Origin of the sequence: Actinokineospora baliensis (assembly GCF_016907695.1) — a bacterium.
GTDB lineage: Bacteria > Actinomycetota > Actinomycetes > Mycobacteriales > Pseudonocardiaceae > Actinokineospora > Actinokineospora baliensis.
Genome location: NZ_JAFBCK010000001.1, coordinates 1,427,704 through 1,483,926 on the forward strand (window position 1 = coordinate 1,427,704; position 56,223 = coordinate 1,483,926).

A 56,223-nucleotide genomic window follows, 5' to 3' on the forward strand; every position below is an offset into this window, starting at 1 on the left:
CGCCTCGACCAGCGGGATATTGGGGTTGACCAGCAGTTCCACCGCGCCGTTGAACAGGCCGGTCGCGGTCACGACGACCAGGCAGACGGTGGCCAGCTTGGAGAACCGCGGCAGGGCCTGCGCCAGGAGGGTCCGGTTGGCGGCCAGGAGGACGACGAGCGCGCCGAGGCCACCCGTCCACGCCGCCGCCGACATGACGTGCAGCTCCATGGAGATCATCGTGAAGTCGTGCCAGCGCCAGTTGGTGGCGTGCCCGGTGACCGGTAGCGGCAGCAGGGCGAACAACGCGACCGCGGCCCGCAGTTCGGCGGGCACCGATTCCCCCACGCGCACCGACCACAGCGACAGGCCGAAGCTGATCAGTGCGAACGCGGCGACGAACACCAGCGCCTTGCCAGCGCCGACCGTCCCGATGTAGTCGACGACCGACGCGGCCGACACGTTCGCGCCCGGCCGCAGCTCCGCGGTCTGCAGCACGAGGGCCACCAGCGCGGTCACGACCCACACCAGGGCGCTGAGCATCGCGACCCGCCGCGCGCCCGCCAGGACCGGTTCGGCGAGCTTGGGCCGGTCGAACCCGATGAGCAGCGGCAGCAGGCTCAGCCCGACGGTCACCACCGCGGCCATGTCCAGCAGCACCCGCACGACCGGGAGACCGACCCGGACCACCACCGCCGGTTCCGGCAACCCCGGGACCGGTGCCGCCGCGGTGACCACGAGGCCGACGAGGACGCCGACGATCGAGGACACCACGAGGACGGCCGCGAGCCCCGGGTAGGTGGTGGTCCGGGTGTTGGTCACTTCTCGGTGCCCCCGACCCGCAGCGCCAGGAACACACCCGCGCCGAGCAGCACGGCCGCGCCCGCGATCCAGACCCACACGGGGACACCGCCGTCGTCTTCGGCCGCGGCCTGGCCGGTGGTGGGGGCGACTTCCTCGGCGGGTGCCGGGGTGCCGGTCCCCGCCGAGGTCAGGGTGAACTTGATCTCGCCGGACACCGGGTGGCCGTCCGCGGACAGGATCCGGTAGCCGACCCGGTAGTCACCGGCCGGGCCCAGCGGGCGCAGCGGCGCGGTGACGACGTTGCCGCGCACCGCCGCTTTGCCGCCCTGCCACTGGCCGGTGCCGTCCGGCCCGACCACGACGATCGAGTTGAGGTTCTCCCCGGCCTGCACCGGCTGGTCGAAGGTCAGCTCGATCGTGCTCGGACCCGAGTCGACCGACGCCTTGTCGGCCGGGCTGCTCGACACCAGTTGGTTGTGCGCCAACGCCGGGCCCGCGAGCCCGACCGTGGCGAACAACGCGACCGCGAGCGCCGCGAGGCCACGCCCCACCGCGCGCATCGGTCAGCTCCCCGCCTTCGCGGCGGCGATCGCCTTGCGCGCGCGCAGGGTCGCGCCCGCGCCGAGGCCGAGGCCGAGCGCGCCGACGACCAGGCCCGCACCGCCGAGCCAGCGGGCGGTGTTGTCGGCGCCCTTCGCCTCGGCGGCCTTGTCGGAGTGGGTGTCGGTGCTGGCCGCGGCGGGTGCGGCGGCCGCGTGGTCGCCGCCGCCCTCGGTGGCCTTGGTCAGCTTGATGACCGGCGCGGGGTGCTCGGGCTCCTCGGCGCCCGCGGCGGGCGGCGGGGCATCCCAGGCCACGACCTTGCCGCTGTCGTAGGTCTGGGTGGCGGGGAGCACGAGCTGGTCGGTCTCGGGCAGCGCGCCACCGGACACCTCGAACTCGGCGAACTCGCCGGGGCCGATCCGGGTGCCCGCGGCGGCGGTCCAGGTGACCGTGCTGACCGCCTCGGTGATCTCGGCGCCGTGCACGGTGATCGGCTTGTCCAGCTTGGCCTTGCTGATGGTGGCGGTCCAGCCCGCCAGCGGCTTGGTGCGCAGCGAGGCGATCGGGGTTTCTGCGGGGAACTTCACCTCGAGCTTGACGGTGCCCGCGGTGTTGTCCTCGTTCGGCACCCGGAAGGTGATCTTGGTGTAGCCGCCCTGGACGGCGGGCTCGCCGATGACCTTGGCGGTCACGTGCGCGGAGGCGATGCCCGAGGTGAACAGGACAGCGGTCCCGGCGGCGGCCAGCACTACGCCAGCGCGCGCGGCAAAGCGGTAGGTCGACATAACGAGGTATCTCCTGAAGTGAAGGGTCGAGTCGAACGCGACTCGCGAGGGGGTGCGGGGGCTTCAGGAGGGGACTGGGGGGCCGCGCCTGGTGCAGACGACGCGTAAGAGGATCGCCAGCAGGTGGCTGACGGCGGTGGTGACCGGGACGCTGGGCAGCGGCGCGGTCGGCGCGAGGCTGATGGTCAGTACCCGGACCAAGCCGGTGACCGCGCTCGCGATGGCGTTGAGGGCGGCCCCGGCCGCGGTCAGCAGGACCGCGTTGATCACCGTGGCCGCGACGTGCGTGGCCAGCATCAGCCCGCCGTTGATCGCGGGCGTGTGCTGGTGGCCGTCGTGCGGCACGGCGATGTCGGTGAGCAGCACGTGCAGGCAGAGTTGGCTGACCCCGAGCAGCACCAGGGTCGCGACGAGCCCGCCGCGCCGGTCGGCCAGCGCGGTACCGGCCCACCCGACCAGCGCGGTCAACGCCAGCGTGACCGCCGTGTCCGGGATCCCGCCGCCCGCCATGCCGTGCGCGGAGATCGCCAGCGCCGCGCTGGACCCGCCCAGGAGCGCGCCGCGCAGCGCGCGCGGAGCACGCGGCGGACTCACTCGACCGGGGGGCACAACCCAAGAGCGTAAGCGCTGGTGTCCAGAGGTCTCGACCACAGTCCGGCTGCCGGGACCGGGGATCAGACCCCGAGCGCGGTCAGCAGCCGGTCTTCGAGCTGGTCCAACTCGGTGCCCACGGCTCGGTGCGCGGCCCGCCGCCTGGCCGCCGGCATCCGCTCGGCGGCCCGGACGGCCGCCGCGAGCTGCCGCAACCGGGTGTCGGCCTCGTCGGCGAACGCGCGGTCCTGGTGGGTCGCGTCCGCCTTGGTCCGCAGCTCGGCGATGGCCGAGGCGGCGCCTGCGATGCGTGCGTGCAACGCGCCGCCGCGGCCGGAGTAGTGGCCCAGGTCGTCGACCGAGATGCCCAGCCTGCGGGCCTTGCGCCGGTCCCAGCCGTCGCGGACCGCGGCCGCCGACTTGAGCAGGTAGGGCGCCACCACCGGCAGTACGGCTGGTGCGAGCACCTTCGCCACCGCGATCGCGTTCTTGGCCTTCGCGGGCGTGATCAGGGGCAGGTCCGCCACCTTCTTGCGCGCCATGACATGAACTTACTTGGCGTGATCGCCCCCGGCACGTCCACCGGTGCCGTCGGGCGGTACCGGAATCGTCGGCCACCGCAACTAAGCTGCACAGTGTGACTACAACGGTGCTCCTCGACGCCGGCGTGGTGAGCCGCTGCAGGCGTCGTGTGCACCTGGAGCACGACCCCGCCATGCGCGATGTGCCGCGCGGTGCGCCCGATCCCACTTCTGAGCTGCGCAAAGCCGACGCGACCGCGCACCGGCGGGTGGTCGCCGACCAGCTGGCCGCCCGCTTCGGCGAGCGCTGGTACGAGGTGCCCAACGGCCCCACCACCCGGTCGGCGGACCGCGAGGCGGCGACCGCGGCCGCGCTGGCCGAGGGGCGCGACTTCATCTGGGGTGCGGCTCTGCCGCGCGACACCCTGGCGGGCCGCCGCGGCAGCATCGACCTGCTGGTCAAGACCGTGGGCGGGTACGTCCCGGTCCTGGTGGTCCGGCACAAGGTCACCGACCCGGGCAGCGGGGCGCGCAGCTCACCGCTCGACGAGCTCGCCGAGGTCGGCGGCACCCAGGACAAGACCCGCAAGATCCGCCCGCAGCCGCGCGACCAGCTGCGCCTCGCCCATGCCAGGCGGTTGCTGCAGGCGGCCGGGTTCGCCGACGAGCGGACGGCGTTCGCCGGGGTGATCGGCCTCGACGGGGACGCCGTGGTCTGGCACGACCTGCAGGCGCCGACCTGGCCGGGCGGTCGGACCGCGCTGGCCGAGTACGACAGCCGCTTCGCCGACCGGATCGCCGTGGCGGCGGCCGCTGCCACGGGTGAACCCGCGTTGGCCGAGCCGTCGCGGATCGTGGAGTGCCGCAGCTGCCCGTGGTGGCCGGTGTGCGAGGCCGAGCTGGTGCAGACGCGCGACGTCAGCCTGGTCGTGCGCGGCGAGGACGCCGGGATGCTGCGCGCGGCCGGGGTCACCTCGGTCGACGCGCTCGCCGAGATCGACCCGCACAACTCGGACGTGCCGCTGGTCGGGATGCCGGTCGAGGACGCGGTCGGCTTGGCGCGGGCGTGGCTGGCGGATCTGACCGTGGTGCGCCGCAGCGAGGTGATCGACGTGCCGCGCGCGGACGTCGAGGTCGATGTGGACATGGAGAGCTTCGGCGACGCGGGCGCGTACATGTGGGGCGTGCTGCTCTCCGGCGCCGACATCGGTGAGCCGCGGGGCTACCGGGCGTTCGTCAGCTGGGAGCCGTTGCCGACCGAGGACGAGGCCCGCTCCTTCGCCGAGTTCTGGCGCTGGCTGACCGGGGTTCGCGCCGCCGCAGCCGAGCGCGGGCTGAGCTTCCGCGCGTACTGCTACAACGAACTCGCCGAGAACCGGTGGCTGCTGGCGTCGGTGAAGCGCTTCGGCGGGTTCCCCGGGGTGCCGCGCAAGCGCGAGGTCATCGCCTTCATCGAGTCCGACGAGTGGTTCGACCTGTTCGGCAGCGTCCGGGAGTACTTCCTGTGCTCGCACGGCAAGGGGCTCAAGACGATCGCGCCGGTCGCCGGGTTCACCTGGCGCGACCCGGAGGCGGGCGGCGAGAACTCGATGCGCTGGTACCGCGACGCGGTCGGGTTGGACGGTGGTGAGCCGGAGCTGCCGCAGCGCACGCGGTTGCTGGAGTACAACGAGGACGACGTCCGCGCGACCGCGACGCTGCGGGCCTGGATGACCTCGCCCGCGGTGAACGACATCCCGTACGTGGGCGACATCTGATCGCTCGCCTGGGCGGGTGCACTCGAATACGGTTGGCGGCGTACCCGAGCAAGAGGGAGCAGTTGTATGCCGCAGCAGGTCCGGGGTGTCGTCGCCCGCGCCAAGGGACAGCCGGTCAGCGTCGAGACGGTCACCGTGCCAGACCCGGGTCCCGGCGAGGCGGTGGTGAAGGTGCTGACCTGCGGGGTCTGCCACACCGACCTGCACTACCGCGAGGGCGGCATCAACGACGAGTTCCCGTTCCTGCTCGGCCACGAGGCGTCCGGGATCGTGGAGTCGGTCGGCGAGGGCGTGACCGACGTGGCGCCGGGGGACTTCGTGATCCTCAACTGGCGCGCGGTGTGCGGGACCTGCCGGGCGTGCTTGAAGGGCAAGCCCTGGTACTGCTTCAGCACGCACAACGCGAAGCAGCCGATGACGCTCGAGGACGGCACCCCGCTGTCGCCCGCGCTGGGGATCGGCGCGTTCGCGGAGAAGACGTTGGTGCACAGTGGACAGTGCACGAAGGTCGACCCGTCCGCCTCGCCCGCCGCGGTGGGGTTGTTGGGCTGCGGCGTGATGGCGGGCATCGGCGCGGCGGTGAACACCGGTGGTGTCGGCCGCGGCGACAGCGTCGCGGTGATCGGCTGCGGCGGTGTGGGTGACGCGGCGATCGCCGGTGCCAGGTTGGCCGGTGCCACGACGATCATCGGCGTGGACGTCGACGACCGGAAGTTGGCCTGGGCCAAGGGGATCGGTGCCACGCACACGGTCAACGCCGGGTCGGGCGACCCGGTCGCGGCGATCCAGGAGCTGACCGGCGGGTTCGGCGCGGACGTGGTGATCGACGCGGTGGGGCGGCCGGAGACCTGGAAGCAGGCGTTCTACGCGCGGGACCTGGCAGGCACGGTCGTGCTCGTCGGCGTGCCGACCCCGGACATGCGGCTGGAGATGCCGCTGATCGACTTCTTCTCCCGGGGCGGGTCGCTCAAGTCCAGCTGGTACGGCGACTGCCTGCCCTCGCGCGACTTCCCGTACCTGGTCGACCTCTACCAGCAGGGCCGCCTGGACCTCGACGCGTTCGTCACGGAGAAGATCGCGCTGGACGAGGTCGAGGCCGCGTTCACCCGCATGCACCACGGCGAGGTGCTGCGCTCGGTGGTGGTCCTCTGATGTCGGCCCGCATCGACCACGTGGTCACCTCCGGCACCTTCAGCCTCGACGGCGGCACCTGGGAGGTCGACAACAACGTGTGGCTCGTTGGCGACGACCACGAGGTCATCGTCATCGACGCCGCGCACGACCCCGACGAGATCCTCGCCGCGGTGGACGACCGGGTGGTGCGCGCGATCATCTGCACGCACGCGCACGACGACCACATCAACGCCGCGGCGGACCTGGCCACCGCCACCGACGCCCTCGTGCACCTGCACCCGGCCGACGACCCGCTGTGGCGGGTGCTCTACCCGGACGCCGACTACGAGCCGCTGCACGACGGGCAGCAGTTCGAGGTGGGCGGCGTGTTCCTGGAGGTCATGCACACCCCTGGCCACGCGCCGGGCGCGGTCTGCGTCTACGCCCCGCAGCTGGACGCGATCTTCACCGGCGACACCCTGTTCGAAGGTGGTCCAGGGGCCACCGGTCGCTCGTTCAGCGACTTCCCGACGATCATCGACTCGATCTCCGAGCGCCTGCTGGCGCTGCCGGTGACCACCAAGGTGCACACCGGTCACGGCGACTCGACGACCATCGGCGCCGAGGCGCCGCACCTGGACGAGTGGATCGCCAGGGGCCACTAGTAGCTGGGTCGGGTCACTACCCCGCTACTTGAGCAGGCGGGAGAGGCGGCGGTCCGCGAGGGGTTTGCCGTTGGTCTGGCAGGTCGGGCAGTACTGGAACGACTTGTCGGCGAACGACACCTCGCGGATCGTGTCCGAGCAGATCGGGCAGGGGAGGCCGGTGCGGGCGTGCACGCGCAGGCCGGACCTCTTCTCGCCTTTGAGCCGCGCGGCGTCTTGGCCCACGGACCTGGTGACGGCGTCCGTCAGCACCGTGCGCATGGACTCATAGAGGCGGTCCACGGCTTCCGCCGGTAGGCGGGCGGGCGTGGCGTAAGGCGAGAGTTTGGCGACGTGGAGGATCTCGTCGGAGTAGGCGTTGCCGATGCCTGCCAGCACCCGCTGACTGGTCAGCAGGTTCTTGAGGCGCTCCGAGCGGCCCGCCAAGAGTTCGCCGAACTCGTCCCTTGTCAGCGCTAGCGCGTCGGGACCCAGGGTGGCGATCTGCTCGATCGTCGCCGGGTCCTCGACGATCCACACCGCCAGGCCCTTCTTCGTGCCCGCTTCGGTCAGGTCGAAGCCGGGACCTTGACCGGGCGGGCCCAGGTGCACGCGCAGCGCCAGCGGCCCCTTGCCCGGCTTCGGCGGCATCGCCGACATGGTGTCGGCCCACCGCAGCCACCCGGCCCTGGCCAGGTGGGTGACCAGGTGCAGGCCATCGGCTTCCAGGACCAGGTACTTGCCGTGCCGGGACGCCCCGGTGACCTCGCGGTCGTGCAGCGCGGTCCACGGCGGGCTGGCGGTCTTGAGCACGCTGAGCGAGGCCACGTCGACGCGGTGGACGCGGCGACCGACGGCGTGTTCGCGCAGGTGGTGGGCTAGGGCCTCGACCTCGGGGAGTTCCGGCACGACACTAGTCTCGCCGCTGATCGGCGCGCTGTCATGCCCTGGCGCGCGGGGTGACCGGCTGGATACGGTCAGGTCAACGGCTTGAGCACGCCCTCGTAGCTGGGCTGGGTGTCCTGGCTGATCTCCTTGGCGATCCGCGCGATCTCGTTGCGCGCGCTGAAGTAGCCCCGGATCGTGCCCATCCACCGCTCGGTGGGCTCACCCTCGCCGTCGTCGCCGGTCTCGGCCACCAGCGTCCACGGTCGCCGGACCGCCCAGCGCGCCGGGAAGAAGAGGATGGCCAGCGCGATCAGCAGCATTAACCAGCCCGGCACCACCACGTCGGTGGGCATCCACGCGACCAGCGCGATCACCAGGACCGAGATCAGCACCAACATCACCACACCGGGCACGTACCCGGCTGCGACGTCGTGCTCGAAGTCGTCCTCGGTGGCCGGGGTGCGCCACTCGAGCGTGCCGTGCACGGTCCAGAGCCGACCGTTCACGTCGCGGACCTGACGCGTCATCTCCTGCCCTCCGGCCGCCGGTGCGTGGCAGTGGCACGCACCCGGGTCTGACAGCACCAGGGGGCAACGTTACCTCCTCGGCGCTGCGACCAACGGGTGAAATGCCCGACCAGCCTGCGGTACCGATTCTCGCACCGGCGACCGGAGTTGATCAACTAGCGGCGGCGTGGTGTACCCGTCACGGTGACCGTCGACCCGGATTCCACCCTGGTTCCCCGGGCCGAGCCCGGGTAGCGGGTCCTGGTGTACTCGACCTGCCTGGTCACCGAGGTGGTCTGGCCCGCCGCGTTGACCTTGGTGGTGACCCTGGTCTCGGTGACGACGTCGTAGCGGTCGTAGATCGACCACTTCCGCTCGTAGGCGGTCTGGGTGTAGACGACCGGCAGCGACTCGTCGTAGTAGTCGGCCTGCTGCAGGTTCGCCCGGCCGGGCCGCTTGGGTTGCCCTGCGGGATTGGTCTGGACGGTCCTGTTCGGCTTCTCCGCCTGCGTGTTGGTCTGCGGCTGCGCCTTCGCGGGGGTCGGGACCCGCACGACCTGGCTGGCCGCCTGGGGCGGTTGCGCGGCGGCGGGGACCTCTTGGCGGGGCGTGGTCGTCGGCTGGGTGTTGTTGTCCCCGCCGGGCTGCTCGGAGTTGCCCGAGGGGTTGTCCGGCCGTTTGCGCTGGGTCGGGACGACGTCGCCCGTAGGCGCCGGTGCGAGCCCGCCCGCGGCCGTCGGGTCCGGGCTTATAAGCAACTCGGTCGGACCAGTGCCCTCGAAGTCTGCGTAGGCCCGCTGGTCGACACTGGCGCCCCAGGGCACTAAGGCAAGCCCGAAGACGCCGACCGCGGCCGCTGAGGTGGCCGCAAGAGTCACTTGCATCTTCGCGGTGGACAGCAGCCCCTTGAACGCGCCGAAGCTGGTGACCGACGCGGTGCTGGAGGTGACCAGCCCGATCTGCTGCCACAACGCCACCCCGGCGATCGGGGCCGCGATGAACGCCGCGTGGGCGCGCAGACCGGAGCAGACGTCCTGCAGCTCGGCTTGCATCGACGTGCAGGACGGGCACGTGGACAGGTGCGCGCGGACCTTGCGCCGCTCTGTCCCCTTGATGCTGCCTGCCGTGTAGGCGCCCAACTTCTCCAGCACCGACCGGCACCCAGTGGAACCGCGGTCGACAGTCAGGTGCGCCTGGAGGTAGGCGGCGCGCAGACCCTGGCGCGCGCGGCGGGCAAGAGCCGCTGTCGCGTTGGGGCTGAGCCCGAAGTTGCCCGCGACGACCGCGGGCCGCTCACCCTCGACCTCCACCTTCCACAGCACACTGCGCCAACGCTCGGGCAGGCTGGTGAAGGCGCGGGTGATCAGCGTGCGTTCGGTGGACTGGCCGGTGTTGTCCGGGCCCGCGCCGACGCGGTGGCTGAGTTCCTCGTCGCTCACCGGGACGTCGCGCTTGCGGGCGTTCCACTCCCACGCCACGCGCCTGGTGACGATCAGCAGGTAGCCGCGCACGTTGTCGACGGGTCCGGATCCGCGCCGAACCGCCTGCAGCACGCGGAAGAAGGCCTCCGCGGCGAGGTCCTCGGCTTCGGCCCGGTCGTTGACCAGCCCGAGCGCGAGCCTGCGCACCGCGTCGGAGTGTCGGGAGAACAGCTCGCCGAACGCGGCGTCGTCGCCGGTGCGCAGCCGTTGCAGGAGTGCCAGATCTTCGCAGGCGCCGGTCGACGAACCACCCTCGTCGACGTCGCGACGCCCGCCGGAAGCAGGCCGGTGAATCCCGGTCATCCGGCCCGGTACCTCCTCCTGGCCGTCGTGACAGTGTTGAACAAGATGCCACACGGGGTTGTCCAGCGGTCGATAAACGTGAATAACGTTAAGAGGACCCCATCATCTGTACTAGCCCGTCCAGTAGCGCTTGGCTGGCCCAACAGCACCCCCTACGTCGGTGAGTGTGGTGAACGTACCCCCTCTGAGGTAGCGCGAACGGAGCCTAAGCTATAGTTCCGGTACCTGAGCAAGACCGGGTAGGCGGATGTAGCGCAGCTGGTAGCGCATCACCTTGCCAAGGTGAGGGTCGCGAGTTCGAGTCTCGTCATCCGCTCAGCGAAAGGCCCCCTGTTCCCAGGGGGCCTTTCGCTTTATTCCTCGATGATCGCGGTGAGCCTGCCGGTGTTGACGGCGGCGACCAGGTCGGCGTGGTCGGCCTCCGTCTGATCCGCGTAGGCCATGGCGTACTTGCCGAATGCCTCGTCAAGTTCCTCGCCGCAGTAGCCCGCGAGCAGCCTGGGGTCCACGGAACGGGTGTGCGCGCGGGCGAGCAGGGCACCGGCGAAGCGCCCGTAGTCGTCGAGGTGGTCGCGTTCGAGCGTGGTCGGGTCGATCTCGCCCTTGCGGTTGCGGAACTGCCGGACGATGTAGTGCCTGCCCTCGACGGTGGTCCAGCCGAGCAGGATGTCGGTCTCCGCCTGCACCAGCCGCGCGCCGTGCACGACCCGCTTGCCCTCGTGCTTGGCGGGTGCGTGCCCGAGGTGGTGCGCCAGCGCCGACGACTGGGCCTCCTTCACCTGCAGCACCAGCGCCTCGTCGCCGTTGCCGTGCAACAGGACCAGGTAGTTGCGCAGGCCGACGCTGCCGGTGCCGACCACGCGGAAGGCCACGTCCGACACCCCGTAGCGCATGATCAGGTTCCGCCGGGACTCGCGCAGCGTCTCCACGTACTCCGGCAACGCGGCCACCACCGCGTCGGCGACCCGGTCGCTGACCGAGGTCAGCACCGGCGGCTCGGTCACGAACCGCCACCGCTGGTCGGCGCCGCGCTGGGTCCACTTCGCGGCGACCTTGGCGCTGGTGTTCTTGCGCGCCTTCTTGGCCGCACGGGCGAAGTCGTCCAGCAGCGCCTGCGCGTCGACCTTGGCCAGCACCGACTCGTCGCCCAGTGCCGACCACGACTCCAGGAACGGCTGCTCGGCGAGGTGGTCGAGCGCCTTGCGGTAGGACCGCACCACGTCCTCGGCGGCTTCCCTGCAGGACTTGTCGGAGAACCCGCCTTCGCGGCCCGCCAGCACGATGCTGGTCGCCAGCCGCTTGAGGTCCCACTCCCACGGGCCGGGCACCGTCTCGTCGAAGTCGTTGATGTCCATGACGATCTGGCCCTCGGGGGTGCCGTAGAGCCCGAAGTTGGCCGCGTGCGCGTCGCCGCACAGCTGCGCTTCCAGGCCCGTGCGCGGGGTGCCGACGAGGTCGGCCGCCATCAACCCGGCGCTGCCCCGGAAGAAGGCGAACGGCGAGGCGAGCATCCGGCCCACCCGCAGCGGCACCAGCTCCTCGACCCGACCGGCGTTGCTCGCGTCCAGGAAGTCCACGATCGGGGGACGGTCCGCCGCGAGGCTGACCGCCTTGTGGTCGCGCAACGCCGCCACGTCCCGCAGCGCCTTGCCCCGCGCGAAGACCTCGCCCGGCTCCACCCAACGCCCCAATGCCGCCGCGGTCCGTGCCCGCGCCCGTTCGCCCATGCGCGACATCATGCCTGTTCACACCGGGTGTCGACGCCGGGTTGACCGGGTCACCGGTTGATCTTCGCCAACCGGACGAACCGCTGCGGGCCATTCGAACACTTGTGCACATTGTGGATAACTGCTGTGGACAACCACTGCCCTGTGGTGTGCCCGATTGACTACCGGTCAACCCCCGAAATTGGCCGTTGAGCTGGGGAATCACCCGCATCGGGCGAGGCGCGGCCGCGATCGAGGTGACCGGAGTTGTCCACAGGCTGGGGATAACTAGGCGGTAGCTAGCGCGGGGGAGCGGCGTCGGGTAAGGGCGAGGAAAGCCACTAGCACGACAGCCGTCAGACCGGCCAGCAGCCACAGCGACAGCCGCAGCGCGCCGGTGTAGCCCTCGCCGCCGAGGGTGCCGTGCGTGCCGGTCGCGATGATCGACCCGACGACGGCGATGCCGATCGTCTCGAAGGCCAGCCGGGACGTGCCGAACATGCCGGACGCGGTCCCCGCCCGGCTCGGCCCGGCACTGGTCAGCGCCATGCCGTCGACCAGACCGGTGGACAGCCCGATGCCCGCGCCGAGCGTGAGCAGCGGCCCGGCCAGCGACAGCGCGGTGCTGTCCTGGTTGATGGTGGTGAGCCACGCGGTCCCCACGCCGACCAGCGCGAGCGCGGCTGCCAGCACGGCGTTCGCCGAGGTCCACCGCGCGAGCGCCCCCGCGACCAGCGGCAGCACCAGGATCGGCGCGGTCATCAGGATCAGCGTGGCACCCGCCTGCTGCGCGGTCTGGCCGACCACCTCGGTCAGGTACGACGGCAGGTACACCAGCAACGGCACCATCACCGCCACGAACGTCGCCGCGGCCATGGCGGCGGCCAGGAAACCGGGCGTGCGCAGCAGGTCGAAGTGGAACATCGGGTTCGCCACCCGGCGCTCCACCGCGGTGAACGCGACCAGCAGCCCGATCCCGACCACGAACGCGGCCAGCACCAGCGGGTGGGCCCAGCCGAGCGCGGGTCCCTCGATGAAGCCGGTGATGATCAGCAGCAGCCCGGCGGTGAAGGTGACCGTGCCCGGCCAGTCCACCCCCTTGGCGTCCGGGTTGCTGGATTCGGGCAGCAGTGGCACGAGCACCAACGCGGCGACCCCGACCGCGGCGGGAAACCAGAACACCGCCTGCCAGCCGAGCGCACCCATCAGCAGGCTCGACACCGACGGCCCGAACGCCAGGCCGAAGCCGATCGTGGTGCCGAACAGGCTGAACGCGAGCGCCTTGGTCCTGCCGGTGAACGAACTCGCCATGATCGCCACCGCACTGGTCGCCGCTGCGGCCGCACCGATGCCGGACAGGCCACGCAGCACGTCGAGCACCAGCAGGTTCGGCGAAACGGCGCTGAGCAGCCCGCCCGCCGCGAAGATCGCGGTACCCGAGGCGAACACCCGCCGCCTACCCACGATGTCGGCCAGCCCGCCTGCCGCGAGCATGAACCCGGCGAAGGTCGTGTTGTAGGCGTTGACCACCCACTGCACCGAGGCGAGGTCGCCGTGCAGCGCCTCGCGGATCTCCGGCAGCGCGATGGAGGCGCCGGTGAGCGTGATCGGGAACATCAGGACGGCGAGCAGCAGCGTGGCGAGGGCAACCCCCTGGTTGGTGCGCACCCCGCCAGTTTCGTCGGATGGCGAACTATTGGAAAGCAGGATTCCGGTCCTCTCGTGGGCGCCGCGCGCAACCACCCAGGTCAGCGCAGCGCGGCGGTGGTTGTGCTGTGCCCCACAAACCAACCGCGGCCAGATCGGCGCTGCGGTTCTCACGGGTTCGCGGCATCAGCCAGAAGTGCTCGCACAGGCCCTCGGGGGCACTGGAGCTCGGCGGGACGACGGCCCGCCGTCTCCCGACCGTACCGATGCGGTCGGTCGGGCGCTATCGGGTTCGCGCGCCTACGACGCGCGCGAGTAGCTCGCCGAGGTGGATTTGCTCTCGCCGACGCTCTTGCCGACGAAGAACGCGGCCGTCGCGATGCCCAGGACCACGACGATCGCGAGGATCACCAGCAGCACGGTCCGGCCGCGGCCGGGCTTGCGGTCGGCGGCGAACACGTCCTGCTGCCACCCGGCGGAGGTGGTGCCCATCTCCGGTACCTCTTCGCCCACCCACCACGGCGGCGCGCTCTCCACCGGCCGCTGCTGGTTCCAGCTCTGCGGGATCGCGGGCTGCTGGGCTTGCTGAGGTGCCGCCACCTGCGGCTGTACCTGCGGCGGGAAGGCGGTGGTGACCGTGCGCATCTCGCTGCTGGACACCACCTGGGTGCGGTCCGCCTGCGGCTGCGCGGCTTGCTGCGCGAGCTGCTCCGGGTTGCGCACGACCTGGGTGCGGTCCGGCTGCGGCTCCTGCGGGCGCACCGTCTGCACGGTCTGCGTCCGCTCCCCGACGGGCAGCCCTGGCGGCGGCGGGGTGTCGTCGGTGATCGGCGGGATGATCGTGGTGGACTCGACCGCCGGGATGTCGTCCTTCCACTTGAAGGCAGGCGGGAACGGGCCGTCGCTCGGCTTGTCCTGGCTGACCTGCGGAACCGGCACCGGGGCCGAGATCGGCGCCGCCGCGGCCGGTGGCGGCGTGGGGGCGGGCGGCAGCGGCAACTGGGTGATCGGTTCCGGCGCGGCCTGCACGGCGGCGGGCTGGACCGGGAGACTCGGCAGCCCGGTGTCCCCGCTGGCGGCCTTGGCCAGCACGGCGTCGCGCCGGACGCGGTAGTCGTCAGAGGACAGGCGCCCGGCGGCCAGGTCGGCGTCTAGCTGCCTTAACTCTTCTTGCCACGTCATCGCCGTGCCCCTCCACCGTGTGGACGTACCCTATCCAATGTGACTTCGCCGGTTCAGCGGGCGGGCAACGCCACCAGCGTGCGTTTGAGGACCGACTCGAAGTAGGCCCGGAACCCCAGATCGTCGTCTTTCGAGGTGGCGGTGACAACGACGGTCCAGGCGCCGGAGCGGTAGACGGCCCGGTAGAGCTGGGTGCCGCCCTGGCCGGTGCGGACCACTTGGATGCCTTCCGGCGCGCTGTCTTCGGTCCACCCCGTGGCGGCGGCGTAGGCGAGGACGTCCTTCGCGCGGTCGGGGCCGGTCGCGTTGTCCAGGACGTTCACGGTCAGTGAGCGCGGACCGTCGGTGGAGGCGGTGTTGACCAGCCCGGAGCTGCCCGCGTTGGGGATCTCCGGTCCGTAGAGGCCGAGTTGGGGGCCAACGGACACGGGTAAGACCGACGGCGGCGACTTGACCGTGCCGGGTAACTGCGGCAACCCCTTGGCCAGTTCGTCCGCCCGGCTCGCCGCCGTCGGCTGCGGTGTCTCCGCGACCGGCTCCGAGTCCCCGGAGAACAACCAGATCCCCGCCGCCACCACGACCGCCGCGCCGACGACCCCCAGCGCGATCCGCCCGACCCGCCCCCCGGACTCGACGAACAGCGATTCGCCGTCGACGAACCGCCCCCGGTCCACGTCCAGCGCCCGCGGCGGCGCGGGCTCCCGCCGCGGCAAGAACGCCGACGACGGGATGTGCACCCGCCGCGTCGTCCCGGACGCCTCGGCCAGCGCCTCGTCCCGCAACCGCCGGTGCTCCGCCGCGTCGATCTCCCCGGCGGCCAACCGGTCGTCGAGGTCGCGGAGGGTGTCCTGCCACTGCATGTGTTCGGGATCCCCCTCTGCTCGGTGCTGTCCCCGTTGCCTGGGCCCCACGGGTCTCTACAGTGGTGTCATGACGCTGTTCAGGCGGGACAAGACTCGTATTGTCGCAGCCGACCAGGCACTGCCGGGTCGCCAGGAGCCGATGGTGGTCCCGACGGCGCACACGGTGTACCCCGACCGGCGTATCGTGCCGCCGTTCCCCGAGGGCACCAGCACCGCTGTGTTCGCCATGGGCTGCTTCTGGGGCCCCGAGCGTGTCTACTGGAACGTCCCCGGCGTGCACTCCACCGCCGTGGGCTACGTCGGCGGCTACACCCCCAACCCCACCTATGAGGAAGTCTGCTCCGGCATGACCGGCCACACCGAGGCCGTCCTCGTGGTGTTCGACCCCAAGCAGGTCAGCTACGACGACCTGCTCAAGATCTTCTGGGAAGGCCACGACCCCACCCAGGGCCTGCGCCAGGGCAACGACCTCGGCAGCCAGTACCGCTCGGCCCTGTACTACGCCGACGACGCCCAGAAGGCCGCCATCGAGAAGTCTTTGGCCGCCTACCAGGACGTCCTCACCCGCGCGGGCTACGGCCAAATCACCACAGAGGTAGAACCCACAGGCGACTTCTTCTACGCCGAGGACTACCACCAGCAGTACCTGAGCGACCAAAAGAACCCCAACGGCTACTGCGGCATGGGCGGCACTGGTGTCTCCTGCCCCATCGGCCTGGGAGTCCAGGAGAACTAGTCGGCGGCTGAGGGAGATGACGCGGAAGGCGCCCGTGCCGGGCGATCGGGTTCGGGTTCCGTTCGGGTTCACGGAACTGGCGGGCATGGTCCTGCGCACCTCCCTCGGCCGCAACGGTCTGACCGTCACCGTGGCGGTGGACGTCGAGGGTGCTGACCGGCCGATCGTCAACAACTACCCGCTGGCCGAGGTCAAGGCGCCTTCCGCTGCCTGATGGTCGCCCGGCGTGCTCCCTCGTGCCCAACCCGCCGCGCAGGGCAGTGCTGATGGGAGGTGTCGGTGAGCGACAGCATCGAGGTTGGTAGTCGGGTGGTCGTGCCCTTCGGTCTCCGGGACGTCGAGGGTGTGGTGGTTCGGGTTCGGGACACGGGGCTCGGGGTGCGGGTGACCGTGGAGTTGGTCATCGAGGGCGCGGATGAGCACTTGGTGACGACGTATCCGCGGGAGTCGGTCACCGCTGCTTGATGGTCGCCCGGTGTCGTTGGGCTCCGTATGTTGGGGGATGTGTTCACCACCAGGCCCGAGCTCGTGGGCACCTTCGGCATGGTCGCGTCCACCCACTGGCTCGCCTCCGCCGCCGGGATGGCGGTCCTCGAGGACGGCGGCAACGCCTTCGACGCGGCGGTTGCGGCCGGGTTCGTGCTCCAGGTCGTCGAGCCGCACCTGAATGGCCCCGGTGGTGAGGTCCCAGCGGTGTTCACCACCGCCACCGATCCCACGCCAAGAGTCCTGTGCGGGCAAGGGGTCGCGCCCGCAGGGGCGACGGTCGAGCACTACCGCGGGCTGGGGTTGGACCTGATCCCAGGCAGCGGACTCCTGGCCACAACCGTGCCCGGAGCGTGGGACGGTTGGCTCACCTTGCTGCGGGACCACGGGACCAAGCGCCTGAGCGACGTCCTCAAGTACGCGATCGGCTACGCGCGCAACGGTTTCCCGCTCCTGGACCGGGTGCCCGCGGTGGTCAACACCGTGCGGGAGCTGTTCACCGACCATTGGCCCACGTCAGGCGCGTTGTGGTTCGGCGCGACCGGTAGTCGGTTTGCGAATCCGGGTTTGGCGGATACCTGGGAGAAGCTCAGCCGGGCCAGCGGGACGCGCGAGGCCGAGATCGAGGCGGCGCGGCGGGCGTGGTCGCAGGGGTTTGTGGCTGAGGCGGTGGATTCGTTCTGCCGCAAGGCTTTTCGGGATGATTCTGGGCGGGATCACACGGGTGTGCTCACGGGTCAGGACATGGCCGACTGGTCCGCGACCTACGAGCCCGCGACCACTGCTGACTTCGGCCCGTGGACGTTGGCCAAGTGTGGCCCGTGGACCCAGGGACCTGTTCTCCTGCAACAACTCCGCCTGCTCGAACACACCACCCTGTCTTACGCGGACGGAATCCCCACCGCCGACACCGTGCACACCGCCCTGGAGGCCACCAAGCTCGCCTTCGCCGATCGCGAAGCCTGGTACGGCGACGCCGAGGTCCCTGTGGATCTCCTGCTCTCCCGCGAGTACGCCGCCGAACGGGCCCGGCTCATCGAAAGCACCGCCTCCCACGAACTCCGCCCCGGCGGCCCCAACCCCCGCCTCCCGCATTACCCCAGCGCGCCCGAACACCTCTCCGGCGCCATCGGCGAACCCACGGTCCGCGCGGACGGGTCCACCAAGGGCGACACCGTGCACATCGACGTCGTCGACCGGTGGGGGAACATGATCTCCGCGACCCCGTCCGGTGGCTGGTTGCAGTCGTCGCCCACCATCCCCGAGCTGGGGTTCTGCCTGGGCAGCCGCGCGCAGATGTTCTGGCTGGACGAGGGGCTGCCGAACACTCTGGCCCCCGGCAAGCGCCCGAGGATCACCCTCACCCCGAGCCTGGCCCTGCACGAGGGCATCCCCCGGATCGCGTTCGGCACCCCGGGCGGTGACGGCCAGGACCAGTGGCAGTTGTGCTTCTGGCTGGCCCACACGGTCGGCGGGCTCAACCTCCAGGCCGCGATCGATGCCCCCGCGTGGCACTCCAACGCGGTGCCGAGCTCGTTCTACCCGCGCGATTTCGTCCCCGGCGAGGCGCACGTCGAGTCGCGCCTCGGGCAGTCCACGATCGCCGAGCTGCGCGCCAGGGGCCACGGGGTCGTCGACGTCGGTCCCTGGACGTTGGGGCGGCTATCTGCTGTTTCACGTGAATCAAACGGCCTGCTGCGGGCCGCCGCGAACCCCAGGGGCATGCAGGGCTACGCGGTGGGCCGCTAGAACAGGGCGGCCAGCTTGGTGACCGTGTTGAAGTTGCGGGCCGTCACGGCCACGCCCCACTTCTTCTCGACCGCGGGGACCACGAGCGGCGAGTTGCTGATCCCGTCCGGGCACCACTGGTAGATCACCCGGTCGCCGACCACCACCCGCCCGGGGTCCAGCGTGGCCGGGTCGAACTCGGGCGAGTCTGGAGTGGCCGAGACGAACGCGGCGACCATCTTCGACCCGTCGGTCGCCTCCGGGAAGGGCGCGGCCGCCAGTACCGCCCGCAGTTCGTCGCCGGTGCGCACCAGGCACCGCGTTTTCAGCCCAACCTCGGCGAGCAGCGCCCGCTCCACCTCCTGCTCGACCTCCTCGGCCGCAGCGTCGGTGCTCAGCACGGCGTTGCCGCTCTGCAGCAGCGTCCGCACGTCGGCGTACCCGAGTCCGGTCAGCACCGCGCGCAGGTCGGCCATCGGCAGCTTCGCCCGTCCGCCGACGTTCACCCCGCGCAGCAGTGCCGCGTAGCCGGTCATCGCGCGGCGAGGCCGAAGGTGAGCCCGGTCAGTTCCTCGCTGGTGTCCCACAGCCGCTTGGCGAGCTCGCGGTCGCGGGCGGCTTCCAGCGGGAAGACGACCTTCGGGTAGCCCTTCTGCTCCTTGCGCCCGTCCGGCCCGATCAGCTGCCCGCCTTCGACGTCCTGCGACACGGCGGCGAACAGCTGCGGCAGCGCCCCCATCTCGGCGTCCTGGGCGGAGAGCCGGTTGGACACCTTCAGCGCCAGCTTCATCAGCCCGGACGGCCCGCTGGACTGCAGGTTCGTCGCGGCGTAGCCGGGGTGGGCCATGGTGCTGGTGAGGGCGACGCCGTTGAGCCGGAGCCTGCGGTGCAGTTCGAGGCCGAACACCACGTTGGCCAGCTTGGACTGCGAGTAGTAGCCGGTGCGCGAGTACTTGTGCTCGCCGTGCAGGTCGTCGAAGTGGATCCGGCCGCGGCGGTGCAGGAACGAGGTGACGGTGACCACGCGCGGGTCGGCGCCCTGGGTCAGCACGTCGAGCAGCCGGGCGGTGAGCGCGAAGTGGCCGAGGTGGTTGACCGCGAACTGCAGTTCGTAGCCCTGGGCGCTGGTGGTGCGCGGCGGCATCATCACGCCCGCGTTGTTGACCAGCACGTCGACCTCGCGGATTCCCGCGGCGAACACCTCGACGCTGTCGAGGTCGGCCAGGTCGAGCACGCGGGTCTCGACAGTCGCCTCCGGGTGCTCGGCGACGATCGCGTCGACCGCCTCCTGCCCCTTCTCCGGGTCCCGTGCGGTGAGGATGACCTGGGCGCCCTTGGCGGCGAGCGCGCGGCAGGTCTGGAAGCCGAGTCCGCTGTTGCCACCGGTGACGATGAAGGTCCGGCCATCCAACCGGGGGATGTCGGCGGCGGTCCAACCGGGGGACTGGGCCTCCGGCTCACCTTCTGGTGTCGTGCTCATGGCCATAGCCTGCCTTACCCGGGTCACCCACACAGGGAGCGGTCCACGTTACATCTGATGTCTGGCTCACACGCGCCGTCCCGCCTTATCGTCAGTGGTGTGGAGCTCCGTCACCTGGGTGAGTCAGGACTGGTGGTCAGCGCCGTCGGTCTCGGCTGCAACAACCTGGGCCGACCGGGCACGGCCGCTGAGTCGCTGGCGGGTTCGCGCGAGCTGGTGTCCGCGGCGATCGACGCCGGGGTGACGCTGTTCGACGTGGCCGACGTGTACGGGGCGCCGCGCGGTCGCAGCGAGGAGTTGCTCGGCCAGGCCCTGGTGGGGCGGCGGGAGCGGGCGGTCGTCGCGACGAAGTTCGGCCTGGACATGCAGGGCGTCAACGGGCCGGACTTCAGTGCCCGTGGTTCCCGCCGGTACGTGCGCCGGGCGGCGGAGACCTCGCTGCGCAGGCTGGGCACGGACTGGATCGACCTCTACCAACTGCACCGACCGGACCCGGGGACGCCGATCGAGGAGACCCTCTCGGCGCTCGACGACCTGGTGCGCGACGGCCTGGTCCGGTACGCGGGGGTGTGCAACCTGGCCGCCTGGCAGTTGGCCGACGTGTGCTGGACCGCGCGGACCGAGCGCGTCGGTCCCGTGGTGTCGACGCAGAACCACTACTCGCTGCTCGAGCGCGACGCCGAGCGCGAGATCGTGCCCGCTTGCCAGCGGTTCTCGGTCAGCCTGCTGCCGTACTTCCCGCTGGCCAATGGCCTGTTGACCGGCAAGTACGCCCGCGACGAGCAGCCGCCCGCTGGCAGCAGGCTCGCGGGTAGGCAGCGATTGCTCGCCGACGCGCCCTGGGACCGGATCGAGAAGTTGCGCGCGTTCGCCGATGAGCGCGGGATCAGCATGGCCACTCTGGCCATCGGCTGGCTGGCGGCCCAACCGACGGTCGGCTCGGTGATCGCGGGCGCGACGACCCCCGAACAGGTGACCGCCAACGCGGCGGCGGCGAACTGGCGGCCCAGCGCGGACGACCTGGTGGCGATCGACGGCATCTGCCGCGTGCGACACAGTCCGGTGGGGGCCGCGCTGAACGGGCGTTAACCTCTGCCGCGGAGCACTACGCCCGGGCGAGAGGAACGCACACATGCAGATCGACGGGACCGCGGCCATCGTCACCGGAGGCGCGTCCGGCCTCGGCGGCGCGACCGCCCGAGCCCTCGCGGCGGCGGGTGCGAAGGTCTTCGCGCTGGACCTGCCGTCGTCGATCTCCTCGGCGGCCGAGGTCGAGGGCGTCACCTACGTCGCGGCCGATGTGACCGACCCCGAGCAGGTCGAGGCCGCTGTCGCCCAGGCAGCCGGTGGGTCGGCCCCGCTGCGGATCGTGGTCAACTGCGCCGGGATCGGCCCGTCGGCGCGCATCCTGTCCAAGCGCGGCCCGCACGACCTCGGCCTGTTCCGCAAGGTCGTCGAGGTCAACCTGATCGGCACGTTCAACGTCGTCACCCTGGCCGCGGCCGAGATCGCCAAGACCGAGCCGGTCGACGCGCACGGCCAGCGCGGTGCCGTGATCAACACGGCCTCCATCGCCGCGTTCGACGGCCAGGTCGGCCAGGCCGCCTACGCCGCGTCCAAGGGCGGTGTCGTCGGGCTGACCCTGCCCGCCGCCCGCGACCTGGCCACCTCCGGCATCCGGGTCACCACCATCGCCCCCGGCATCATCGACACCCCGATGCTGGCCACCGTCAGCGATGAGTTCCGCGCGGCGCTGGCCGAGGGCGTCCCGTTCCCCAAGCGCCTGGGCAACCCCGACGAGTACGCCGCCCTGGCACTGTCGATCATCGCCCAGGACTACCTCAACGGCGAGGTCATCCGCATCGACGGCGCGCTGCGGATGGCCCCCAGGTAGCCCGGTGCCCCGGTGGGCGGTTGACGCCCGCTGAGCACCGGATACCTTGACCCCGTCCTTGTCACGCCAGACGGGTGAACGGGAGCATGAGCAGGTGGACTTCCTGACCGAGCGCGCGTTCGTGGGTGTCGTCGCCACGCTCATCGTGCTCGGCCTGTTCGTCTTCCTCTGCCGCCCGCGCAAGTCCGGGTCGGTACACGACGCCGTGCTCGACACCGTCCAGCGGTTGTCGAAAGCCGCCCCCGAGCTGCGCAACGGGCTGACCGAGCAGGCGGCAGACCAGGCCACCACGCACCTGCTCGAGATGCTCAAGTGCGTCGCCGTCGGCATCTCCGACCGCGAGGGCAGGCTGCTGTCCTGGGACGGCCAGGCCAACGAGCACTACGCCGACCTCGAGGAGCAGATCGTCGAGACCGTGCGCGAGGGCCACCGCGCGCACGTGCAGCACGAGAACCTGCAGTGCCGCAGGCGCGGCAGTTGCCCGATGCGCACCGCGGTCATCGTGCCGCTGATCATCGACGGCCAGGTGGAGGGCGCGCTGATCGTCGTCGGCGGGGTCGACGGCAAGCGGATGATCCGCGCGGCCGACGAGGTCGCCCGGTTCCTGTGCATCCAGTTGGAGCTGGCCAAGCTCGACGAGTCCAAGCAGCAGTTGGCGCAGGCGGAGCTGCGGGCGCTGCGGGCGCAGATCTCGCCGCACTTCATCTACAACACGCTCAACACCATCTCGTCGCTGATCCGCACCGATCCCGAGCAGTCGCGCGAGCTGCTGCAGGACTTCGCCGCGTTCACCAGGTACTCCTTCCGGTCCAACGGCATGTTCGCCACGCTCGCCGACGAGCTGAGCAACATCGACCGGTACCTGACCATCGAGTGCGCCCGCTACGGCGACCGGCTCAGCGTCCGGCTGCGGATCGCCCCGGAGGTGCAGTCGGTGGTGGTGCCGTTCCTGGTGCTGCAGCCGCTGGTGGAGAACGCGGTGCGGCACGGCATCGCGAAGAAGCCCGGCGGCGGCACCGTCAGCGTGTTCGCCCACGACAACGGCACCGAGGCGCTCATCACCGTGGAGGACGACGGGGTCGGGATGGACGCCGACCGGCTGTTCGAGGACCTGCGCGACGCGCACAAGAGCGGCGCGCACGTGGGTGTCGGCAACATCAACTACCGGATGCGCCAGGTGTTCGGCGACGACTACGCGCTCATGGTCGAGACGGCGCCGGGCGCGGGCATGAAGGTGACCCTGCGGGTGCCCAAGTACTTCCCCGGGGTCCGGCCGGACCTGCCGAGCTTCACCGGGGTGGACGACGACGAGGACGCCAGGGCCGGGCACCTGCCGCCGCCGTGATCGAAACGCCGTTCTCAGCTTTTCGGACGTAGGGTTGCGCGGTATGAGCGTGACCGAGAAGCTGGCCAGGCTGCCCAGGATCGGCGACCGCGGTGACCGCGCCCCGGTGGTCGCCGTGGTGCGGCTGCACGGCGTGATCTCCCCGACCCCGTCGCCGCTGGCCAGGGGCGCCATCAACACCACCACCGTCGAGTCGGCGCTGACCAGGGCGTTCGACCACGACCGGCTGGTCGCGGTGGCCCTGGCGGTCAACTCGCCCGGCGGGGCGCCCACCCAGTCGGCACTGGTGTCGGAGCGGGTCCGCGAACTCGCCGCCAAGAAGGGCGTGCCGGTACTGGCGTTCTGCGAGGACGTCGCCGCGTCCGGGGGCTACCTGCTGGCCTGCGCGGGTGACGAGATCTACGCGCACTCCTCGTCGCTGGTCGGCTCGATCGGGGTGGTGTCCTCCGGGTTCGGCCTGGTCGGCCTGCTGGAGCGGGTCGGTCTCGAGCGCAGGCTCTACACCGCTGGCTCGCGCAAGGTCCGGCTCGACCCGTTCCTGCCGGAGAAGGAAGAGGACGTGCAGTGGCTCTCGGGCAGGCTCGACGAGCTGCACGAGCAGTTCGCGGGCTGGGTGCGCGAGCGGCGCGGCGACCGGCTCAAGGGCAGCGACGAGGACCTGTTCTCCGGTGAGGTCTGGACCGGCGCGAAGGCGCTGGAGCTGGGGTTGGTCGACGGGCTCGGGAGCATGCGCTCGGTGCTGGGGCAGCGGTACCCCGACGCCGAGATCGTGGTGGCCGAGCCGAAGCGGGCCCTGCTGGCCAGGTTGGGGCTGGCGGGCGGGCCGGGCGCTCTGCTGTCCACTTCGGACCGTGTGCTGGCCGCGGTGCAGGCCCTGGAGAACCGGGCGACCTGGTCCAGGTTCGGTCTCTAGGCCGGGCGGGGGTGCGCGAACCGTGACCGCCCTGTCACAATCGCGCGGAATGCTTCACCTGCGCTGGCGGTGCGCCGTCCGCGCCAACCCCGACCACTCGGCAAGGTTGCGCCCACCGTGAGTACTGCGAACAACACCCCCGGCCTCGTCGTCCTCGCCGTCGATGACGAGAAGGCTGGCATGGACGTGCTGGTCGAGCGGCTCAACGGCAACCGGCACGTGCGCCGGGTCCTGTCCGCGTTCGACGCGACCGAGGCCCTGCTGCTGCTCTCCGGCGACGACCCGGAGCTGGCCAGCCGCAAGGACCAGGGCCTGTCGGTCGTCGACGCGGTGTTCGCCGACCTGGACATGCCGGGGCTCACCGGCATGGAGCTGGCCAAGGTGCTCGCCGGGTTCAAACCGGCGCCGGTGCTGGTGTTCGTCACCGCGCACAGCCACGAGGCGGTCGCCGCCTTCGAGCTCGGCGCGGTCGACTACCTGCTCAAGCCCGCCGAGCAGCCGCGCATCGACAAGGCCATGGAGCGGGTGCTCGCCAAGATCCACCAGAACGGCGGCGGCAACCAGAACCCGGTCCCCGAGCAGCGCGACGACGAGGTCATCCCGGTCGAGCTCGCGGGCACCACGAAGCTGGTGTCGCGCGCGTCGGTGCGCTGGGTCGAGGCGCAGGGCGACTACGCCAGGCTCTACACCTCCGACGGCTCGCACCTGGTGCGCATCCCGCTCGCGCAGTTGGAGGAGCGCTGGGAGAAGGCCGGGTTCGTGCGCATCCACCGGTCGTACCTGGTCCCGATCTCGCTGATCACCGAGCTGCGGATGGGCGGGTCGGGCTACTCGGTGGTGATCGGGCACGAGGAGAAGGTCCTGCCGGTCAGCCGCAGGCACACCCGTGAGCTCAAGGACCGGCTGGTCCGGGGCGGCGGGGCGTGAGCACCCCGGGGTCCGGTGGGTCCCCGCAGCCGCGCCCGCGCCGCAAGAAGGTCGTGCTCGCCGATTCCCGCGCGCCGGTCACCGTGCTGCGCACCGTGGTCGAGTTGGAGGAGCAGACCAGCTGGGCCGAGGAGGTGGTGCGCTCGTTCATCCGCACCCAGTTCCGGGCCGCGGTGAAGTTCGCCGTCGGCACCCTGCTGCTCTTCGGCGCGCTGCCGCTGACGTTCTACGTGTTCCCCGAGCTGTCGGACGTCGAGTTCGCCGGGGTGTCGCTGCCGTGGCTGATGCTGGGTGTGGCGCCGTTCCCGGTGCTGTTCGGCATCGGGTACTGGTACAACGTGGTCGCCGAGAGCAACGAGCGCGACTTCGTCGACATGGTCGAGAAGTAGCGCGGTGGAGTTGAACGCCTGGGCCGTGGTGGCCATCAGCCTCGTCGGCCTCGCCACGTTCTCCCTCGGGTTCCGCAGTTCCCGGCTGGCCAGCACCACCCAGGACTTCCTCGTCGCCAGGCGCACGGTCCGGTCCAGGCGCAACGCGGCGGCGATCTCCGGGGAGTACCTGTCGGCGGCGTCGTTCCTCGGTGTCGCCGGGCTCGTGCTCAAGGACGGCGCCGACGCGCTGTGGTACCCGATCGGCTTCACCGCGGGCTACCTCACGCTGATGCTCTTCGTCGCCGCGCCACTACGCCGTTCTGGTGCCTACACGTTGCCCGACTTCTGCGAGGCGCGGCTCGGGTCGGCTGGGTTGCGCAGGTTGGCAACAGCGACCGTAGTGTTCATCGGGATCCTCTATCTGGTGCCGCAGTTCCAAGGCGCTGGGTTGACCGTGCACCAGATCTTGCCGTCAGTGCCGAGTTGGAGCGGTTCGGTCCTGGTGGCGGTGCTGGTCATCATCAACGTCTTCGGTGGCGGCATGCGCGCGGTCACCTTGGTGCAGGCTTTCCAGTACTGGCTGAAGCTGTTCGCCATAGCCGCGCCCACGTTCATCCTGTGCGTGCTGTTCTTCAACCAGGGTGGAGTGAGCGGCCTAGGCGCGACGGGGTTGTCTGAGCCGCTGCCACCCCGGTTCACGCGCGACGCGGTGATCACTGTTGAGACCGACGTGGTGCTGCAGGTCAAGGACGGTGTGTGGCTGTCGGCCAATGGCACGGTGGACAACGCCCCCGCGACTGGCCAGGTTTATTGGGGTCCTGGTAACCACGCGGTGGACGAGGGGACCGAACTGCGGTTCTCAGAAGGCAGCGAGACCCCTGTCGTTCACCCCGCCGCGCTCGACAACGCGTCTTGGCTGCGACCGGTCAACGGCACCGGCGACCTCTTCACCACGTACTCGCTGATCATCGGCTTGTTCCTGGGCACCATGGGCCTGCCGCACGTGCTGGTGCGGTTCTATACGAACCCGGACGGGAAGGCCGCGCGACGCACGACATTACATGTGCTGCTGCTGCTCGGCTTGTTCTATGTATTCCCGATCCTTCTCGGTGCTCTATCGCGCGTGTACGCGCCAGAACTGTTGGTAGCTGGGCGAACCGATGCCGCCGTGTTGGCACTGCCACTGAAGATCGCGCCTAACGCACTCGGCGAGATCCTCGGTGCGGTCACCGCCGCGGGAGCGTTCGCCGCCTTCTTGTCGACGTCGTCCGGGCTCGTGGTGAGCGTCGCGGGTGTGTTGTCGACCGACATCCTCAAGGGCCGGATACGCGACTTCCGGTTCGGGACGGCGCTCGCCGGGGGAGTGCCGTTGGCGTTGGCGCTGGTGCTGCGACCCAGCGACATCTCGCTCAGCATCGGCATGACCTTCGCGCTGGCCGCGTCCACGTTCTCCCCGGTCCTGCTGCTGGGCATCTGGTGGCGCAAGATCACCTGGGTCGGCGCGGCGGCGGGCATGGTGGTCGGCGGCACCATGGTGCTGACCTCGATCGTGATCACCACGGTCAGCGGCTACACCGGCGGCTGGGCGCCCTCGTTCCTGCAGCAGCCCGCCCTGGCCACGGTGCCCATCGCCTTCCTGGTCGTCATGATCACCAGCAAGGCCACCCAGGGGCGGATCCCGCCGGACACCAACCGCATCCGGTTGCGCATGCACGCCCCTGACCGGCTCGGCTTCATCCGCGACCGCGACATCGCCCGGTTCGGCACCGCCGAGGAACGCACCCGGCTGGCGAACGGACGACACCGCCGCTGACCGTGCAACCTCCCGGGCCACTTGTGCGTAGAGGTGGTGGACACAGGGGAGGGCGCGGGTGCTGCGGGTTCGCGACGAGGAGTTCGCCGAGTTCTTCTCGGCCCGCTTCGAGGCCTACCGGCGGATCGCGCACGCCCTGTGCGGCAACTGGTCGTTGGCGGAGGAACTGGCGCAGGAGTCGTTCGTGAAGGTGTACGCGCGGTGGTCCAAGGTCCGCCTCGACTCGGCTGACGCGTACCTGCGCACCGTGTTGACCAGGGCGTTCCTCGACACCAAGCGGCGCGGACGGGCCAGGGAACAGCCGGTGGCCGAGGTGCCGGACTGCGCGGTCGGCGACGAGTCCGCGGTGGCGGAGCAGGAGGTTCTTCGGGCGGCGCTACTGGGGGTGCCGCCCGGGCAACGTGCCGTGCTCGTGCTGCGGTTCGTCGCCGACCTGTCGGTGGAGGAGGTGGCGGTGGCGTTGGGGTGCTCGGTGGGGACCGTCAAGAGCCAGACCGCCAGGGGGCTCGCCGCGCTGCGGGCGGCGTACCCGGAGAGTGTGAGGTGCAACTGATGCAGCTCGACGAGCGCGCCCTGCACACCCTCCTCGACGGTCCCGCCCCCGCGGCGACCACCACGCTGGCGATGGTCGTGCGCCGCGGCAGGCGCAAGATCCGCTCCAGGCTGCTCGGCGTGGGGGTGGTGGTCGTGCTGGTCTTCGGCATGGCGGGCGGGTTCGTCGTGGTGGCGACACCGCCGCCCGCCGGACCGGCGTGGATCACCTCGGGACGCGAGCTCGACTGGCCGCGGGTCACCCTGTCCCGTTCGGAGCGGGTGGCGCGCGGCCAGGTCGGTCCAACGCCGAGGCCGGTGTCGGGTGCGACGTCCAGGTGTCCGACGGGCGTCCTGCCCCAGCTCGTGTTCGGGGAGGTCGCCGCCGTCGACCTGCTCAAGGTCCGGCCCGCTCTGGTGGCGGTGCTGCCCACCACCGAGGTCGGCACGTGGGAGGGCGTGTCCTCGATGAAGCTGACGGGCGTCGGCGGCGTCGGGAACATCGTCGAGCTGAACCTGGCGGATTCCGACGGCGTTGGCAGCCTGTCCCTCAGCCGCGCGAGCTTCACCGGTAGCCCGACCGCCTACGCCGATGCCCTCGCTTTCGTCGACGGGAACTGCGAGCCGCCCAAGCGCCGCACGACCGCAGACGGCACGGTCATCCAGGTCTACGCGGCGGTGCCCGAGCCGAACAGCGTGCTTCGGATGAAGGCGCGGATCTTCAGGCCTAGTGGCGAGCTGCTCATCATCGAGGCCAGGAACATGCGGGTAAGCGCAACAAGCTTCAAAGAGGGCTCGGCGTCGGCTATAGACCGGCAGCCCCTGCCTATGACAGAACAGCAGCTCGGCACAGTCGCGGAGCTGGCCGCATAGAGGCCCTTCACCCGCGTCCTACGCCCGGGCGTGGCAGCATCAACGGCGTGATGCCCAACAGCGTGCCCGCCGTAGACGTCAGCGCCATCCCCGCCGACGCCACCCTGCTCGACGTGCGCGAACAGGACGAGTGGGACGCTGGCCACGCCCCGACCGCACGGCACATCCCCATGGGCGAGCTCGTCGAGCGCCTCGGGGAGCTCCCGGCCGACGGGCAGGTCTATGTGATCTGCCGCTCCGGTGGCCGCTCCGCGCGGGTGACGCAGTACCTCAACGGCAACGGCTGGGACGCGGTCAACGTGGACGGTGGCATGCAGGTGTGGTCCGCGCTGGGCCAGCCCGTGGTCAGCGAGACCGGCTCGGAACCCCAGGTCATCTAGCCGTGTACCCGGGCTACGACTGGGTGGCCACCCCGCCGCCCACCGCCAAGGCACCAGACCCCCCACTCCGGTTGCCCTACCTCGGCCCGCCCAAGTACCGAACCCCACCGCGCTGGGGTTTCCCCGCACTCGCCTGGCGCTGGCCAACGGCAGTAGCTGGCGCGGCCGACGAGGGCCCGTCCCCGGTCGAGCGCGTCCGCGGCCGAGCCCGCCTCGCTGCGTCGGCCTTGTGGTTGTTGGCGGCCGTCGCCGTGATCGCCGCAGGTGCAGAGGTCTGGCGTTATGTGCTGCTGCTAGAGAGCCGCACCGGTGCTCTATCGCGCGCGGTAGTCCAGTGGTCCGACAGCCTCGTCACCACCGGCGCGGTTCTGTCTTTTGCCGCAGGCCTACTAAGCCTGGCCACAGTCCTCTGGTGGCTCCACGCCGCCCGCCAAGCCGCTGCGGAACTGGCCGGCTACCACCCAGCCCGCGACGAGTGGCAATTGGTTCCGGGCCTCTTGATCCCCGGCCTCAACCTCATAGTCCCCGGCGCCGTCCTGGCCGAGCTCGAACACGCCATCCTCCGCCGCCCCCACGACGAACGCCCCCACCCCTCCCCGCTCCTCAAAGCGTGGTGGACCACCTGGGCGGTCAGCGGCCTCCTCTTCGCCACCACCCTCCTCTGGCGAATCCCCACCACAGCCCAATCCCAAGCCGACGGCGTAGTGCTGACAGCGGTTCTCGACCTCACCGCAGCCGCCACAGCAGTCCTCACCATCCGCCTAGTGGACCGCCTCTCTCTGCTTCTGGCCCCCATAAACCCCTCCTCAGTCCGCCGCCTCCGGGTAGTCCACATAGAAACCCCCGGCACCCCCACCCGCGCCGCGCGCCCCACCACCGCCACCCGCTAACCGCCTACTGGCGCCACCTGTCGAACAACGCCCGGGTGTCCTTGGTACGCGGGTGGTCAGGCCCGAGCACCCGCAGTTGATCACCAAGAAGATCACCAAGAGCCCGCACCGCGCCGTTGACATCCCCGCTCTCACCGCGCCACCTGGCGAGGTTGTGCCGTGTGGTGAGCGTCGATGGGTGATCCGGACCGAGGAAGTGGATTTGGTCAGCTAGTAGGGCGCCGAGGTCCTGCACCGCACCAGCGAAGTCTCCAGTCCTGCCTCGCCAGTGCGCGAGGTTGTGCTGTGTGACCAGGGTGTGCGGGTGTCCTCGGCCGTGCACCCTGAGCAAATCCTTCAGCACTTCGGCGTAGCCAAGCACCGCGCCGACGCTGTCGCCCGCGGCTCCTCGCCAGTATGCGAGGGCGTGCCGTGTGGCGAGGCTGTCCGGATCGTCGGGCCCGAACAGTCGCGACAAGTCGGAGAGCAGGTCGAGCAGCCCCGCGACCGCGCCCAAGGCGTCCCCCACGTGTCCACGCCACTGTGAGAAGTTCTGTCGCGCGGACAGTGAGATGCGGTGGTCGGGCCCGAAAACCCGCAGCGTGTCGGCGAGCAGGTCAGCAAAGGCGTGAGTCGCACCAACGACGTCACCGGCTTGCCCTCGCCAGTACGCGAGGTCGTGCCGCGCGACCAGCGTGTCCCTGTGATCCGCGCCCAAGTGGACCGCAGCGGCACCGGCGATCTCCTCCTGGAGGTCCCTTGCCGCCAGGGCCTGCCCAGCGTCTCCCACACTCTCGGCCACGCGGAACAGGAGTTCATGACGGCGAGCGCTCCACAGCAGGGGGCCGCAGTGATGCGCCAGCGCGAGCGCGTTCGCGCGCAACATCACGGCGAACTCCTGGTCCCGTTCCACATCGGGCCACGATTCGGCGATGGCATCGGCGACCGGACCGACGAGCTTCGAGAAATCGCTGAGCCGCTCACGGGTCGCCTGCTGGACCAAGGCATGGGCCCGGATCACCGGGTCGGGGCTGTCATCCGCGGTGATCAGGCTGAACCGCCGCAGTGCGGTCAGGGCTCGCTCGACGTCGATGTCCAGGCGAACGGCGGCGAGCACGGACAGCGGGATGCCATTCGGGTCCAGCAGCGAGATGGCGTTGAGCATCGGTCGTGCAGCACCGACTGGCTCCAGTTGATCCGCCGCTGCCACCGAAATGGACCACGTCGTCGCCACGGTGTCACTGCGGCCGTCGGCGCCGGTCCAATCCGTGGGGAACATCGCGGCCAACGCCTCTGTGCGCCACTTCTCGACGTACTTGGCGTACGTCATGCCCGGCACCATCGCCACGTAGGCAGCGGCCTGGCTGAGCGCCAGCGGTAGGTGCCCCAGCAACTCGGCCAACTCGCTGCCGCCCTCGCCCAGGTAGGCCTGGGATTCGGCGGGTGTGAAGACCCCTAGGTCAACCAGCTGTCGACCAGCGGCCCGCAACGACGGTTCGTTCCGCCGCGTTGTCACCACGAGTCGACCGGACTCGCCTATGCGAGGCCAGAGCCCGACCATGTCCGCTGGATCGGCCAGGTCGTCGAGCACCAGAAGCCAGCTTTGGTCTGTGGTGGAGCACCAGTCCAGGAACGGTCTCGCGTCTTCGACCGGGTGGCCGGTCACGACCGTGCCCAGCTCGGCCAGTCCGCTGATCACCCCAGCCCGACCTGACGCCGTAACCCAGCCCACTAGCGCCACGTCCCGCATGCGGTTGGCGTAGTCAGCCGCGAGCTGGGTCTTACCGACTCCGCCCAGACCGGATAAGACCACCGCTCCAGTCGTCAGTGCGTCCAACGAAGGCACTGCCCGCGGCTGGAACCCTTCCACGACCACCGGCACCGCCCCTGACCGGTAGCGCACCTGTTCCTGCGGTGCGGAGCCGAAGTAAACGTTTCCGTGCACAGCCCCGGCTTGCAGTACATGCCCCGACACCGTCCCCGCTTGCACGTTGTCCGTCACAGCGTCACCGGCAACGTCCGCAAGCCACGGATCACGAACTCCGATCGCCGCACCGGCTCTGCAGCTAGACGCAGCGCAGGCAGAGACATAAGAGCCTGCAGTGCCGCCGCGATCTCCACTCGCGCCAACGGCGCTCCCACGCAGTAGTGGATGCCCGCGCCAAAGGCCAGGTGCGGGTTCGGCGTCCGTGTGATGTCGAAGCGGTCAGGGGCCGCGAACACCTGCGGATCCCGCGCAGCCGCCCCCAATAGTGCCGCGATCTTGTTGCCTGGCTCCAGTTCCCACCCTCCAATGCGCACCGGCGCCGTCGCAGTGCGTTCGAAGAGTTGTAGTGGTGCGTCGTAGCGGAGGAGTTCTTCCACAGCGGACGGCACTAGAGCGGGGTTGGACACCAAGAGGTCCCACTGGTCGCGGTTGCGCAGTAGCGCGAGCACCCCGTTGCCGATCACGTTGACTGTCGCTTCGTGTCCCGCCATCAGCAGCAGTACTCCGGTGGCGACCAGTTCGTCGTCGGTCAGCCGGTCTGAGCCGTCGCGGACTGCTACGAGGTCGCTGATCAGGTTGTCACCTGGTCGGGTCGCCAGGGACCGCAGGTATTCAGCGAATTCCGCGGAGGCCTGCTCAGCGGCCGCCGCTTGAGCTGCTGGCAGCCCGTACTCGTACATCTTCACGATCGCGTTCGACCACGGCCGCAGCCGCCACCGCTCCTCCTGCGGTACCCCGAGCAGTTCGCCGATCACCTCGACCGGCAGCGGTTCCGCCAGGTGTTCCAGCAGGTCAGCCGACCCGTCGGCTTCGATCTGTGCCACGAGTCCCGCCACCATCGACACCGCGAGCGCATCCACCTTCGGACGTAGGCGTTCCGTGTGGCCACGGCCGAAGGCGGCCGCGATCAGACGCCGGAGGCGGGTGTGGGTTGGGGGTTCGTTCTCCAGCAACGAGTTCCGGTGCAGCATGTTGAACGCCGCGAAGGCCGTCACGGGCTCCTTGTCCTTCCACAGCCGCCCTAGTCCGCGGTCGCGCAAGATGGCTGAGCAGGCTGCGTGGGATACCGCGACCGGTAGGCCCAACTCGTCGTGCCAGAGCACCTCTCTCTCGTTGCGCATGGCCGCGAACGTGGGATAGGGGTCGGCGACGAAGGACGGGTCGAGGGGCACCGATCCATCTTGCGCCACCCACAGCGGGAATGGTGATCCGCGATTGGGTAGCGTCGGCGCACATCGTTCACCGGTTTCGACGAGGAGTTGCCCGATGTCCAGGCGATCCGCCGTGAAAAAGGCCAAGACCCCGGACGCGTCTGGCATCGGTCCCCGCCAGCCGTGCCCGTGTGGCTCCGGCAAGCGCTACAAGGCGTGCCACGGCTCGGCAGGTGGCGCGGTCGAGGTCGCCGTGGCCCGGCCGTTCGAGGGGCTGGCGGGGGAGTGCGAGCTGGTCGCCCTCCGCGAGTTCGTCCCCTCCGGTACGGCGGCGCTGCCGCTGGCCGGGCACGACCGCGAGGTCACCCTGGCCACCGTGCTGCCCATGGCCGCCGCCGCGCTGATCCGCGCCGACGGGGTCGCCTACGTCGGCCTGCAGGTGCAGACCCGTTCGAGCGACATCAGCCGCGACCTGGCCCGCGCTGTCCGCTGGGTGTTGACCGCCGAGCCCGGTGACGTGCTGCCGGTCGTCGGCCCCGACACCGACGCGGGCGACAAGCCGGAGCGGCTGCAGGACCTGGTCGCCATCGACGCGCCGCTCGACGCGACCGTGCACGCCGACTTCGCGTGGTGGATGCCCGAGGACAGCGAGCCGACCGGTGAGGTCGCGCTGTCGCTGGAGCGGGCCAACAGCGCGATCCTGCCCACCGAGCGGGTCGGCCCGGCCGCCTACTGGGTCGACGCGGGCGAGAAGGCGCACCTGCGCTGGGTCCGCCCCGAGCCGGAGGAGGACCTGCTGGCCGCGTTGGCCCGGTTGCACGCCCGCGGTGAGCTCGGCCTCGGCGAGGGTTCCCGGTACGCGGGTTCGTTCCGCGCGCACGGCCTGCTCGTGCCGGTGTGGGACCTCGACCGCGAGCCGCACGCCCGCGAGTGGACCGAGGCCGTCGAGCAGCTCGGTACCCGCCTCGACGCCGCGCTGGCTTCCCTCGCGGACGAGCCGCTGACCTCCGACGAGCGCCGCGCCCGCGACGGTCTCCTCGGCCGCCAGATCACCATCCGGTGATCCTGCACATCCGCGCTTCGGCGGACTGGCCCGCCGAGGCGGTCCACCCGCTCGACGGCGAGGCGTTCGTGCACTGCTCAGACCCCGGGACCGTGCACCTGCCCGCCAACCGCCTGTTCGCGGGCCGGACCGACCTCCTGCTGTTGGAGGTCGACCCGGCCCGCTTGGGCGTCCCTCTGCGCTGGGAGCCCGGTTCGCCGCCCATTCCGGGCGGCCCCTGGTTCCCGCACGTCTACGGCGCGATCCCGGCGTCGGCGGTGGTCGCGGTGCACGAGTTCCCGCCGGGCCCGGACGGTTCGTTCGAGCTGCCTGCGTCGCTCGCCGAGCGGTAGATAACAGTGGCGTAACGCCCGGCAACCGGTTCCGGTGGCCGGGCGTGCTCTCGGTGTCCATGGTTGGAAGGCCCGACCACGGCACTGAGGGGAAACCGCCATGTCCACCAAGTCGTTGCCGCGAAAGGGCTTCCTCGCGGCCATCGGCCTGCTCGCGCTCACCGCCTGCAGCGCCGACCCGGCGCCGGTCACCGCGCGGGCGCCGAGTTCGGCCGCCGCGCCGTCCACCACGACGAGTCACGCGAGCGCCCCGGCTCCCGAAGCAGCCGTCCCCACCACGACCTCGCCTGCCCCGAAGCCCGCTGTGAAGACCCCCGTCCGAGTCGCACCCGTCATCGGGCCCACCGGCTACGGCACCCTCACGCTCGGCATGACCTACCAGCAGGCCCTCGACACCGGCCGGGTCCTGCCGCCCGACGAGCTCTCCGATGACGCCGAGCCGTGCCTCCTGCTCCCGATCCCCGGCCAGGTGATGGGGCAGCGGGTCGGGCTCAGGGACGGCGCGGGCGTCGTCAGCATCCCCGGTTACGGCGACGCGCACACGCCGGAGGACATCGGCCCCGGCTCCACCAGGGCCCAGGTCAAGCGCACCTACCCGGGGTTCAGGCAGTGGCCGGGCGGTATCGCCGTCGCCGTACCGGACCATCCGAACAACCAGTACACCTTCGGCTTCAACGGCGATGGTCTCGACGACGACCCGGTGAGCTCGATCCAGCTGACCGTCAAAGAACTGGGCTGTGCCGGGTGACGAGGATGATCACGCTGGACGAGCGCGAGGTCGAGGGGGACCGCACGGGCATGGACGAGTTCGCGGACTTCGCCAGGGCCGCCATGCCTGGCCTGCTGCGCTACGGCCACGCCCTCACCGGCAACCCGCACGACGCGGCCGACCTGGTCCAGGGCGTGCTGGAGCGGATCGGGTCCCGCTGGTCGTCGGTGGCGCGCAAGGCGGGTGATCCGCTGGCCTACACCCGCAGGGCGATGGCCAACGCGCACGTCAGCCGGTGGCGGCGGACCAGGCGGGAGAACCTGGTCGCCGACCTGCCGGAGTCCCCGACCGACCGGGTCCGCTACGCGTTCGAGGACGAGCCGTTGTGGCAGGCGCTGCGGGCGTTGCCGCCCAAGCAGCGGGCGGTGGTCGTGCTCCGCTACTACGAGGGCCTCTCGGAGGCCGAGATCGCACAGACCCTGGGCGTCAGCGCGGGGACGGTGAAGAGCCAGGCCAGCAAGGCCATGGCGGCACTGCGGACACGCCTAGGCGCGACCGCGGAGGGCAGGTGATGGGCATGGACATCGACGACGAGCTGCGCAGGTTGTTCGCCGACGACCGGCTGGACCTGCCGGTCAGCGCGACCGCGACGGACGCCGTGGTCGCCGGTGCGGGCAGGCGGCGCAGGCGCAGGGTCGCGGTCACGGCCGCGAGCGGTGTGCTCACCGCGGCGGTCGTGCTGGCGGGCGGTGTCGCTCTCGGAGGGCTGAACACCTCGTCGGCCCCGCCCGGTGGGCAGGTCATGCCCACGTTGACCACCACGGTCACCCAGAGCAGCGCGACCACCGCGCCGACGACGCTCAGCGAGGCGGTCGCACAGATGACGGGCAGCAGCATGACCGGCGCGGTGAGCACGGTGCCGGAGTTGCGGCCGACCGGGTTCAGCAAGATCCGGCTGGGGATGTCGGTGGCGGAGGCCGAGGCGACCGGCGAACTGGTGCCGCTGGCGGTCAAGTCGGCCGATTGCAAGGCCTACCGGTTCAAGTCGTTCACGTCGGAGAACTCGATGTCGGTCGGCATCTCACCCACCGACGGCGTGGTGGCGATCTTCCCGCCCGCGCAGTCGCGCACGCCGGAAGGCGTCTGGCTCGGCACCAGCAAGGCTGATGTGCACCGGCTGTACCCGGTGGGCACGACCGACGCCAACGGCTCCTGGGTCGTCGACCTCGGCGGCGGCCGGGCCTACCTGTTCGGGTTCGGCCCGGGCGACACGGTCCACGAACTCGCGCTCTACAGCGAGAAGCAGAAGTGCTTCGGATAGCCGGGAAGACGGGAGCAGGCCTGGGGGCTTCTCCCGTCTTCCCCTGCGCTCTTAGAGCTTGCCGCCCGCGGCGCGCGGGGCGAGCGCGTCGTCGCCGTTGTCGCCGACGTGTTCGCGGGCGAGGTGGGCCTCGACGTCGAAGAGGTTGCCGTTGGAGCGCTTGACGACGTTGAGCAGGGTGCGCATCGAGGAGACCTCCTCGACCTGCTCCTTGAGGAACCACTGCATGAACTGCTCGCCCTTGTAGTCGTCCTCGTCCCTGGCGACCTTGGCCAGGTTGACGATCTCGTCGGTCACCGCGCGCTCCTGCTGCAGCGCGAGGGTGACCAGTTCGGCGGCGTCGGCGAACTCGTTGCGCACCTCGTCGACGCCGGGGATGGTCACCGGGACGTCGTTGTCGAGCAGGTACTGGGTGAGCATCATCGCGTGGTTGCGCTCTTCCAGCGACTGCCGGTAGAAGTGGTGGGCCAGCCGGGGGAGGTCTTGGCCGTCGAACCACACCGCCAGCGCGACGTACTGCTGGGAGGCGGTGAACTCGTTGCGGATCTGCACCTGCAGCAGCTTGTGGAACTTGGAGGTCATGGCATCAGACGGTACGCGATTGCCGGGCTTATCGCGCTATTCGTCCCCCATTTCGGCGGCCATTTTGATCACGTTAGGCAAGCCTTGGGAAACATAATTCAGGTTAGCCATTCCTAAGTCGCGGCCCTGGTTTCACCGCATCGTGCGACACGTCCCGGCCTGCGGCACCGCCCGCCAGGTGCGAGGATCGCCCGGCACGGCAAGCCGGACGACCCTGGAAGGAGGCGCACCGTGGAATCCGACTGGCGCTGGTACACAGCGGCTGCATCGATGATCTTGGCGGTCCTCGGCACGCTCACCTTCCTCGCCCTGCGCTGGTTGCTCGCCTGAACAACTCTCGGCGGGAAAAGAAAAGATAGCCTCGCCTAACGCATTCTAGAGCGGATCGCGCGTCACGGGGCAGGACATGCACCTCGGGCCACCGCGACCGGTGCCCAGTTCGGACCCGCTGATCCGCAGCACCTCGATTCCCGCGTCCTCCAGCCGGGAATTGGTCTCCACGTTGCGCTCGTAGGCGACGACCACGCCGGGGGCCAGCGCGAGGGTGTTGTTGCCGTCGTCCCACTGCTCGCGCTCGGCGGTCACCGGGTCGAGGCCGGTGTCGATCACCCGCAGCCGGTCGATGCCCATCGCGGCCGCTGCGGCCTCGAGGAACGGCGCCGGGCCGTCGACGCCGACGCCGGTGCCGTTGGGGCGCAGCGTGTAGGCGCGCAGCGTGTCGCGCACGGCCGGGTACATGACGACGGCGTCGCGGTCGACCATCGTGCAGACCGTGTCCAGGTGCATGGTCGCCCGGTCCTGCGCGATCGGCACGGCCAGCACGGTGTGCGCCAGGCCGTCGCGGAACGCCGAGCGGGCCAGCGACTCCGCGCCCGCGGGCGTGGTGCGCTCGCCGACGCCGATCGCGATGACCCCGGGCGCCAGCAGCAGGACGTCGCCGCCCTCGACGGGGGCGGAGTGGGCGCCGTACGCGCGGCCTGCGGTGCGGAACCGCGGGTGGTAGGCGTAGATCAGGTCGAGCAGGGCGGTCTCGCGGGCGCGGGCGGGCATCGCCAGCGACGCGATCGCCACCCGGTTGCCGATCCAGACCGAGGAGTCGCGGGTGAACAGCAGGTTCGGCAGCGGGTCGACCACGAAGTCGTGCGGGTGGTGCATCTTGCGCACCAGCGACGCGCCCTCGGCCGCGGGCAGTTCCTCGAAGGTCATCCCGCCGGTCAGCACGTCGGCGAGCCCCTTGGCGTCCACAGTGGACAGATAGCCGCTCAGCGCGTCGGCCAGCTCGTTGCCCAGCCTGCGCCGGTCGACCGCGGTGGCCGCGGCCGCGGCGTGCGCCCGCTCGTCGGCCAGGGCGACCACCAGGCTGTCGAACAGCCGCATGACCTCGACCCCGCGCCCGGTCAGCACGTCGGCGAACGCGTCGTGCTCGTCCTGGGCGCGGTCGACCCACGGGATGCTGTCGAAGAGCAGCTGGTCGTTGTTGCGCGGGGTCAGCCGTTTGAGCTCGTTGCCGGGGCGGTGCAGCAGGACCGTGCGCAGCGGGCCGACCTCGCTGTCCACGCGCGGTGCTGGCGCAGTCTGCTCGGCATCGGGGACATCGGGGAAGGCGGTCACGGCTCCGAGCGTAACCACTCGGTAAGGAAAACACCGCCCGCGATGGGGTCTAATGGCGGAGAACGCCACACATCGCCGCGCCGGTGTGCCGATCGTTAACAGGAAGGTCGAGTTGATGCGTCAATCGTTGCGCCGGAAGCTGCTTTGGGGCGGCATGGTCGCCGTGGTTCTGGTCGCAGGCGTTGGATTGTGGTTGTTCCAGCCCTGGAAGCTGTTCACCCGCAGCACCCTGGACGAGGCCCTGCCGTTCACGCCACCTGCCGCCTCGACCACCACCAGCACGTCTGAGGTCTCGGTCGTCCCCACTACGCCTACCGGGCCCAAGGTGCTCGCGGAAGGGGCCTTCGTCAGCCAGGAGCACCCCACCAAGGGCACGGCCCGCGTCCTCGAGCAGGACGGGACCCGCGTCTTGCGCCTAGAGGGCTTCTCCACCTCCGATGGGCCCGACGTGCACGTATGGCTTTCCGTCACCCCCGCGGCCGCCGACTGGCACGCTTACAACGACACCCGCCACGTCGCCCTGGGCAAGCTCAAGGCGACCGACGGCAACCACAACTACGCCATCCCCGCCGACGCGGACCTCGCCGGGCTGCAGAGCGCTGTCATCTGGTGCGACAGGTTCAACGTCGCCTTCGGGTCCGCGCCGTTGGCTCTGGCCTGATCAGGGCAGCTTCGGGCCCTTGGTGAGCAGGGGCGCGAAGAGGTCGCCGTGGGTGGAGACGCGGTCCAGGACGTCGTCCGCGGTGAAGGTCACGTCGGCCACCGTGCGGCAGGACTCGACCTCCGCCCAGGTCAGCGGGGTCGACACGGTCGGCTCCGGCCGGGCGCGCAGCGAGTACGGCGCCACGGTGGTCTTGTTGGGGTTGTTCTGGCTCCAGTCGATGAAGACCTTGCCCCGGCGCAGGTTCTTGGCCATGCGGGACACGACCAGCCGGGGCATCTCGCGCTCCAGCTGCTCGGCGAGGGATTTGGCGTAGTCCGAGGTCCGGGTGGGTGAGCTGGTGGTCACTGCCGCGTAGAGCTGCATGCCCTTCGAACCACTCGTCTTGGCGACCACGTCCAGCCCGTCCTCGACCAGAGCTTCACGTAGGCGCAGCGCCACCTCGCAGCACTCCACGACGGTCGCGGGGGAACCTGGGTCGAGGTCGAACACCAAGCGGTCTGGCGACCTCTTAGCCCCACGCGGCCCAACAGTCCACTGCGGGACGTGCAGCTCAAGCCCGGCTAGGTTCGCCGCCCACACCAAGGACGGCAGGTCGCCGAGCAGCGCGAAGTCGAGGCTCTCGGCGCCTGTAGTGCTGCCGGGAGTCTCTATGGTCACCGTGCGGATCCAGTCAGGGGAGTGCCTAGAGGCGTTCTTCTCGAAGAAGCCCGCCTTGGCGACACCGTCGGGGAACCGGCGGAACGTCACCGGTCGGTCGACCAGGTGCGGCGCCAGCGCGGGTGCCACCCGGCTGTAGTAGTCGATCACGTCGCCCTTGGTGAAGCCGTCCTCCGGGTAGAGCACCTTGTCGAGGTTGGTCAACCGCAGTCGCCTGCCCTCGACCTCGACGAGTACCTCGCCGCTCACCCGTCCCACCTGCCCGGATCCACTGCTAAGTCCGACGGGCTCTTATCGGCTCTCAAGCCGCGCCACCTCGGCGCCCGCATCCGCCCGTCGTCGGTCCAGTGCAAGAAGGCGACTTCGCCGACCAGGCTTGGCCGTACCCACTGCGCTCCGCGCGCCCTGTCCACCTCGTTGCAGAACGGCGAGGTCTTACGCGCGAGTGGGCGCAGCTTCTCAGTCAGCGTCTTAAGCATGTGGTCGGTGAACCCGGTACCGACATGCCCCACGTACTTAAGCCCCTCTGGCGTCGGTAGGCCCACCAGCAGCGAACCGAACACCTCCGACCGCCGCCCCTCCCCAGGACGCCAGCCGCCTATAACGACCTCGACGAAGCGCTGGTCGGTGATCTTGAGCCACTCCGGGGTCCGCCGACCGGGGTGGTACCGCGAACCGAGCCTCTTAGCGATGATCCCCTCAAGCTCCTGCTCGCGAGCCGTCTCCAACACCGCCGCGCCTTCGCCCGGATAGCTGGGCGAGGTGTTCCAGTGCGGTCCGCGTAGGTTCAGCGCGACTAGCTGCTCCCGCCGCGCGGCGTAAGGCATGTCGAGACAAGAGCGGCCGTCTAGGTGCAGCACGTCGAAGACCACGTAGGTCACCGGCGTGTCTATAGCGAGCCGTCGGGTCAGCCGTTCCTCGGTGACGTGCATCCTCTTCTGGAGCTCCGAGAACGAGGGCTTGCCGTCGCGGAAGGCCACGATCTCGCCGTCCAGCCACACCTGTGTGCTGCCGAGTTCTTCGCCAAGCGCCCGCAGCTCCGGGTACGTGCCGGTGATGTCGTTCCCCTTGCGCGAGAACAACCGCAGCCGCCCACCGTCCACCCGGGCCAGTGCGCGCACACCGTCCCACTTGAACTCGTACGCCCACTCGTCGTCGTCCAGGGGCTGGGCGCCTGGGCTCGCCAACATGGGTTCGAACGCGGTCGGCAGGGTGATCCAGTCCGACCGCTGCGGTGGTTCCGACCGGCGGACCATCCAGTCCTTGTCGGACTTGCCGCCGTGGAAGAAGGTGTACTTGCCCCGCACCCGCGACCCGGACAGCACGACGGCGACTTCCCGGTCGCTCCACTTGACGGTCTCGTAGGTGCCCCGGTCCCAGATCACCATCCGGCCGCCGCCGTACTCGCCCCGGGGGATCTCGCCCTCGAAGGTCGCGTACTCCATGGGGTGGTCCTCGGTGTGCACCGCCAGCCGGATGTCCCCCTGCTCGGTCGGCAGGCCCTTGGGCACGGCCCAGCTCACCAGCACCCCGCCGCGCTCGAGCCGCACGTCCCAGTGCAGGCGGGACGCGTGGTGCTCCTGGATGACGAAGGTGTTGTCGTCCCCGACCGGCAGGGCGTCGTCGACGGGCACGGGCTCCGGAGTCTTCCGGGCGTCGCGCTTGCGCCGGTACTCACCCAGCCCCGCCATGCCGTCCTTAGTACCCGGACCTCGGGTGATCCGCCAGGGAAAGGTATTGAAACGCTGTTACGTAACGCTGTAATGTTGGCCCCGTGCTCACCCTCACCGATCCCAGCCGCCTCCTCGCGGGCACTGTTCTGCTCACCATCGTCGGCATCGAGTTCGGCGGCTGGTTCCTCATGCGCATCGCGCGCGGGCAGGTGGAACTGACCCCGTTCCAGCAGAAGTTCGCCCGAGCGGGCCACGCCCACGCGGGCGTCCTCGTCACCCTCGGCCTGATCTGCCTGCTCCTAGCGGACGCGGCAGGCCTAGACGGCGCCATCGGCTGGCTGGCCCGCATCGGCGTCCCAGCTGCTGCGGCGCTGATGTCCAGCGGGTTCTTCTTCTCCTCTATGGGTAAGAACGTGACGAAGCCGAACAAGCTCATCGGCCTGATCTGGCTCGGCGCCCTGTCCCTCGCCGTAGGCGTGACCTCAATCGGCATAGGCCTACTCGTCGCCTAGGGCAGCCAGGACACCTTCCCGCGCAACAGCGAGTACCCGACGAACGCCACGAAGTCCAACAGCGTGTGCGCGATGACCAACGGCCACAACCGCCCGGTCCGCTGCCACACCCGCCCGAACACCAGCCCCATCACCAGGTTCCCGATGAACCCGCCAAACCCCTGGTAGAGGTGGTACGACCCGCGCAAGACAGCGGCCGCGAACAGCGACGTGTTCTCCCGGAACCCGAGGTGCCGCAACCGGGTCAACAGGTACCCGACCACCAGGACCTCTTCAGCCCAAGCATTCCCCGCCGCGAGCAAGGTCAAGGCGAACGGCCGCCACCACGTGTCATCCAATGTGGACGGCGCGACCGCCAGGTTGATCCCCATCGCATACCCGACCAGGTAGAACACCAGCCCCGGCACCCCGATAAGGGCCGCCAACCCCACCCCACCCGCCGCGTCCCGCCCCTTGCGCCCACCGTCCAGTCCGACCTCCTGCAACCGAGTCCCAGCCCGGTACAGGAGATAAAGCCCCAACGCCCCCCAGGCGACCAGCCGAACAACCCCCAGCAGCTGCTTCACGAGGTCAAGCACCCCGACATCAGCCTGCGGAACATTGATCGCGATCGACTGCTGGCTCAACGCCACAGGCTGCAACAAGGCGTCCACCAACGACACCAAACTGCTCAACCCCGACAACCCGAGCGTGACCGCGAAGACGATCACCAACTCAACCCACACCAACCGCCGCTGCGCGGGATCGCTGATCAGCTCATCCCCCACCCGCTCCGGCGCCAGCCAAGCCCGCAGTCTCCCCACCCCCGCGAACCTACCCCCACCCTTCCGCCCCCCACCCCCTGCACCCACCACCCCCCATCCGACTGATTTCCCCACCCCCCACCCCCTCGACCAGCCACTCCCTCCATCCACAACCCCCACAACCATCCCCAACTTTCCGCCACCCCCCACCCCACCCCCACCCCCCGATAGACTGGCCCCGGGGATGCCCCCCAGAGGTGCGGTGGGGGATGTGGACTCGCGGGGAGGGTCTCCGAAAGAGGGCGGTGGGCGACGCGGCTTGGTGGGCGTGCGAGCTGACCAAGGTGCGGACGACACCCCGCTCACGGCCGCTCCTGGAAGCAGGAGTGCCAGAGCGGCTGGCCGATCCAATCCCGGAGTTGTCGGTGCTAACTCAGCTCACCGAGTGAACCCCGCCAGCTCAACCACGCTCGGAGGCTCCTGGTGCCAGCTCAGCCCAACGAGTCAGCTCCGGCCACCGCTCCCGGGAATCGCTGGTACCAACCCAGCCCGCCGAGTGAACCTCGCCAACCCGGCCACCGCCCCCCAGAAGCAGGCGTGCCACCCCAACACCCCGACTCCGACCACCGAATCCAGCCATCGCTCGCAGAAGTCGCCGGTTCCAGCCCACCGAGCCAACCCACCCGAACCCAACCCACCGGGTCAGCCCCGCCAGCCCGGCCACCGCTCCCACAAGTCGCCGGTGCCACCCCAACCCACCGAGTCAGCCCACCCAACCCAGCCCGCCGAGCCAGCCCCGCCACCCTGGCCGCCGCTCCCAGAAGCCGCCGGTGCCACCCCAGCCCACCGAGCCAACCCACCCAACTCGACCACCGCTCCCGGAAGTCGCTGGTGCCATCTGCTCGATGGGGTGGACCTGTTTTGTGTGGGGGAGCGGCAGTCGTAGCGTTATCGCGCGGACAGGGCCACGCTTTTCGGCCCCAGCTTTGCGGTCCTGCCACGGCTGTCGTAGGGGCCCCACGCAAAACAGGTCCACCACATCGAGCCTGCACTCAAATCGCGGACCCAGCGCAAGGCGCGAAGCGACGAGCCGAGCCGAACCGTCCTACCCCCCATGCCGACTAGCGAGGAACGGACACCCCACCAGCCGCCGCAACTCCGCACTCAACTCACTCGGATCACTCACCGGCCGCGAGAACGCCAACCGCACATCGTGATCCGCATCAATCGCCTCAACCCGCAGCCGCAGCCCGAACCGATCCAGCCCCAACGGCCGCACGTGCCCCCCACGCAGGTCCTCCGGCAAATGCCGCACCAGCGCCCCCACCACGTCCGTGTGCGAGAGCTCCAAGTGCCGCAGCCACCCCGCCTCAAACGACGCGAACGGATCCGGCGACGCCTGCGCGAACGCCTCCACGGCCACCGAGTGCGACCCCTCCGCATCCGCCAGCACCAGCGACGCGGGCATCAACCGCAACAAAGCTGCACCATGCCCCAGATCCAGCAACCGCGGATCCGGACGCTCCTCGGCGATCCGCACCGCAAGATCACGCGCCTCGTCATCCCCCAACGCGCGCAGCCACCCCGTGATCCACAGCAGTCCGCGGACCGGTTCCCGCAGCGGCACCGGCGCCGTGTCCGCGAGTTCGACCATCGTGGCCAGTTCGCCGCGCGGGGCTTGCCACGCGGAGCCGACGAGTTCGTGGTCGGAGGGTAGGAGGACGCTCACCGAGCTGTCGGCGTGCACGTGGTGCAGCAGGGGGACGACCCGGTCGGCTTGGCCCTGGTCGGCGGCCGGGACCAGCGTGGCGCGCCCGCCGAGTGCGGCGATGGTGCGCGCGCGTTCGGCCGGGTGCGGGGCTGGCGGACGTGGTGCGTCCGTTCTGCTCACGGCTCACCTCCTGAGTTAGGTCACCCTAACTTGCGGGCGGCCCCGCTGGGAAGTCGTCGGACCGGGATCCCACGAACTGGCTACGCTGCGCCCGTCCACCACCTGGAGGGGTACATGAGCGAGGCACCCGCGGTCGCACCACCGACCGACACGCCCGCGGTCGAGGACCTGGCCACCGCCAAGGCGCTGACCGCGCTCCGCCTGCCGTTGATCGGGCTGCCGCTGGCCGCCGCCGTCTTCGCCGTCCCGGCCGTCTGGGTGGCCTCGGCGGGTGGGGGTTGGATCGGGATCGCGGTGCTGACCATCGGCGCGCTCGCGTTCGTGATCACCGCGATCCTGGCCGTGATCATCACCGGTTTCTGGATCGGTCCCGCCGGGCGCCTGCTCCGGGAGCAGCCGTGGCGGGCGGCATCGGTCAAGGTCTATAGGCCGAGCAGGGGCTTTCCTCGCGCGAAGCTGGTGGTCCAAGAGGCAGACGGGACGTCTGTGAGCCTCTTGGCGCCCGCGCTGCCGTGGGCGGCGCAGCAGATCCTCGCCCGCACCGGCAAGATCTGGCTGGTAGGGCCGGACGACAAGGGGTGGGTCGCCATCCGCTCTAGCGGCCTGGCGCTACCTCTAGGCCAAGCCCGAGTGACCCAGACAGACCTGTCGAGCGGCTACGAGATCACTGTCGACCAGCCCGACCCAACCCGCGCGTCCCTGGCCTCTGGTGACGCTGTCCTCGCCAAGGTGATCGCCACACCGCGTAAGAGGTCGCGCACGGACATGGTGGCGCCCGTCGTCCTCTTGGCGTTCGCGGGCTTCGTAGTGGTCGACCTGCTTAAGCGCGGCGTCCGGTCCGATCAGGTGGGGCTCGCCGTGGGCGTCTTCGTGGGCACGCTCATCATCGCCGGGTTCTTCGGCTGGCGGCTCTACAAGGCGCTGTACTGGGCGAAGATGGACAGGCTGTTGTCCGCGGGTCCCTGGAAGTCGGTGCAGGTAGAGCTGCCGGAGCCGACTCGGGTGGGCCGGGCGACGGTCACCGCGCAGGCGACGCTGCCGGATGGCCGCATTGTGCCAGTGACACTTCCGCGCGCGGTTCACGCGGTTCGGGCGAATATCGCGGCTACCGGGAAACTGTGGGTTGCGGGGACGCCAACCGCGGGAAAGCGGATGGCCGCCGGAATCCCCGGCTATCCATTCCTCAGCCGCGCCGAGTTCGGTTCCTGATCCATCCAGCCGCGGGTGGCCCGTTCGGTCGCCAGGGCGGTCGCCTTGATCTCGTCGAGCTCGTCGGTGATCTCTTCGGCGCCGACGAGCTCCTCGACCCCGCTCACTGCGGCGGCCAACTCGCTGATCAGCGTGTTGTAGGTGGTGGTGAGCCGCTCGAGTTCGTCGACGTCGTCGGCGGCCACCTCGACCCGCACGATCGCCGATGCCCGCACCGCGAACCGGCGCAGGATGCGCTCCAGCAGGTCAAGCGTCTGTTCCAGCCGCGGGTCGAACTCACCTCTGGCCACCTGGAACCGTCGCAACCAGACGTCCTCAGCGGAGTCCGGCTCGATCGCGGGCACCGGGACCTCGGGTTCCTTGATCACGTGGGCGATGCCCGCCCGGCCGCCGAGCACGACGAGGCCGACCCCCACGGTCATCCACGCGGGCAGGTGGATCGCCCAGGCGACGCACGCCGCGCTCGCCGCGAGCAGGATCCCCCACGGATCGGCCAGTTCTCTCGTGTAGCCCATTGCCCACCCTTTAACCACCCAGCCAGGACAGGGCCAAGATCCTAGGGGGAAACACCCTCCAATTGCGACCCCGGCGTTGGTTGGTGATTTGCGGACAATGCGAGATGGGGCGGCATTCAAATGAGAATGCCGCCCCACCACAATCGAATCAGCTCCAGTCGGGGCCGCGCTTGCTCCAGCTCCAGGCGTACCGCGGGTCCTCGCTGTCGGCGGCGGCCTCGCCCAGGTCCAGCGGTCGGAAGGTGTCGACCATCACCGCGGTCTCGTCGAAGTAGTCCGCGCCGATCGACGCCTCGGCGGCGCCGGGCTGCGGGCCGTGGGTGAACCCGCTCGGGTGCAGCGACAGCGACCCGATGCCGATGCCCGAGCCCTTGCGGGCCTCGTAGTTGCCCCCCACGTAGAACATCAGCTCGTCGGAGTCGACGTTCGCGTGGTTGTAGGGCACCGGGATCGCGTCGGGGTGGTAGTCGACCTTGCGCGGCATGAACGAGCAGACCACGAAGTTCGGGCCCTCGAAGGTCTGGTGCACGGGCGGCGGCTGGTGGACCCGGCCGGTGATGGGCTCGAAGTCGTTGATGTGGAACACCCACGGGTAGAGGCAGCCGTCCCAGCCCACGACGTCGAACGGGTGGTTGGCGTAGGTGAACCGCGTTAGGCCCGCCCTGTGCCGCACGAGCACCTCGACGTCCTCGCCCTCGACGAGCAGGGGCTCCGTCGGGCCCCTCTGGTCGCGCTCGCAGTACGGCGAGTGCTCGAGGAACTGGCCCTTGTTCGACAGGTAGCGCTTAGGCGGCCCGATGTGGCCTGACGCCTCGACGATGTAGAGCCGCATCTCGCCGTTGGGCACGACGCGGTAGGTGGTCGAGGTGGGGATGACCAGGTAGTCGCCGTCGGACACCTCTAGGGCGCCGTAGACGGTCTCTACGGTGCCGCTGCCCCCCTGGACGTAGAACAGCTCATCGCCGACCGCGTTGCGGTAGAGCGGGCTGGGCGCGGACGCGATGGCGAAGCCGATGATGACGTCCGAGTTGCCGAAGAGGGTCCTGCGGCCGGTCACGGCGTCGGTGTCGGCGCCGAACTTGAGGTCCTGGGTGCGGAAGTGCCGCGGCTTGAGCGGGTGGTTGGGCACCAGCTTGCCGCGGAAGTCCTCGACGACCTCGGCGTTGACGATCGCTGTCGGGAGGTGCCGGTGGTAGAGCAGCGCGGAGTCGGAGGAGAACCCCTCGACCCCCATCAGCTCCTCGGCGTAGAGCTTCCCCTCCGGTGAGCGGAACTGGGTGTGCCTCTTGCGGGGGATGTCCCCAACGCGCCGGTAGTGCGGCATTGCTCCTCCGAAAACCTCTCAGGACCCTAGCTGTGATGTTCGCCGAACTTGTTCGTCTAGCGGACATCTTTGTTCAGTTGGCGGTACGCTACTAGCGTGTCAGCCGTGTCAAGCGCAGCTCCCCTCCCAGCGCCCGGTCCGCGCGGCATCCCGCCGCTGTTCGCGCGGCTTGTCGACGACGCGGCCCTGTTCCCGCCGGGCAACGCGCCCATGCCGGACGCGGTGCGCATGCACCTCGCCGGGCGTGAGGGCGAGCGCGCGGGCGTGATGGGCCTGTTCCTGTGCAACGCCTCCCGCCTACCCGAGCTGATCACCGAGCTGGTGAAGGCCAAGCCTGCCAAGCCGGTGGCCCTCTCGCTGGTGATCGACACCGGTCTCGGCGGGGTGCCCAAGGCGCTCTCGATCGTGGAGTCGCGGGCCGAGCTGCTCGCGCTGCGGATGGTCGAGATGCCCGCCCCCGCCGACGTCGACGACGTGTGGCTGGAGCGGGTCAACGAGTTCGTGCCCGAGGACGTCATCCGCGTGGTGGAGCCGCGCCGGGGCGGCCAGGAGTGGCTCGACGGCATCCGCCGCGTGGTCGACCACGGCAGCTGGCCCAAGATCCGCTGCGGCGGTCTCAGCCGCGAGGCGTTCCCCAGCGTGGACGAGGTGGCCGACTTCTTGGCCGTCATCAGCCGGGGTGAGGCGTCCTTCAAGGCGACCGCGGGCCTGCACAACGCGGTCCGCCACACCGACCACGAGACCGGCTTCGAGCACCACGGCTTCCTGAACCTGCTGGTTGCGACCTCGCGGCTGCTCTCGGGCGGGGATGTGCGCGGTGCGCTGTCGGAGACCGACGGCGCCGTGCTCGCCGCCGAGGCCGCCGAGTTGTCCGACCAGGCCGCGCACGCGGTCCGGGCGGTCTTCGGTTCGTACGGATCGTGCTCGCTGAGCGAGCCGGTGGAGGACCTGGAAGGGCTGGGCCTGCTGTGAGCTGGATCGACGACCCCGCGTTCGCCGAGGACAAGCCCTTCGGCCCCCAGACGCTGCCCTACGGCGTCGTGGAGACCGCCGAGTGCCCTGCCGTCGCCGTGCGCGTCGGTGACCACGCGTTGCCGCTGAGGCCCATCGCGGACGAGTTCACCGCGGAGCTGGCCGAGCTGGTGGCCGCGGACTCGCTGGACCCGCTGCTCGCCGCTGGTCGGCCCGCGTGGTCGGCGCTGCGGGCGAGGCTCACCGAGCTGGTGAAGGCCACCGCCGCGCCGGACGGGGCGGTGCTCTTGCCGCTGTCGGAGACCAAGACCCGGCTGCCGTTCACCGTCGGCGACTACGTGGACTTCTACTCGTCGCGCAACCACGCCGAGAACGTCGGCCGCATCTTCCGGCCCGACACCGACCCGATCTTCCCCAACTGGAGCCACCTGCCCGTCGGGTACAACGGCCGCTCCGGCACCGTCGTCGTCTCCGGCACCGACGTCGAGCGCCCGCACGGGCAGCGCAAGGGCGACGACGGCCCGGTCTTCGGTCCCAGCGTCCGCCTGGACATCGAGGCCGAGATCGGTTTCGTGTGCGGCGGGCCGACCGCGCGCCGCGTGTCCACCTCGGCCGCCGCGGACCACGTGTTCGGCGTGGCCGTGGTCAACGACTGGTCCGCCCGCGACATCCAGGCCTGGGAGTACGTGCCGCTGGGCCCGCACCTGGGCAAGTCGTTCGCGACCTCCATCGGCGCCTGGATCACCCCGCTGGAGGCCTTCGCCGCCGCCCGCGTCGAGGTGCCCGACCCCGGTCACCCCCGGTTGGACTACCTGGTCGAGGACACCCACTGGGGCTTGGACATCCAGCTCCAGGTGTGGTGGAACGGCACCCTCGTGTCCAAGCCCGACTTCGCGGGGATGGCGTTCTCGTTCGCGCAGCAGCTCGCGCACATGACCGTCAACGGCGCCACCGTGCGCGCGGGGGACCTGTTCGCCTCCGGCACCATCTCCGGCCCTGAGAAGCACCAGCGCGGCTCGTTCCTGGAGCTGAGCTGGGGCGGCAAGGAGCCGATCACCCTCGATGACGGCAGCGAGCGCACCTTCCTGCAGGACGGCGACACCGTGGTCATCACCGCGACCGCGCCGGGCCCCGGCGGTTCTGTCATCGGCTTGTCCGAGGTGACCGGGACCATCCTGGCCGCGGGGGACTGACCAGTGCCCGGCATACGGTCGACGGGACCGGTTACCCGACAGCCGGTCCCGGTGGCCAAGGAGAGTTCGCTCACCCTCGACCGCGGCCTGGCGTTGCTGCAGGCAGTGGCCGACTCGGACACCGAGGCGCCGACCATAAGCGACCTGGCAGCGGCTATAGGCGCGAGCCGGGCCGCTGTGTACCGGCTGCTCGTGCCGTTGCAGGCGCGCGGTCTTGTCCGGCGTGAGGGCTCCAAGGTCCGCCTCGGCCTCGGTTTACTCCAGCTCGCCGCGAAGGTCGCCCCGCAGTTGCGGGTCGCGGCCCTCCCGGCGCTGCGGGAGCTCGCCGAGGCAGTAGGCGCGACCGCTCACTTGACGGTCGCCGACGGCGACGAGGCCCAGGCGGTTGCCGTGGTCGAGCCCTCGTGGACCACCTACCACGTGGCGTACCGCGTAGGCACTCGTCACCCGCTACACAAGGGCGCCGCAGGTAAGGCGATCACGATGCGCCCGGGTGAGCCGGGCTGGTTGGGCTCGGTCGGCGAGCTGCAGCCCGGCGCCTACGGGATAGCGGCACCGGTTCGCGGGGTGCTCGACCTACGCGCGAGCGTGGGTGTTGTCACCTTCGAGCCCTTGGACGGCATGGTCGTAGGGCCGAAGGTGATCGCTGCCGCTGCCATCATCGCCGAGTCGCTACGGTAGCCCGTGGTTCCTAGGGATCAGAAGATCGCTTCGTAGGCGGCGAACAGCGCGAATCCGGCGAACACCACTCCGGCCACCCGCTGGATCAGGTGCGGCTTGATGCGCTCGGCGATCTTGCGCCCCACGAGCACGGCGATCCCCGCGACGAGTACTAGAGCCACCCACGCGCCGAGACCGACCCAGACGGGCTCTTCATAGCGAGCCGAGAGGCCCGCTGTGGCGATCTGCGAGGCGTCGCCCCACTCGGCGGCGAACAGCACGCCGAACGAGGTCAGCGCCGCCCGCCAGAACGACACGGTCGGGTTGGCCTCTTCGGCGTCGGTGACCTCTTCGTCCTGCTTGGCGAACCCTTCCCGCAGCAGCAGGAACGCGCCAAGGGCGAACAGGACGGCCACTACGCCCGCCACCACTTGGTCGGGCAGTAGCGTCAGCACACCGCCAAAGGCGGCGGCGATCACGCATTGCACCGCGAACGCCGCGCTGACCCCGACGAACACCGGCCACGCGCGGTAGCGGGTCGTCAGGATCAGGGTCGCCACCAGCGTCTTGTCCGGCAGCTCGACGGCGAGCACCAGCGCGAAAGCACTGGCGAACGCGATCAGGGCACTTCCCACGACTGTCCTCCACGTCCCGTTCGCGCCAGTCGAGCGTACCCGCGCAGGTAGGCCACAGAACGTGTAGCTGGTCACGGGACCTACGTCCCGACCGGACAGGACTCGCGAACCTGCGATTTCGTCGCCTATAGGCCGAAACTGTTGACCGTGGACGTTCTGGAGTTGGCGCGGTGGCAGTTCGGGATCACCACCGTCTACCACTTTCTGATGGTGCCGCTGACGATCGGCTTGGCGGTGCTGGTCGCCGGGATGCAGACCGCGTGGGTCCGCACCGGCGACGAGAAGTACCTGCGGATGACCAAGTTCTGGGGCAAGTTGTTGCTGGTCAACTTCGCCATGGGCGTGGTGACCGGGATCGTGCAGGAGTTCCAGTTCGGCATGGCGTGGAGCGAGTACTCCCGCTTCGTCGGCGACGTGTTCGGCGCGCCGCTGGCCATGGAGGGCCTGGTCGCCTTCTTCGTCGAGTCCACCTTCCTGGGGCTGTGGATCTTCGGCTGGGACCGGCTGCCCAAACGGGTGCACCTGGCCTGCGCCTGGGCGTTCAGCCTGGCCACGATCGCCTCGGCGTACTTCATCCTGGCCGCGAACTCGTGGATGCAGCACCCGGTGGGCGTGGAGCTGGTCGACGGCAGGCCGAGGCTGACCTCGATCTGGGCGGTGCTGACGAACAACACCGCGCTGGCCGCGATCCCGCACGCTGTGGCCGGTTGTTTCGCCGTGGCCGGGGCCTTCCTGGTCGGCATCGGCAGCTGGCACCTGTGGCGCCGCCGCGATGACGACGGGCCGGTGTGGCGGTCGTCGGTGCGCTACGGCGGCTGGGTCGGGGTGGTGGCGTTCACCGCGTTGGCGATCACCGGTGACCTGCAGGGCAAGCTGATGTTCGAGCAGCAGCCGATGAAGATGGCCGCCGCCGAGGCGCTGTGCCACACCGAGCAGCCCGCGAGTTTCTCGGTCTTCGCGATCGGCGACCTGACCAGGCCCGACTGCGAGAACGTCAAGTCGATCACGGTGCCCGCGCTGCTGTCGTTCCTGGCGCACAACGACTTCAGCAGTGAGGTGCGCGGCATCGAGGACCTGGTCCAGGAGTACCGCGACCGCTACGGCGCCAACTACCCGGTGGACGACCGGCTGGGTGAACTGTCCGGCAAGCCGATCGACTACGTGCCCAACCTGCCGGTCACCTACTGGGGCTTCCGGCTGATGATCGGCTTCGGCGCGCTGGCCGCGCTGGCCGCGGTCGGGGTGCTGTGGGTGACCCGACGTGGGCGGATCCCGCGCGGCAGGTGGTTCCCGATCGCCGCGCTCGCCGGGATCGCGACCCCGTTCCTGGCCAACAGCTTCGGCTGGATCTTCACCGAGATGGGGCGTCAGCCGTTCGTGGTGGTGCCCAACCCGTCCGGGGTGGACGGTGTGTGGATGTTCACCGCGCGCGGGGTGTCCGGGTTGACCACCGGTGAGGTGTGGACGTCGTTGATCGCGCTGACCCTGGTCTACGGGGCGCTCGCGGTGGTCGAGGTGTTCCTCATCGCCAAGTACGTCCGCGGTGGCGTCGCCGGGGTCATGCCGCCGAAGCCACCGGACAAGACCGACAACGACCAGCTCGCCTTCGCGTACTAGGAGTCCACTGTGGAACTCGCGGACGTGTGGTTCTGCGTGATCGCCCTGCTGTGGCTGGGCTACATCTTCCTCGAAGGCTTCGACTTCGGCGTCGGCATGCTGTTGCCCGTCCTGGCCAAGGACAACACCGAGCGCCGGGTCATGATCAACACCATTGGCCCGGTGTGGGACGGCAACGAGGTGTGGCTGCTCGTCGCCGGTGGCGCCACCTTCGCGGCCTTCCCCGGTTGGTACGCCTCGCTGTTCAGCGGCACCTACCTCCCGCTGGTTCTGTTCCTGGTGGCTCTTATCGGCCGCGGTGTCGCCTTCGAGTACCGGGGGAAGGTCGACTCGGACCGCTGGCGCCGCACGTGGGACAGGATCATCACCACCGGATCGCTCGTGGCCGCTCTCGGCGTAGGACTTCTCATCTCCACTACGGTGTTCGGACTGCCTCTTGACGCCAATGGCAACCGCGTGGGGTCACCGTTCGCGGCCATCACCGCCGAGTCGCTGCTGGGCGCGGTAGCGCTTGTCGGGTTCGCCTTGGTGCACGGCGCAGTGTTCATCGCGCTGAAGACCGACGGTGACATCCGGCATCGGGCTCGTGCGTTCGCCAGTCGCGTAGGGCCATGGGCGCTGCTGCCATTGGCCGCTCTGCTGGTGTTGGTGCAGCTGCACTCGGGCGCATGGTGGACCTGGGCAGCGGTGGGGGTTGTTCTAGTCGCTGCCGCGCTTGCCTTTGAGCGGTTGTCAGCGGGTAGGGAAGGACAGGCGTTCGCGGCGCTGGGCGCGGCCGTAGTGGCGACCGTGGTGGCCTTGTTCGGTGCGCTCTACCCGAACGTACTTCCGTCCACTCTGGATCCCGCGTACTCGCTGACCGTCGCGGACACGGCCTCCAGCCCGTACACGCTGGAGGTCATGAGCTGGGTGGCGCTGTTCGGCACACCTGCCGTCCTCATCTACCAGGGGTGGACCTACTGGGTCTTCCGCAAGCGGGTCAGCACCGCGCACATCCCGCCGGTGCACGTCCCATGAGCTCTTCCGGACAGTCCCGACCCGCCAGTCGGTCCGGGAGAGGCCCGCTCGGCGCGCTGCCGGGGTTGTCCCCGTCAGCGCGCCGGGCATTGGCCCTGTGCGGCGGGTTGGCCGTGCTCAACGCTGTTGCGCTGGTCGTGCAGGCGTGGGCTCTTGCGCTGGTGTTGACCTCTTACTCGTCGCGGATGTTGGCCGTGCTGGCAGGCGCAGTGGTCGCGCGGTCGTTGCTGGGGTGGGCGACGCAGATCGTCGCAGCGCGCGCAGCGGCAGGTGCGAAGGAGGAGCTGCGGGCGATCACCCTGGACCGGGCGCTGGCCCTGGGGCCTGAGTGGATCTCTTCGCGCGGGGCAGGGGAGTTGACTGCCTTGGCCACCCGGGGTCTCGACGCGCTGGACGCGTACTTCGGTGTGTACCTCCCTGCGCTCGTCACCGCTGCCGTGGTGCCACTAGGCGTGGGCGCGTCCATCTTGTTCGTGGACTGGCCTTCTGCGGTGGTGGTGGCTCTTACGGTGCCGCTGATCCCCCTGTTCGCCATCGTCATCGGCCGCTACACCGAAGACCGCGTAAGCCCAGCGGCTCGTGCAACTGAGCGGCTGTCGGGGCAGCTGCTGGAGCTCGTGCGCGCGTTGCCGGTTCTTACCGCGTTTCGTCGCGCGTCAGCTCAGGCCGAGGCGGTCCGGGTCGTGTCGGAAGCCCATCGGCGCAGCACTCTCGGCGTACTAAGAGTGGCGTTTTCGTCGGCCTTGGTCCTAGAGCTCATCGCGACGCTGTCGGTGGCCCTTGTCGCGGTCGTGATCGGCCTGCGGTTGGTCGGCGGTGACCTCACGTTGGCAGTGGGGTTGTTCGTACTGATCGTGGTCCCTGAGTGCTACCTGCCGCTAAGGGCCGCTGGAGCTGCTCACCACGCGAGCGAGGACGGGCTGGAGGCGATCCGGCGGGTCGCGGAGATCCCGGTCGTCGCTGCGGCGGGCGGCACCCGCGTGGACCGGTTCAACGAGCTGCGGATCGAAGGGCTACGGGTCCAGCGGCGTGATCGGTACGCGCCGGACGGGCTGTCGCTGGTGGTGCGGCCTGGGGAGATCGCGCGGCTCGGGTCGCCGAGTGGTGCGGGCAAGTCGACGACCTTCGCCGCGTTGCTGGGGTTCGTCGCGTTCGAGGGCTCGGTGCTCGTCGACGGCACTCCCCTGGCCGATGTTGATTTGTCGACATGGCGTCAAATCGTCACTTGGGTGCCGCAGCGTCCCGAGTTCGCCTCAGTCGTCGTCGCCGACGAGGTCGACGATGTCGCGCTCGCGAGTGAGCTCGGGATTGTTCACTTGTTGAATCGTAGGATTGTAGAACTATCGGCGGGGGAGCGGCAGCGAGTCGCTCTGCTGCGCGCCTTGGCCCGGCCCGGCACCCGCCTGCTCCTGCTCGACGAGCCGACCGCACACCTCGACCCCGCCACCGCCGCCCAGGTCATGGCCACCATCGAGCGCGCGGCCGCACGGGGGATCGCGGTCATCCTGGCCACCCACCGGGCGGTCGCCGCCGCCGAAGCCGAGCCCGAAGTGCGTACCCCGGCGGACGTCGAGGCGGAGGTTGAGGCACGCCCTCGTGCCCTGCGCGGCTTGATCAACCCCCGAATGCTCCTCGGCGCCGCGCTGGGTTCGGCCTCGCTGGTGTGCGGGGTCCTGCTGGCCGCGTTGTCCGCCTGGCTGATCGCCAAGGCCGCCCAGCAGCCCCCGATCCTCACCCTGTCGGTGGCGGTCGTCGGTGTCCGCGCCTTCGGCCTGGCCCGCGCGACCCTCCGCTACACCGAGCGCCTAGCCGTCCATGACGCTGTCTTTCGCACTGCCGGTGACCTGCGGGTCCGCCTATGGCAAGCGCTTGTACGCCTAGGCCCAGCCCGCTCGCTCAACCTCCGTCAGGGCGAGGGCCTCCGACGCTTCATCAACGATGTCGACACGGTCCGCGACCTGACTCCCCGCGTCCTTGTCCCGCCTCTGGTCGCTATAGGCGCGTGCGTCGTTGCCGTGGTCGTCCAGACCGCGATCCTTCCCAGCGCGGGTCTCGCCCTAGCCATCGCCGTACTCCTAGCGGGCCTCGCGGCCCCCCTTGTCTCGCTCGTCGCGGAACGCCACGCCACGGCCGCCCTGTCCGAAGGCAGGCGCACGGTCGCGGCGGGCATCCTTACGCTCCTCACCTGTGCGGCAGACCTGATTGCCTTCGACAGGCACACCGCCGCTCGTGCAGACCTAGCTGCAGCCGACACGGCTCTCGTCGCACGCGCCAAGAGGCAGGCATTCGCTGCGGGTGCTGGCCAGGCTCTGATCACCCTCTTGCTGGGCGCGGCCACCGTTGCCAGCACCTTCCTGGCAGTCGGCCTAGACCCGGTGCTGATCCCCATCGTCGCCCTAGTGCCTCTAGCCCTGGCCGAGGTCCTTTCCCTCCTGCCTCTGGCCGTCACCCACCTAGCGCCACTACGCGCTGCCTACGCACGCATCGCAGCACTAGAGGCGGCCCCACCCGCCCCCGCCGAGGCTT

General features: G+C 70.1%; 57 protein-coding genes and 1 tRNA gene (2 of these 58 cut by a window edge). 33 read left to right on the forward strand and 25 right to left on the reverse strand.

The window, feature by feature from the left end:
- The 5 genes from JOD54_RS06630 to JOD54_RS06650 all read right to left on the reverse strand — a co-directional run.
- Positions 1–801, reverse strand: the 5' portion of a protein-coding gene (locus tag JOD54_RS06630; protein WP_204449685.1) for a CopD family protein. It extends 213 nt beyond the left edge of the window; only the first 801 of its 1,014 coding nucleotides appear in the window; the start codon lies at positions 799–801; its stop codon lies beyond the left edge, outside the window.
- Positions 798–1,343 (reverse strand): copper resistance CopC family protein, encoded by a 546-nt coding sequence (locus JOD54_RS06635; RefSeq protein ID WP_204449686.1) that lies wholly within the window; start codon positions 1,341–1,343, stop codon positions 798–800. The genes JOD54_RS06630 and JOD54_RS06635 overlap by 4 nt, the downstream gene beginning before the upstream one ends.
- Before the next feature lie 3 nt (positions 1,344–1,346).
- Positions 1,347–2,111, reverse strand: coding sequence for a YcnI family copper-binding membrane protein (locus tag JOD54_RS06640; RefSeq protein WP_204449687.1), 765 nt, complete (start codon positions 2,109–2,111; stop codon positions 1,347–1,349).
- Positions 2,112–2,174: 63 nt separating this feature from the next.
- Positions 2,175–2,720 carry a hypothetical protein gene (locus JOD54_RS06645; RefSeq protein ID WP_204449688.1) on the reverse strand — a complete coding sequence of 182 codons (546 nt, stop codon included), beginning with the start codon at positions 2,718–2,720 and terminating at the stop codon, positions 2,175–2,177.
- A gap of 65 nt (positions 2,721–2,785) precedes the next feature.
- On the reverse strand, positions 2,786–3,244 hold the full coding sequence (locus JOD54_RS06650) for a DUF6474 family protein (RefSeq protein ID WP_204449689.1): 459 nt from the start codon (positions 3,242–3,244) through the stop codon (positions 2,786–2,788).
- A gap of 95 nt (positions 3,245–3,339) precedes the next feature.
- On the opposite strand from JOD54_RS06650, the gene JOD54_RS06655 reads away from it, so the two are divergent.
- From JOD54_RS06655 to JOD54_RS06665, 3 genes are all read left to right on the forward strand, one after another.
- Complete coding sequence (locus JOD54_RS06655; RefSeq protein WP_204449690.1) at positions 3,340–4,980, forward strand: TM0106 family RecB-like putative nuclease; 1,641 nt, start codon at positions 3,340–3,342, stop codon at positions 4,978–4,980.
- A 66-nt stretch (positions 4,981–5,046) separates the two neighbouring features.
- Entirely contained in the window at positions 5,047–6,132 is a 1,086-nt protein-coding gene (locus JOD54_RS06660) for an S-(hydroxymethyl)mycothiol dehydrogenase (RefSeq protein WP_204449691.1), read from the forward strand.
- On the forward strand, positions 6,132–6,758 hold the full coding sequence (locus JOD54_RS06665; RefSeq protein WP_204449692.1) for an MBL fold metallo-hydrolase: 627 nt from the start codon (positions 6,132–6,134) through the stop codon (positions 6,756–6,758). Before JOD54_RS06660 ends, JOD54_RS06665 begins: the two co-directional genes overlap by 1 nt.
- Before the next feature lie 24 nt (positions 6,759–6,782).
- Here the strand turns inward: JOD54_RS06665 and JOD54_RS06670 are convergent, their stop codons facing one another.
- From JOD54_RS06670 to JOD54_RS06680, 3 genes are all read right to left on the reverse strand, one after another.
- A complete protein-coding gene (locus JOD54_RS06670; RefSeq protein ID WP_204449693.1) occupies positions 6,783–7,646 on the reverse strand; it encodes an Fpg/Nei family DNA glycosylase in 864 nt (287 codons plus the stop codon).
- 68 nt (positions 7,647–7,714) lie between these two features.
- Positions 7,715–8,152 carry a DUF983 domain-containing protein gene (locus tag JOD54_RS06675; protein WP_204449694.1) on the reverse strand — a complete coding sequence of 146 codons (438 nt, stop codon included), beginning with the start codon at positions 8,150–8,152 and terminating at the stop codon, positions 7,715–7,717.
- A 155-nt stretch (positions 8,153–8,307) separates the two neighbouring features.
- Positions 8,308–9,915 (reverse strand): sigma-70 family RNA polymerase sigma factor, encoded by a 1,608-nt coding sequence (locus JOD54_RS06680; RefSeq protein ID WP_204449695.1) that lies wholly within the window; start codon positions 9,913–9,915, stop codon positions 8,308–8,310.
- Positions 9,916–10,158: 243 nt separating this feature from the next.
- Here JOD54_RS06680 and JOD54_RS06685 point away from each other — a divergent pair.
- Positions 10,159–10,231, forward strand: a tRNA-Gly gene (locus JOD54_RS06685).
- Positions 10,232–10,268: 37 nt separating this feature from the next.
- Here the strand turns inward: JOD54_RS06685 and JOD54_RS06690 are convergent.
- From JOD54_RS06690 to JOD54_RS06705, 4 genes are all read right to left on the reverse strand, one after another.
- Positions 10,269–11,642, reverse strand: coding sequence for a DUF2252 domain-containing protein (locus JOD54_RS06690; RefSeq protein ID WP_204449696.1), 1,374 nt, complete (start codon positions 11,640–11,642; stop codon positions 10,269–10,271).
- A gap of 267 nt (positions 11,643–11,909) precedes the next feature.
- Positions 11,910–13,289: an MFS transporter gene (locus JOD54_RS06695; RefSeq protein WP_204449697.1), complete on the reverse strand. Its 1,380-nt coding sequence runs from the start codon at positions 13,287–13,289 to the stop codon at positions 11,910–11,912.
- A gap of 279 nt (positions 13,290–13,568) precedes the next feature.
- A complete protein-coding gene (locus tag JOD54_RS06700) occupies positions 13,569–14,450 on the reverse strand; it encodes a hypothetical protein (protein ID WP_204449698.1) in 882 nt (293 codons plus the stop codon).
- Positions 14,451–14,503: 53 nt separating this feature from the next.
- Positions 14,504–15,310, reverse strand: a complete 807-nt coding sequence (locus tag JOD54_RS06705) for an SHOCT domain-containing protein (protein ID WP_204457020.1) — start codon at positions 15,308–15,310, stop codon at positions 14,504–14,506.
- A 70-nt stretch (positions 15,311–15,380) separates the two neighbouring features.
- Here JOD54_RS06705 and msrA point away from each other — a divergent pair, with 70 nt between their 5' ends.
- The 4 genes from msrA to JOD54_RS06725 all read left to right on the forward strand — a co-directional run bounded on the left by msrA (position 15,381) and on the right by JOD54_RS06725 (position 18,284).
- Positions 15,381–16,049, forward strand: a complete 669-nt coding sequence (gene msrA / locus JOD54_RS06710) for a peptide-methionine (S)-S-oxide reductase MsrA (RefSeq protein ID WP_204449699.1) — start codon at positions 15,381–15,383, stop codon at positions 16,047–16,049.
- 16 nt (positions 16,050–16,065) lie between these two features.
- The gene (locus JOD54_RS06715) at positions 16,066–16,263 is read left to right on the forward strand and encodes a hypothetical protein (protein WP_204449700.1); all 198 of its coding nucleotides are present in this window, start codon (positions 16,066–16,068) and stop codon (positions 16,261–16,263) included.
- 65 nt (positions 16,264–16,328) lie between these two features.
- A complete protein-coding gene (locus JOD54_RS06720) occupies positions 16,329–16,514 on the forward strand; it encodes a hypothetical protein (RefSeq protein WP_204449701.1) in 186 nt (61 codons plus the stop codon).
- A gap of 39 nt (positions 16,515–16,553) precedes the next feature.
- Positions 16,554–18,284 carry a gamma-glutamyltransferase family protein gene (locus tag JOD54_RS06725; protein WP_204449702.1) on the forward strand — a complete coding sequence of 577 codons (1,731 nt, stop codon included), beginning with the start codon at positions 16,554–16,556 and terminating at the stop codon, positions 18,282–18,284.
- Here JOD54_RS06725 and JOD54_RS06730 read toward each other — a convergent pair.
- Both JOD54_RS06730 and JOD54_RS06735 read right to left on the reverse strand, forming a co-directional pair.
- Positions 18,281–18,799, reverse strand: coding sequence for a DUF1697 domain-containing protein (locus JOD54_RS06730; RefSeq protein WP_204449703.1), 519 nt, complete (start codon positions 18,797–18,799; stop codon positions 18,281–18,283). The two genes, JOD54_RS06725 and JOD54_RS06730, sit on opposite strands and share 4 nt — an antisense overlap.
- Complete coding sequence (locus JOD54_RS06735) at positions 18,796–19,743, reverse strand: oxidoreductase (RefSeq protein ID WP_204449704.1); 948 nt, start codon at positions 19,741–19,743, stop codon at positions 18,796–18,798. Before JOD54_RS06735 ends, JOD54_RS06730 begins: the two co-directional genes overlap by 4 nt.
- A 99-nt stretch (positions 19,744–19,842) precedes the next feature.
- Between JOD54_RS06735 and JOD54_RS06740 the strand changes: the two genes are divergently transcribed.
- The 11 genes from JOD54_RS06740 to JOD54_RS06790 all read left to right on the forward strand — a co-directional run bounded on the left by JOD54_RS06740 (position 19,843) and on the right by JOD54_RS06790 (position 29,680).
- Complete coding sequence (locus JOD54_RS06740; protein WP_204449705.1) at positions 19,843–20,832, forward strand: aldo/keto reductase; 990 nt, start codon at positions 19,843–19,845, stop codon at positions 20,830–20,832.
- A 43-nt stretch (positions 20,833–20,875) separates the two neighbouring features.
- Positions 20,876–21,637, forward strand: a complete 762-nt coding sequence (locus JOD54_RS06745) for an SDR family NAD(P)-dependent oxidoreductase (protein WP_204449706.1) — start codon at positions 20,876–20,878, stop codon at positions 21,635–21,637.
- A gap of 94 nt (positions 21,638–21,731) precedes the next feature.
- Positions 21,732–22,982, forward strand: coding sequence for a sensor histidine kinase (locus JOD54_RS06750; protein ID WP_204449707.1), 1,251 nt, complete (start codon positions 21,732–21,734; stop codon positions 22,980–22,982).
- A gap of 43 nt (positions 22,983–23,025) precedes the next feature.
- The gene (locus tag JOD54_RS06755) at positions 23,026–23,895 is read left to right on the forward strand and encodes a S49 family peptidase (RefSeq protein ID WP_204449708.1); all 870 of its coding nucleotides are present in this window, start codon (positions 23,026–23,028) and stop codon (positions 23,893–23,895) included.
- A 117-nt stretch (positions 23,896–24,012) separates the two neighbouring features.
- A complete protein-coding gene (locus JOD54_RS06760; RefSeq protein WP_204449709.1) occupies positions 24,013–24,822 on the forward strand; it encodes a LytR/AlgR family response regulator transcription factor in 810 nt (269 codons plus the stop codon).
- Positions 24,819–25,211: a hypothetical protein gene (locus JOD54_RS06765; RefSeq protein WP_204449710.1), complete on the forward strand. Its 393-nt coding sequence runs from the start codon at positions 24,819–24,821 to the stop codon at positions 25,209–25,211. Before JOD54_RS06760 ends, JOD54_RS06765 begins: the two co-directional genes overlap by 4 nt.
- Before the next feature lie 4 nt (positions 25,212–25,215).
- Entirely contained in the window at positions 25,216–27,006 is a 1,791-nt protein-coding gene (locus tag JOD54_RS06770) for a sodium/solute symporter (RefSeq protein ID WP_204449711.1), read from the forward strand.
- A 58-nt stretch (positions 27,007–27,064) separates the two neighbouring features.
- Positions 27,065–27,559: a SigE family RNA polymerase sigma factor gene (locus JOD54_RS06775; RefSeq protein ID WP_372440271.1), complete on the forward strand. Its 495-nt coding sequence runs from the start codon at positions 27,065–27,067 to the stop codon at positions 27,557–27,559.
- Positions 27,559–28,410 (forward strand): hypothetical protein, encoded by an 852-nt coding sequence (locus JOD54_RS06780; RefSeq protein WP_204449712.1) that lies wholly within the window; start codon positions 27,559–27,561, stop codon positions 28,408–28,410. Before JOD54_RS06775 ends, JOD54_RS06780 begins: the two co-directional genes overlap by 1 nt.
- A 50-nt stretch (positions 28,411–28,460) precedes the next feature.
- Positions 28,461–28,790 carry a rhodanese-like domain-containing protein gene (locus tag JOD54_RS06785; RefSeq protein ID WP_204456120.1) on the forward strand — a complete coding sequence of 110 codons (330 nt, stop codon included), beginning with the start codon at positions 28,461–28,463 and terminating at the stop codon, positions 28,788–28,790.
- Positions 28,791–28,792: 2 nt separating this feature from the next.
- A complete protein-coding gene (locus JOD54_RS06790; protein ID WP_307859869.1) occupies positions 28,793–29,680 on the forward strand; it encodes a DUF4328 domain-containing protein in 888 nt (295 codons plus the stop codon).
- Positions 29,681–29,684: 4 nt separating this feature from the next.
- Here the strand turns inward: JOD54_RS06790 and JOD54_RS35475 are convergent, their stop codons facing one another.
- Together JOD54_RS35475 and JOD54_RS06800 are read right to left on the reverse strand one after the other, a co-directional pair.
- A complete protein-coding gene (locus tag JOD54_RS35475; protein ID WP_204449713.1) occupies positions 29,685–31,358 on the reverse strand; it encodes a tetratricopeptide repeat protein in 1,674 nt (557 codons plus the stop codon).
- Between the two features lie 299 nt (positions 31,359–31,657).
- On the reverse strand, positions 31,658–32,767 hold the full coding sequence (locus tag JOD54_RS06800; protein ID WP_239573302.1) for a cytochrome P450: 1,110 nt from the start codon (positions 32,765–32,767) through the stop codon (positions 31,658–31,660).
- Positions 32,768–32,912: 145 nt separating this feature from the next.
- Here JOD54_RS06800 and JOD54_RS06805 point away from each other — a divergent pair, with 145 nt between their 5' ends.
- The 5 genes from JOD54_RS06805 (at position 32,913) to JOD54_RS06825 (ending at position 36,222) form a co-directional block, all read left to right on the forward strand.
- Entirely contained in the window at positions 32,913–33,860 is a 948-nt protein-coding gene (locus tag JOD54_RS06805; RefSeq protein ID WP_204449715.1) for a DUF5926 family protein, read from the forward strand.
- Positions 33,857–34,192 carry a DUF952 domain-containing protein gene (locus JOD54_RS06810; protein ID WP_204449716.1) on the forward strand — a complete coding sequence of 112 codons (336 nt, stop codon included), beginning with the start codon at positions 33,857–33,859 and terminating at the stop codon, positions 34,190–34,192. Before JOD54_RS06805 ends, JOD54_RS06810 begins: the two co-directional genes overlap by 4 nt.
- A gap of 100 nt (positions 34,193–34,292) precedes the next feature.
- Positions 34,293–34,940 carry a hypothetical protein gene (locus JOD54_RS06815; protein WP_204449717.1) on the forward strand — a complete coding sequence of 216 codons (648 nt, stop codon included), beginning with the start codon at positions 34,293–34,295 and terminating at the stop codon, positions 34,938–34,940.
- A 5-nt stretch (positions 34,941–34,945) separates the two neighbouring features.
- Positions 34,946–35,473 (forward strand): SigE family RNA polymerase sigma factor, encoded by a 528-nt coding sequence (locus JOD54_RS06820; protein ID WP_204449718.1) that lies wholly within the window; start codon positions 34,946–34,948, stop codon positions 35,471–35,473.
- A gap of 5 nt (positions 35,474–35,478) precedes the next feature.
- The gene (locus JOD54_RS06825; protein WP_204449719.1) at positions 35,479–36,222 is read left to right on the forward strand and encodes an SPRY domain-containing protein; all 744 of its coding nucleotides are present in this window, start codon (positions 35,479–35,481) and stop codon (positions 36,220–36,222) included.
- Positions 36,223–36,273: 51 nt separating this feature from the next.
- Here the strand turns inward: JOD54_RS06825 and JOD54_RS06830 are convergent, their stop codons facing one another.
- Both JOD54_RS06830 and JOD54_RS06835 read right to left on the reverse strand, forming a co-directional pair.
- The gene (locus JOD54_RS06830; RefSeq protein WP_204449720.1) at positions 36,274–36,804 is read right to left on the reverse strand and encodes a ferritin; all 531 of its coding nucleotides are present in this window, start codon (positions 36,802–36,804) and stop codon (positions 36,274–36,276) included.
- Between the two features lie 375 nt (positions 36,805–37,179).
- Positions 37,180–38,361: an arginine deiminase gene (locus JOD54_RS06835; protein ID WP_204456122.1), complete on the reverse strand. Its 1,182-nt coding sequence runs from the start codon at positions 38,359–38,361 to the stop codon at positions 37,180–37,182.
- Between the two features lie 169 nt (positions 38,362–38,530).
- Here JOD54_RS06835 and JOD54_RS06840 point away from each other — a divergent pair, with 169 nt between their 5' ends.
- On the forward strand, positions 38,531–39,076 hold the full coding sequence (locus tag JOD54_RS06840) for a DM13 domain-containing protein (RefSeq protein WP_239573303.1): 546 nt from the start codon (positions 38,531–38,533) through the stop codon (positions 39,074–39,076).
- Here the strand turns inward: JOD54_RS06840 and ligD (JOD54_RS06845) are convergent, their stop codons facing one another.
- On the reverse strand, positions 39,077–39,985 hold the full coding sequence (ligD, locus tag JOD54_RS06845; protein WP_204449721.1) for a non-homologous end-joining DNA ligase: 909 nt from the start codon (positions 39,983–39,985) through the stop codon (positions 39,077–39,079).
- Complete coding sequence (gene ligD / locus JOD54_RS06850; RefSeq protein WP_204449722.1) at positions 39,982–41,427, reverse strand: non-homologous end-joining DNA ligase; 1,446 nt, start codon at positions 41,425–41,427, stop codon at positions 39,982–39,984. The genes ligD (JOD54_RS06845) and ligD (JOD54_RS06850) overlap by 4 nt, the downstream gene beginning before the upstream one ends.
- A gap of 83 nt (positions 41,428–41,510) precedes the next feature.
- On the opposite strand from ligD (JOD54_RS06850), the gene JOD54_RS06855 reads away from it, so the two are divergent.
- Positions 41,511–41,921 (forward strand): hypothetical protein, encoded by a 411-nt coding sequence (locus JOD54_RS06855; RefSeq protein WP_204449723.1) that lies wholly within the window; start codon positions 41,511–41,513, stop codon positions 41,919–41,921.
- Here the strand turns inward: JOD54_RS06855 and JOD54_RS06860 are convergent.
- Both JOD54_RS06860 and JOD54_RS06865 read right to left on the reverse strand, forming a co-directional pair.
- The gene (locus tag JOD54_RS06860) at positions 41,918–42,724 is read right to left on the reverse strand and encodes a CPBP family intramembrane glutamic endopeptidase (RefSeq protein WP_307859870.1); all 807 of its coding nucleotides are present in this window, start codon (positions 42,722–42,724) and stop codon (positions 41,918–41,920) included. The genes JOD54_RS06855 and JOD54_RS06860 overlap by 4 nt on opposite strands.
- A 1,045-nt stretch (positions 42,725–43,769) precedes the next feature.
- Positions 43,770–44,555: a DUF2470 domain-containing protein gene (locus JOD54_RS06865; protein WP_204449724.1), complete on the reverse strand. Its 786-nt coding sequence runs from the start codon at positions 44,553–44,555 to the stop codon at positions 43,770–43,772.
- 114 nt (positions 44,556–44,669) lie between these two features.
- On the opposite strand from JOD54_RS06865, the gene JOD54_RS06870 reads away from it, so the two are divergent.
- Positions 44,670–45,764 (forward strand): hypothetical protein, encoded by a 1,095-nt coding sequence (locus tag JOD54_RS06870; protein WP_204449725.1) that lies wholly within the window; start codon positions 44,670–44,672, stop codon positions 45,762–45,764.
- Here the strand turns inward: JOD54_RS06870 and JOD54_RS06875 are convergent.
- A complete protein-coding gene (locus JOD54_RS06875; RefSeq protein WP_204449726.1) occupies positions 45,728–46,279 on the reverse strand; it encodes a hypothetical protein in 552 nt (183 codons plus the stop codon). The two genes, JOD54_RS06870 and JOD54_RS06875, sit on opposite strands and share 37 nt — an antisense overlap.
- A gap of 148 nt (positions 46,280–46,427) precedes the next feature.
- Positions 46,428–47,603, reverse strand: coding sequence for a homogentisate 1,2-dioxygenase (locus JOD54_RS06880; protein WP_204449727.1), 1,176 nt, complete (start codon positions 47,601–47,603; stop codon positions 46,428–46,430).
- A 105-nt stretch (positions 47,604–47,708) separates the two neighbouring features.
- Here JOD54_RS06880 and JOD54_RS06885 point away from each other — a divergent pair, with 105 nt between their 5' ends.
- Genes JOD54_RS06885 through JOD54_RS06895 form a run of 3 tightly spaced genes read left to right on the forward strand, consistent with a single transcriptional unit; the run spans position 47,709 to position 50,449 of the window.
- Complete coding sequence (locus JOD54_RS06885) at positions 47,709–48,575, forward strand: DUF488 family protein (RefSeq protein ID WP_307859871.1); 867 nt, start codon at positions 47,709–47,711, stop codon at positions 48,573–48,575.
- A complete protein-coding gene (gene fahA, locus JOD54_RS06890) occupies positions 48,572–49,768 on the forward strand; it encodes a fumarylacetoacetase (RefSeq protein WP_204449728.1) in 1,197 nt (398 codons plus the stop codon). Before JOD54_RS06885 ends, fahA begins: the two co-directional genes overlap by 4 nt.
- Positions 49,769–49,819: 51 nt before the next feature.
- On the forward strand, positions 49,820–50,449 hold the full coding sequence (locus JOD54_RS06895) for a helix-turn-helix domain-containing protein (protein ID WP_204449729.1): 630 nt from the start codon (positions 49,820–49,822) through the stop codon (positions 50,447–50,449).
- Positions 50,450–50,466: 17 nt separating this feature from the next.
- On the opposite strand, the gene JOD54_RS06900 is transcribed toward JOD54_RS06895, so the two are convergent.
- The gene (locus tag JOD54_RS06900; RefSeq protein WP_372440272.1) at positions 50,467–51,063 is read right to left on the reverse strand and encodes a TMEM165/GDT1 family protein; all 597 of its coding nucleotides are present in this window, start codon (positions 51,061–51,063) and stop codon (positions 50,467–50,469) included.
- 147 nt (positions 51,064–51,210) lie between these two features.
- Between JOD54_RS06900 and JOD54_RS06905 the strand changes: the two genes are divergently transcribed.
- The 3 genes in view from JOD54_RS06905 to cydC are tightly spaced (at most 9 nt apart) and all read left to right on the forward strand, a layout consistent with a single transcriptional unit that may run on beyond the window.
- On the forward strand, positions 51,211–52,680 hold the full coding sequence (locus JOD54_RS06905; RefSeq protein ID WP_204456127.1) for a cytochrome ubiquinol oxidase subunit I: 1,470 nt from the start codon (positions 51,211–51,213) through the stop codon (positions 52,678–52,680).
- Positions 52,681–52,689: 9 nt separating this feature from the next.
- Positions 52,690–53,697, forward strand: a complete 1,008-nt coding sequence (gene cydB / locus JOD54_RS06910) for a cytochrome d ubiquinol oxidase subunit II (RefSeq protein WP_204449730.1) — start codon at positions 52,690–52,692, stop codon at positions 53,695–53,697.
- A protein-coding gene (gene cydC / locus JOD54_RS06915) for a thiol reductant ABC exporter subunit CydC (RefSeq protein ID WP_204449731.1) crosses the window boundary here: on the forward strand, positions 53,694–56,223 show its 5' portion. Its footprint extends 608 nt past the window's final position; the window shows 2,530 of its 3,138 coding nt (coding positions 1–2,530); it begins with the start codon at positions 53,694–53,696; the stop codon falls past the right edge of the window. Before cydB ends, cydC begins: the two co-directional genes overlap by 4 nt.

Coding starts and splice junctions, on each gene's coding strand:
- JOD54_RS06635 (WP_204449686.1), bottom strand. CDS start 1,343: ATGCGCGCGGTGGGGCGTGGCCTCGCGGCGCTCGCGGTCGCGTTGTTC.
- JOD54_RS06640 (WP_204449687.1), bottom strand. CDS start 2,111: ATGTCGACCTACCGCTTTGCCGCGCGCGCTGGCGTAGTGCTGGCCGCC.
- JOD54_RS06650 (WP_204449689.1), bottom strand. CDS start 3,244: ATGGCGCGCAAGAAGGTGGCGGACCTGCCCCTGATCACGCCCGCGAAG.
- JOD54_RS06660 (WP_204449691.1), top strand. CDS start 5,047: ATGCCGCAGCAGGTCCGGGGTGTCGTCGCCCGCGCCAAGGGACAGCCG.
- JOD54_RS06665 (WP_204449692.1), top strand. CDS start 6,132: ATGTCGGCCCGCATCGACCACGTGGTCACCTCCGGCACCTTCAGCCTC.
- JOD54_RS06675 (WP_204449694.1), bottom strand. CDS start 8,152: ATGACGCGTCAGGTCCGCGACGTGAACGGTCGGCTCTGGACCGTGCAC.
- JOD54_RS06680 (WP_204449695.1), bottom strand. CDS start 9,915: ATGACCGGGATTCACCGGCCTGCTTCCGGCGGGCGTCGCGACGTCGAC.
- JOD54_RS06690 (WP_204449696.1), bottom strand. CDS start 11,642: ATGGGCGAACGGGCGCGGGCACGGACCGCGGCGGCATTGGGGCGTTGG.
- JOD54_RS06700 (WP_204449698.1), bottom strand. CDS start 14,450: ATGACGTGGCAAGAAGAGTTAAGGCAGCTAGACGCCGACCTGGCCGCC.
- JOD54_RS06705 (WP_204457020.1), bottom strand. CDS start 15,310: ATGCAGTGGCAGGACACCCTCCGCGACCTCGACGACCGGTTGGCCGCC.
- msrA (WP_204449699.1), top strand. CDS start 15,381: ATGACGCTGTTCAGGCGGGACAAGACTCGTATTGTCGCAGCCGACCAG.
- JOD54_RS06715 (WP_204449700.1), top strand. CDS start 16,066: ATGACGCGGAAGGCGCCCGTGCCGGGCGATCGGGTTCGGGTTCCGTTC.
- JOD54_RS06730 (WP_204449703.1), bottom strand. CDS start 18,799: ATGACCGGCTACGCGGCACTGCTGCGCGGGGTGAACGTCGGCGGACGG.
- JOD54_RS06735 (WP_204449704.1), bottom strand. CDS start 19,743: ATGAGCACGACACCAGAAGGTGAGCCGGAGGCCCAGTCCCCCGGTTGG.
- JOD54_RS06745 (WP_204449706.1), top strand. CDS start 20,876: ATGCAGATCGACGGGACCGCGGCCATCGTCACCGGAGGCGCGTCCGGC.
- JOD54_RS06755 (WP_204449708.1), top strand. CDS start 23,026: ATGAGCGTGACCGAGAAGCTGGCCAGGCTGCCCAGGATCGGCGACCGC.
- JOD54_RS06780 (WP_204449712.1), top strand. CDS start 27,559: ATGCAGCTCGACGAGCGCGCCCTGCACACCCTCCTCGACGGTCCCGCC.
- JOD54_RS06785 (WP_204456120.1), top strand. CDS start 28,461: ATGCCCAACAGCGTGCCCGCCGTAGACGTCAGCGCCATCCCCGCCGAC.
- JOD54_RS06800 (WP_239573302.1), bottom strand. CDS start 32,767: ATGCGCAACGAGAGAGAGGTGCTCTGGCACGACGAGTTGGGCCTACCG.
- JOD54_RS06805 (WP_204449715.1), top strand. CDS start 32,913: ATGTCCAGGCGATCCGCCGTGAAAAAGGCCAAGACCCCGGACGCGTCT.
- JOD54_RS06815 (WP_204449717.1), top strand. CDS start 34,293: ATGTCCACCAAGTCGTTGCCGCGAAAGGGCTTCCTCGCGGCCATCGGC.
- JOD54_RS06820 (WP_204449718.1), top strand. CDS start 34,946: ATGATCACGCTGGACGAGCGCGAGGTCGAGGGGGACCGCACGGGCATG.
- JOD54_RS06825 (WP_204449719.1), top strand. CDS start 35,479: ATGGACATCGACGACGAGCTGCGCAGGTTGTTCGCCGACGACCGGCTG.
- JOD54_RS06830 (WP_204449720.1), bottom strand. CDS start 36,804: ATGACCTCCAAGTTCCACAAGCTGCTGCAGGTGCAGATCCGCAACGAG.
- JOD54_RS06840 (WP_239573303.1), top strand. CDS start 38,531: ATGCGTCAATCGTTGCGCCGGAAGCTGCTTTGGGGCGGCATGGTCGCC.
- ligD (WP_204449722.1), bottom strand. CDS start 41,427: ATGGCGGGGCTGGGTGAGTACCGGCGCAAGCGCGACGCCCGGAAGACT.
- JOD54_RS06870 (WP_204449725.1), top strand. CDS start 44,670: ATGAGCGAGGCACCCGCGGTCGCACCACCGACCGACACGCCCGCGGTC.
- JOD54_RS06875 (WP_204449726.1), bottom strand. CDS start 46,279: ATGGGCTACACGAGAGAACTGGCCGATCCGTGGGGGATCCTGCTCGCG.
- JOD54_RS06880 (WP_204449727.1), bottom strand. CDS start 47,603: ATGCCGCACTACCGGCGCGTTGGGGACATCCCCCGCAAGAGGCACACC.